This window comes from Pseudomonas sp. WS 5410 (genome assembly GCF_012985645.1).
Lineage (GTDB): Bacteria > Pseudomonadota > Gammaproteobacteria > Pseudomonadales > Pseudomonadaceae > Aquipseudomonas > Aquipseudomonas shahriarae.
Genome location: NZ_JAAQWS010000003.1, coordinates 1 through 57671, shown reverse-complemented (window position 1 = coordinate 57671; position 57671 = coordinate 1). Strand labels below are relative to the sequence as shown.

Below are 57671 nucleotides of genomic sequence, written 5' to 3'. Positions count from 1 at the left end.
CACCGGCAATCACATACGACAGCAAGGTGGTGGTGGCATAGGCACTGCCCTGGGCCAGGTCGAGTTTGGACAGCACCAGCACTTCCAGCAGGCCCGGCAGGTTGCGCGCCAGGGCGAAGGTGATGCCGATGATGATCAGTGCGCCGAGCATGTCGCCGATGCTGATGGGCACCATGCTGATATTGGCGCCGGTGCCGCTGGTGTACTCGTAGAGGGTGATGTTGTCCAGGTAGGAGAACACCGAGATCAGGTCCGACCAGACCCAGTACAGCGCCGCGATAAAGCCGCCGAGCAAGGCCAGGCGAATCAGGCGCATGGACTGCTCGTTGACCTGCTCGATATCCAGGGTCGGTTCCTCGATCACCACTTCGCCGTCGCCGGCTTCCTTGGCCGCCTGGCGCTTGGCCAGTGCCCGGGAGTAGGCCAGGCGCCGTGCGGCCACACCCAGGCCACGGACGAAGGTGGCTTCGATCACCAGCCAGAACATCAGCAGGTACAGGGTGTTGATCAGGCGGTCGCTGAGTTTGAGCGCGGTGTAGTAGTAGCCAAAACACACGGCAATAAACAGCGCGATGGGCAGCGCGGTAAACGCCACGCCGACCACCTTGCGAAACAGCGAGGCCTTTTCATGGGTCGGGCTATTGAGCAACAGGCGACTGAGCAGCCAGGCCATCAGCCCGTAGCAGGTCAGGACCACAGCGATCCCCAGCACATCGTTGGCCAGGGCCGCCGGCTGATGTTCGGCGATGGACACCACGGCCACCAGCGCCAACACCACCAGCCCCAGTTTGCGGATCCAGCCCTGGAGGAATTCGACCTGGGGTTTTTCCCAGCGGAAATGCAGTTCGGCCACACCGCCCGGCGCCAGGATGCGATAGGCGGTGTAGAACACTAACCACGCCTGGGCGATCTGTACCAGGGCCATGCCCAGGTTGGCGTTCTGCCCACGGGCATCGATTTGCAGGGCGTAGCCACACAGCGCCAGGCCGAGGGTCACCGGCAAGGCCAGCAGGATATTCACCAGAATGGCGATCGGGGTGTGCCACTGGCTGTCACGTTTGAAGTGACCGATATCCATATGGATTTTTTTCAGCCGCTCGTACAGGTTGTTACGTCGCCATAGCAGCGCGCCGATCAACAGCAGCAGGGGCAAGAACAGCAGCGGGCGCTGGGTCAGGCCGTCATACAGTTCGCTGAGGCTGGAGGCCCAGGGCAGGGTGTTGACCTGTTTTTCCAGGCGGGTGGGCACGGCTTCCAGCCATTCGACGTCCAGCGGTTTGTTGCTGGGGATCCAGAACATCTGTTCGTCGAGGGTCGCGCGCAGGCTGGCGGCGGTGCTGAGCAGCTGTTTCTGGTTCAGTTGCAGGGTGATGGATTCGTTGAGCAGTGCGCTCAGTTCCCGGCTCAGGCGCTCGAGCAGGTCGCTGCGGGTCACGGCCAATTCCAGCAGGGTGCGGCGCAATTGCGGGGTGACCTGGTCTTCGGGCTGGTTGGCCAGCAAGTTATCGACGTAGGCACTTGGCGAGTTGATCAGTTCGCGCTGCTGGTTGACCTCGAACTGGTACAGGCGAATGTTGGCGATATCGTCCGCCAGGTCACGGTCGACCTTCAGGCGCGGCAAGGCCTGTTTCTGTTGATAGAGAATTTTCGACAGCAGCAGGCTGCCCTTGAGCACGTTGATCTGCTCGTCCAGGGCCGAATCGCTCTGGGTCATGCTGTCCAGCAACTGCTTGGTTTTCAGGTTCTCTTGGGTCAGCTCGTTGAGCCGGTCGGTGCTTCTGAGCAGGTAGTCGGACAGTTTCAGGTTGGCCGCGCTTTCCGTGGTCAGCAGGCTGCTGCCGCCGGCCTTCTGCGCTTCGATGGACTGCTGAGTCACGGTTTCCTGGGACTGGGCCAGGCGTTTCTGGTTGATCAGGGTTTGCAGGTCCTGGATTTCCTGCTCCAGGCGCGCGGTTTTTTCCACTGCCAGGTCATGCTGGCTGTTGCCCAGGTCTTGCAGCTGGCTGTTGCCCGCCAGCTCCTGGCGGCGCAGCGGGATCAAGGCATTGAGCGCCGCCAGTTCGGCGTTCAGCAGGTTGCGCTGGTCGCCGTTGAGGGGTTTGCCATTGTCCTTGCCGGCCTTGAGGATGCCGTTGATCTGCTGGATGCGCGTCTGGCTGTTGCTGATTTCGGTCTGGGCGCGCTCGGGGCGGGTCTGGGCGGCGATGCTCAGGCTGTTGGCGTCGGCCAACTCCTTTTGCAGATCGCCCTGCTGGGTGCTGCGCTGCACCAGCAGTTGTTCGAGCTGCGGCACCGGCAGGCTGGCGTAGCGCTGGGCCACAGGCACCACTTTGGTGCTTTTGAGGCGGGCCAGTTCACGGGAGTTTTCCGTGGTCTGGCGGGGTGCGCCTTCGAGCTGACGCTTGAGGTCAGTCAGGCGTTGCTCGTAATCCTGCTTGTTGCCCAGCAGGGTCAGGGTCTGCTGCAACACATTTTGCAGCGCCTTCATGTCGGCGTCGGGCAGTTTGCGGTCAGGCAGCTTGTCCAGGGTCTGTTGCACGCTCTCGATGCTTGGCGGGGCGGCGGCATATACGGGGCTGACGCAGAGGGTCAGACCGAGCAGGGCAGTGGCTAAAAAAGTGCGCAGGAATGTCATAGAGACCGATCGAACAAGATGAAGAATAGGGGGCGTGCTGATGGCCACTGGCACACCGTCGCCCCGCAGTTTAGAGGAAGAGTCCGGGCCCCGGGCGACTTCCTTCGGGGAATCTGACGCCGACTTTGCCGATCTTGTTCCCGTCCATCACGGCAACCGTCCAAATGGTGTTGTTCCACTCCACCTGGTCGCCGACAATCGGCGCGCCACCGACTTTCTGGGTAATAAAGCTGCTCAGTGGCATGTCCGGGTCGATGCCGTCGAGCTTGAGCCCGTACAGCGCCGAAACCGCGCCCAGCTGGGCGTCGCCTTCCAGCACGAAGTCGCCGAAGAAGCGCAGGTCCAGGCCCCGTTGTGGTGCCTGGCTGAACAGCTTGCCGAGGGCGGCGAGGTTGTGTTCATGGCCGATCACGCACAGCAGGTCATCGGCTTCCAGCACCGTACTACCCGACGGATGGAGCAGTTGCTGGCCACGAAACAACGCGGCGATCCGCGTGCCTTCGGGCATTTTCAGCTCGCGCAGGGCCGCGCCGATGCACCATTTCTCCGCACCCAGGCGGTAGACGAACAGCTCCCACTCGCTGGTGACGTGCACTTCCAGGGCTGCCCGGGAAATCGGCGCAGGCTCGGGCGGGACCGTCACTTTCAAGAGCTTGGCGACCCACGGCAGGCTGGTGCCTTGCACCAGCAACGACACCAGCACGATAAAGAACGCCAGGTTGAAATACAGCTGGGCGTGGGGCAGGCCGGCCATCAACGGGAACACCGCGAGAATGATCGGCACCGCGCCGCGCAGGCCGACCCAGGCGATAAACACTTTTTCGCGACCATGGAAGGCCTTGAACGGCAGCAGGCCGACGGCCACCGACAGCGGCCGCGCAAACAGGATCATCCACAGCGCCAGGCCCAGGGCCGGCAGGGCGATGGGCAGTAGGTCATGGGGCGTGACCAGCAGGCCCAGCACCAGGAACATGCCGATCTGCGCCAGCCAGGCCATGCCGTCGAGCATATGCAGGATGCCGTGGCGGCTGCGTACCGGGCGGTTGCCGATCACCAGGCCGCACAGGTACACGGCGAGGAAGCCGCTGCCGTGCAAGGCGTTGGTCAGGGCGAAGACAAACAGGCCGCCGGCGATCACCAGGATCGGGTACAGACCGTTGGCCAGGTTGATCCGGTTGACCAGTTGCAGCATCAACCAGCCGCCGCCCAGGCCGATAATGCCGCCGATGCCGAACTCGCGGATCAGGTGGGTCAACAGGCTCCAGTGCAAGCCGGTCTGGCCGCTGGCAAGCATGTCGATCAGGGTCACGGTGAGGAACACCGCCATCGGGTCGTTGCTGCCGGATTCGATTTCCAGGCTGGCACTGACCCGTTCGTTCAGGCCCTTGCCGCCCAGCAGCGAGAACACGGCGGCGGCATCGGTGGAGCCGACGATGGCGCCGATCAGCAGGCCCTGGATGATATTGAGGTCGAACAGCCAGGCCGCCGCCATACCGGTGAGGCCGGTGGTTATCAACACCCCCACGGTCGCCAGCGACAGGGCTGGCCACAGTGCCACGCGAAAACTCGCGACCCGGGTCCGCAAGCCGCCATCGAGCAGGATCACTGCCAATGCCAGGTTGCCCACCAGGTACGCGGTTGGGTAGTTATCGAAAATGATCCCGCCGCCATCGACGCCGGCCAGCATGCCCACGGCCAGGATGATCACCAGGATCGGGATCCCCAGGCGGGACGAAAGAGAACTCACCAGAATGCTCGCACTTACCAGCAACGCGCCGATCAAGAACAGGCTGTTGATGGTCGTCGCATTCAAAGGCAGTACTCCGAAAATAAGGCGGGCGCAGACTGACCATGCAGTCTGCGTGCCAGCGATTCTAACCTGTTGAATTGCTGCGCTGTCAAAAAGCTTTTCAGGTTTACACAGAACCAATGTGGGAGCGGGCAAGCCCGCTCACACATTTATGATGCAGCGTCTGTTAGAGACGGAATCTACCCACCATCCCATTCAAATCCACCGCCAGGCGCGACAACTCACTGCTCGCCGCACTGGTCTGGCTGGCGCCGGTGGCCGACTGCACCGACAAGTCGCGGATGTTCACCAGGTTGCGGTCCACTTCCCGCGCGACCTGCGCCTGCTCTTCTGCGGCGCTGGCGATCACCAGGTTGCGCTCGTTGATCTCGATAATTGCGCTATTGATGGTATCCAGGGACATCCCCGCGCCTTTGGCGATATTGAGCGTCGATTCGGCGCGTTCGGTGCTGTTGCGCATCGAATCCACTGCCTGTTCGGTGCCGGCCTGGATACTGCCGATCATCCGCTCGATTTCACTGGTCGATTGCTGGGTACGATGGGCCAGGGCCCGTACTTCATCGGCAACCACGGCAAACCCGCGCCCGGCTTCCCCGGCACGCGCGGCTTCGATGGCGGCGTTCAGGGCCAGCAGGTTGGTCTGGTCGGCCAGGCCGCGAATCACATCCAATACCTTGCCGATATCCCGCGACTCTTCGGCCAGGGCGCCGATCAGCGTGGCGGTGCCCTGCACATCGCCGCTCATGCGCTCAATCGCGCTGACGGTTTCCTGCACCAGGTCGCGGCCATCGCCGGCCGAGGCGGTGGCGTTTTTCGAGGCTTCGGAAGTGCTGACGGCATTGCGCGCCACTTCTTCGACGGCGCTGGTCATCTCGTTGACGGCGGTGGCCGCCTGCTCGATCTCGTTGTTCTGTTGGGTCAGGCCACGGGCGCTTTCATCGGTGACGGCGTTCAGTTCTTCGGCAGCCGAGGCCAGTTGGGTGGCCGAGCCGGAAATGCGCTGCAGGGTGTCGCGCAATTTCTCCTGCATTTTATTCATCGCGCGCAACAGGCGGCCGGCTTCGTCATCGCCATCGACCTTGATCGGCTGGGTCAGGTTGCCCTCGGCAATGTTCTCGGCCGCGTCCAGGGCCTGGGCGATGGGCAGGGTGATGCTGCGGGTCAGCAGCCAGGCAAATAGCATGGTCAGCGCCGTGGCCAGCACCAGCAGGGCGACCACCAGGCCGAAGGCCGAATCATATTGCTCGGCGGCTTTCTGGTTGCTGTCGTTGGCCATCGAATTGTTGATGTCCAGCAGGCGCGTCAGCACCGTGTTGACTGCCTCGGAGTTGCTCAGCAGTTCGGTGTTGAGCAAGGTGCGCAGCTCTTCGATCTGATTGTTGCGCGACAGGCTCTTCATCCGCTCTTCGATCTGCCGGTACTGGCCCAGCAGGCGCACATAATCGTCGTAGGCCGAGCGCTCCTCGCGGCTGTCGATCAGCTTTTCATACACGCTCTGGGCGGCACGGATCTGCTGGTTGCGCAGTTCAAAGGCTTCCAGGGTTTTCTGTTGAACCTCGGGCTCGCGGTTGGTCAGCAGTCGGTAGGACAACACACGCAGGCGCAGGGTCAGTTGGGTGAAGTCGTCGAGGGCGCGAATGCTCGGCACACTTCTGAGGGTGATGTCTTCGGTCGCGCCACGGATCTTGCCCATCTGATTCAGCGCAAAAACACCGAGAAACAACATCAGCGCACCAATGCACGCGAAGCCGAGAAACGCGCGCGGCGCGATATTCATATTACGAAGAGACATGCAGCGGTCCTGGGAGAGGCGCGATCCGTGCGGCTTTGAGGCGGGGTAAGCAAGACCTATCGGACGTACGACTAAAGTCTTGAGGGGGTGCGCGCTTTTGTCGCACCTTGCGCGGATTGGAATGGATTCCGGAACCAGATGGCGTAAATGCAGTCACTAAGGCTCCACAGCGTGGCCTGACCCGTGAAATCGGGGCTGCGCGCCAGGATAACCCTGGCTTCCACGGTGAATTTTCTTTATCGTCACCGCCCTTTGAAAAAGCCCGAGAATTCAAAATGTTAGAAACATCCCTCAGCCAACTGGAACAACTGGTCAGTGACCTGGTGCAGCAGAATCAAGCACTGCTGGGCACCAACGAATCCCTCAAGGCCGAGCTGGCCCGCGCCAAGGATGAGAACGACAGCTTGCAACTGAACCTGATGGAACAGGAAGAAAAGCAGGGCGCCACCGCAGCCCGTATCCAGGCGTTGGTTGAGCGTGTGAGCGCAGGTCCTGTCAGCGCATGAGTGAAGGGATAAAGGTCGTTTCGATTCTCGGTGAGGATTACTCGATCAAGGCCCCGGATGGGGAAGACAGCACCCTGCTCAAGGCCGTGACCCTGCTCAAGGCGTCCCTGGCAACCACCAAGCAGAAGTACCCGACCCTGATCGGCGACAAGCTGCTGGTGCTGGCGGCGCTGAATCTATGTGCCGAGCAGATCGACATGCAGCAGCGTCACCAGCAGGAACTCGACCGTTACCAAGAGCAAGTCAGCGCCACGGTCGATGTGATTGCCAAGGCTATCGGCCAGCCCTGATCAGAACCATTCATCCTGCATGGCCAGGCACGTATCGTCCCGCGCCTGCAGGATCGACAGTTCATGATGGCAGCCCGGTACTTCCCACGTCAGGAAGTACCGGGCCGCTTGCAGCTTGCCTTTATAGAAGGCCGCATCCGCCGCATTGCCCCTGGCCAGCCCTTCTTCGGCGCGGATCGCCTGTTCCAGCCAGCGCCAGCCAATCACCGTATGCCCAAACACTTTCAGGTACAGCGCCGAGTTCGCCAGGCTGCTGTTGACCTTGCCCTGGGCGAGATCCGTCAACAGCCCCAGGGTTACGCTTTGCAGGCGCGCCACCAACTGCTCCAGCGGTTCGCGCATGGCCGTGAGTGACGGGTATTGCTGGGCCCGTGCGCCGGTCTCGGCGATCAGGCGAATCAACTGCTTCAGGCCCGAACCGCCATTTTGCGCAAGCTTGCGTCCCAGCAGGTCCAGGGACTGGATGCCGTGGGTGCCTTCGTGGATCGGGTTCAGGCGGTTGTCGCGGTAGTACTGCTCCACCGGATATTCGCGGGTGTAGCCGTGGCCGCCGAGAATCTGGATCGCCAGCTCGTTGGCCTTCAGGCAGAACTCCGAGGGCCAGGATTTGACGATCGGGGTCAGCAGGTCCAGCAACTCATGGGCCTGCCTGCGCCCGGTTTCGCTGTCCAGGGTGGTCGTGTCATCGAACAGGCGCGCGGCATATAGGCCCAGGTCGAAGGCGCCTTCTACATAGGCTTTTTGCGTAAGCAACATGCGCTTGATATCAGCGTGCTGGATGATCGACACCGGTGCGGTGTTCGGGTCTTTGCTGTCGGGCAGGCGGCCTTGCGGGCGTTCCCGGGCGTATTCCAGGGAGTACAGGTAACCGGCGTAACCGAGCATCACTGCACCCATGCCGACCCCAATCCGCGCCTCGTTCATCATCTGGAACATACAGGCCAGACCCTGGTGCGGCTTGCCCACCAGATAGCCGACACACTCGCCATTATCGCCGAAGTTCAGCGCGGTGGAGGTGGTACCACGCCAGCCCATCTTGTGGAACAGCCCGGCCAGCAGCACATCATTGCGCGGGCCCAGGCTGCCGTCGTCGTTGACCAGGAACTTGGGCACGATAAACAGCGAAATGCCCTTCACCCCGGCGGGCGCGTCCGGCAGTTTGGCCAAGACCATGTGCACGATGTTTTCCGACAGCGGGTGATCGCCACCGGAGATAAAGATCTTGTTGCCCTTGAGGCGGTAGGTGCCATCCGCCGCCGGCTCGGCGCGGGTGCGGATATCCGACAGTGACGAGCCGGCATGGGGTTCGGTCAAGGCCATGGTGCCGAAGAAGCGGCCCTCGATCATCGGTTGCAGAAAGCGTTGCTTCTGCTCTTCGGTGCCAAAACTTTCGATCAGGTTGGCCGCGCCCATGGTCAGGAACGGGTACGAGGTGGAAGCCGCATTGGCTGACTGAAAGTGCGCAAAACAGGCCTGGGACAGCAGCGTCGGCAGTTGCATGCCACCGGCTTCAAAACTGCGCGCCGCATTGAGAAAGCCGGCTTCGAGGAAGGCATCCACGGCAGGTTTCACTTCCGGGATCAGGATCGCCTGGCCGTCTTCGTAGCGTGGCTCGTTCTCGTCGCCCTTGCGGTTGTGGGGGGCGAAGTACTTTTCGGCGATGTGGCGGGCGGTGCCGATGGCGGCATCGAAGGTTTCGCGAGAGTGTTCGGCAAACCGCTCGCGCTGGGTCAGGCCCTCGGCATCGAGGACTTCATACAGCTCGAAAGCCAGATTGCGGGAACTGAGGAGCGTCTCGGACATGGCGGCTTACCTATTTGGGAATAGGCCGCAGTCTAAGTGCGCGAATAGAGGCGCGATAGCAAGATTGATCTGGGTGATGGAGCAGCAAAACAAAGGCAGGATGGATGTACAAGATCGTTCCCACGCTCTGCGTGGGAACGCCTCTTGCGACGCTCTGCGTCGCGGACGCGGAGTGTCCTGGGCTGCACTCCCACGCAGAGCGTGGGAGTGCTCGGTGGTGACTAGCCGATAGTCATCAGGCTCGCGTTACCACCCGCCGCAGCGGTGTTGACGCTCAACGCACGCTCGATCACCAGGCGCTCCAACGCAATGTTGGTTTCGCCCGAGGACAGGCCATTGACCCCGACAATCGCGCCGCTGCGCTGCGCCACTTGCTGGCAAACCCCACGCAGTTGGTCGGAATCGCCGTGGTGCAGGACGGCGTCGAAGATCACTTCGTCCTTGGTCCAATCGGCTACACGCTGGATCTTCGCCTGAACTTCCTTCGGCAGCCGTGGGAACAGCGCCTTGGTCAGGTCAGACTCCGGCCACGCTGCCGAGCTACCCACAGCCAGTACGGCCGCCAGTTGCGCCAGCAGATCGCCTTCTACGTCCGCCAGGCACAGCACGTGCTCGCGGGGCAGGATGGCGTAGCTGTTGCGCTCGCCGGTCGGGCCAGCCAGCAGGCGGGTGATACCGCTTTGCGATTGCGCGGCGAACTGGCTGCACAGGGCGCTCAGTTCGCTGAACTTGTTGCCGTCGGCCCAGGTTTTCAGGGCACTCAGCGGTTGGCTCATGGCGTCACGCAGGCGCACATCCGGTGCGGCCAGTGCATCACCCCGTACGAAGGATTGCTCGATCGCATCGGTAGGACGGGTCGACAGCAGGCGGTACAGGTACAGCGGGCCACCGGCTTTCGGGCCGGTACCCGACAGGCCTTCGCCACCGAATGGCTGCACGCCGACCACGGCACCGACGATGTTGCGGTTAACGTAGACGTTACCGGCATGGACGTTGTCGATCACCTTGGCGATGGTCTCGTCGATACGGGTGTGCACGCCCAGGGTCAGACCGTAGCCAGAAGCATTGATCTGACCGATCAACTGGTCGATCTCCTTACGCTTGTAGCGCACCACGTGCAGGACCGGGCCGAAGATCTCCCGTTGCAGCTCGTCGAAGCTTTCCAGTTCGATCAGGGTTGGCATCACGAAAGTGCCGCGCTTGATTTCTTCGCTGTCGGCAATTGCCACCTGGTACACGGTACGGCCTTTGTCGCGCATGGCCTGGATGTGCTTCTCGATGCCCGCCTTGGCTTCGGCGTCGATTACCGGGCCGATATCCACAGACAGGCGCTCCGGGTTGCCGAGACGGCATTCGGCCATGGCACCCTTGAGCATTTCGATGACGCGGTCTGCCGAATCTTCCTGCAGGCACAGTACACGCAGGGCCGAGCAACGCTGGCCGGCACTGTCGAAGGCCGAGGAGACGACGTCGATCACCACCTGTTCGGTCAGAGCCGAGGAGTCGACGATCATCGCGTTCTGGCCACCGGTTTCGGCGATCAGCGGGATTGGGCGGCCCTGGGCATCCAGGCGTCCGGCGACATTGCGTTGCAGCAGGCGCGCCACTTCGGTGGAGCCGGTGAACATCACGCCTTTGACGCGATCATCACCCACCAGGCGGGCACCAACGCTTTCGCCCTGGCCCGGCAGCAGTTGCAGCACGCCTTCCGGAATGCCAGCTTCGAGCAGCAGGCGCACGGCTTGCGCGGCAACCAGCGGGGTCTGTTCGGCCGGCTTGGCCAATACCGGGTTACCGGCGGCTAGTGCGGCGGCGACTTGGCCGCTGAAGATCGCCAGCGGGAAGTTCCACGGGCTGATGCACACCACCGGGCCCAGTGGGCGGTGGGCGTCGTTGGTGAAATCGTTACGCGCCTGCACCGCGTAATAACGCAGGAAGTCCACGGCTTCACGCACTTCGGCGATGGCGTTGGCGAAGGTCTTGCCGGCTTCACGGGCCAGCAGGCCCATCAGTGGCTGGATCTCGCCTTCCATCAAGTCGGCGGCACGTTCGAGGATCGCGGCGCGTTCGGCCGGCGGGGTGGCCTGCCAGATCGGTGCGGCATTCAGGGCGCACTGGATAGCGTTGTCGACGTCTTCGACCGTGGCTTCCTGGACGTGACCAACCACATCACGCAGGTCGGACGGGTTCAGCACCGGCACAGCGGCTTCATTGCTGGACGCGCAACCGAGCATCGGCGCGGCCTTCCAGTTGTTGTGCGCGGTGGCCAGTAAGGCGCAGGACAGCGACGCCAGGCGATGTTCGTTGGCCAGGTCGATACCGGCCGAGTTGGCGCGCTCGCTGCCATACAGGTCGCGTGGCAGTGGGATACGCGGGTGCGGCAGGCCGAAGCCGCCTTCCAGCGTCGCCATCTGCTCGATGCTGGCCACTGGATCGGCCACCAGCTCCTGGATCGAGATGGATTGGTCGGCGATACGGTTGACGAACGAGGTGTTGGCGCCGTTTTCCAGCAGGCGACGCACCAGGTAGGCCAGCAGGGTTTCGTGGGTGCCGACCGGCGCGTACACGCGGCATGGACGGTTCAGCTTGCCTTCGGAAACTTTGCCTACAACTTGTTCATACAGCGGTTCACCCATGCCGTGCAGGCACTGGAACTCGTACTGACCGGGGTAATAGTTCTGGCCGGCGATGTGATAGATGGCCGACAGGGTGTGGGCGTTGTGCGTGGCGAACTGCGGGTAGATGACTTCCGGTACCGACAGCAGCTTGCGTGCGCAGGCGATGTAGGAAACGTCGGTGTACACCTTGCGGGTGTAGACCGGGTAGCCTTCCAGGCCTTCGACCTGGGCGCGTTTGATTTCGCTGTCCCAGTACGCGCCTTTTACCAGGCGGATCATCAGGCGGTGACGGCTGCGGCGTGCCAGGTCGATCACGTAGTCGATCACGTACGGGCAGCGCTTCTGGTAAGCCTGGATCACGAAACCGATACCGTTCCAGCCGGTCAGTTGCGGCTCGAAGCACAGGCGCTCGAGCAGGTCCAGGGACAGCTCCAGACGGTCGGCTTCTTCGGCGTCGATGTTCAGGCCGATGTCGTATTGCTTGGCCAGCAGCGTCAGGGACAGCAGGCGCGGGTACAGCTCGTCCATCACGCGCTCGTACTGGGCGCGGCTGTAGCGCGGGTGCAGGGCCGACAGCTTGATGGAGATGCCCGGGCCTTCATAAATCCCACGGCCGTGAGAGGCTTTGCCGATGGAGTGAATGGCTTGTTCATACGAGGCCAGGTACTTCTGTGCGTCGTGTTCGGTCAGTGCAGCTTCACCGAGCATGTCGTAGGAGTAGCGGAAGCCCTTGGCTTCGAACTTGCTCGCATTGGCCAGGGCTTCGGCGATGGTTTCGCCGGTGACGAACTGCTCGCCCATCAGGCGCATGGCCATGTCGACGCCCTTGCGGATCATCGGCTCGCCGCTCTTGCCGATAATGCGGCTCAGGGAGGAGGTCAGGCCGGCCTCATTGTGGGTGGCGACCAGTTTACCGGTCAGCAGCAGGCCCCAGGTGGCGGCGTTGACGAACAACGATGGGCTGTTGCCCAGGTGCGGCTGCCAGTTGCCGGTGCTGATCTTGTCGCGGATCAGCGCGTCACGGGTGCCCTTGTCGGGGATCCGCAGCAGCGCTTCGGCCAGGCACATCAGGGCCACGCCTTCCTGGGACGACAGGGAAAATTCCTGCAACAGGCCCTGGACGATACCGGCACGGCCGCCGGCGCTCTTCTGGTTACGCAGTTTTTCGGCAATCGAGGCGGCCAGCTTGTTGGTGGCTTCGGCCATCTGGGCCGGCAGGCGAGCCTGCTCGATCAGCATCGGCACCACTTCCGGCTCGGGGCGGCGGTAAGCGGCGGTGATCGAGGCGCGCAGCACCGATTGCGGCAGGATGCTTTCGGCAAATTCGAGGAAGCACTGGTGAGCGTGGTCGTTGTGCACCTCGCCCGCGTCGTCTGCGTCCTTGAGGCCCGAACCGTTGAGCTCGGTCAGGGTTGCACCACCCTCGAGTTTCTCCAGGTAATTGAAAATTGCCTGCTTGATCAGCCAGTGCGGCGTGCGATCAATGGAGGTCGCGGCGGCCTTGAGGCGTTCGCGGGTTGGGTCATCGAGTTTGACCCCAAGGGTGGTCGTAGCCATATTTTTATCCTCATGGGTGCCACTACTGTGTGGCATCAGCTGGCGGCAAGATTAGCTTTGCGCCGTACGAGGTGCAACCGGGTGCAACCCATTTTCTTCATGAAATTCACGCTGCTCGTCAGAAATCATTTTCACTCGACCAAATCGGCTGAATATTGGTGCATTTGCTTCTGGATTTGGCTGTTCTTGCTCCGAAAAGGAGCAAAAAACCGCCGTTTGCCGAAAAACGCACCAGGGTGCAACTAATTCTCACGAAACTGGTTGCACCTTATTTGCTTTGTTGAATAGCATTCACGCCCAAGGTGCAACCAACCCTAGGGTTCGGTTCATCGGCTGATGGCTTTCCTGGGGAAACGTCAGTCATAAATGCGCGGCACGCAGCTTCGTCTACACACTACTCGGTTGTAGATGGCCTGACAGACCGCCGCTACATAAAAACAAAGCCAGGGCGTAACTCAATGAGCGTAAGTAATCCAACCTTGATCACATTTGTGATCTACATCGCGGCAATGGTGCTGATCGGTCTCATGGCCTATCGCTCCACCAATAACCTTTCCGATTACATCCTCGGTGGTCGCAGCCTCGGCAGCGTCGTCACCGCACTCTCGGCTGGCGCTTCGGATATGAGCGGCTGGTTGTTGATGGGCCTGCCAGGTGCCATCTACATGTCGGGCCTGTCGGAAAGCTGGATCGCCATCGGCCTGATCGTCGGTGCTTACCTGAACTGGCTGTTTGTGGCAGGTCGCCTGCGCGTGCAGACCGAACACAACGGCGACGCCTTGACCCTGCCGGACTACTTCTCCAGCCGTTTTGAAGACAAGAGCGGCCTGCTGCGGATTATCTCGGCGGTAGTGATCCTGGTGTTCTTCACCATCTACTGCGCTTCCGGCATCGTGGCCGGTGCCCGTCTGTTCGAAAGCACCTTCGGCATGTCCTACGAGACGGCGCTGTGGGCCGGTGCTGCGGCGACGATTGCCTACACCTTTATCGGTGGTTTCCTGGCAGTAAGCTGGACAGATACCGTACAAGCCACCCTGATGATCTTCGCGTTGATCCTGACGCCCATCATCGTGCTGCTGGCCACCGGCGGTGTCGATACCACCTTCCTGGCTATTGAAGCGAAGGATCCAACCAGCTTCGACATGCTGAAAAACACCACCTTCATCGGCATCATCTCGCTGATGGGCTGGGGCCTGGGCTACTTCGGCCAGCCGCACATCCTCGCGCGTTTCATGGCGGCGGATTCGGTCAAGTCGATTGCCAATGCACGTCGTATCTCCATGACCTGGATGATCCTGTGCCTGGCCGGCACCGTGGCCGTAGGCTTCTTCGGTATTGCCTACTTCTCGGCGCACCCGGAAGTCGCTGGTCCCGTGACCGAAAACCCAGAGCGTGTGTTCATCGAACTGGCCAAGCTGCTGTTCAACCCTTGGGTTGCTGGCGTGCTGCTGTCGGCCATCCTGGCTGCCGTGATGAGCACCCTGAGCTGCCAGTTGCTGGTGTGCTCCAGCGCCCTGACCGAAGACTTCTACAAGGCGTTCCTGCGCAAGGGCGCGTCCCAGCTTGAGCTGGTATGGGTCGGCCGGATCATGGTGCTGGTGGTTGCGTTGATCGCCATTGCGATGGCTGCCAACCCGGAAAACCGTGTACTGGGCCTGGTGAGCTACGCCTGGGCCGGCTTCGGCGCCGCGTTCGGTCCTGTGGTCCTGATCTCGGTCCTGTGGAAAGGCATGACCCGCAACGGCGCACTGGCCGGTATCCTGGTCGGCGCGATCACCGTGATCGTGTGGAAACACTTCGAGCTGCTGGGTCTGTACGAAATCATCCCAGGCTTCCTGTTCGCCAGCCTGGCGATCTACTTCGTGAGCAAGATGGGCGCCCCGACTGCCGGTATGGTTGAGCGCTTCACCGCTGCCGAGAAAGACTACAACCTCAACAAGTGAGGCGTTCATGCAGGCCTTGATGGCCTGCTGAACTGAAAGCGGCCCGCATCCCTGGATGTCGGGCCGTTTTTTTTGGGTGCGACGATGGAGCCTGCGTTGTAGGGATTAACTGAATTGCCTGCAGCGTACGCAGCTCGGCAAATGGCTGGTGCAGAATCCCAGGCCCTCCACTTGCAGAGAAACACCGAATGTTCGCTCCTGCCAATCAAAGTGCGTTTAGCCTGACCGTCGATGGCCAGCCCAGCGATCTCAAGGTCCTGGCGTTCAGGGGCGAGGAGGCTATCAGCCAGCCCTATCGTTTCGATCTTGAATTGGTCAGCGAACAGCCGGACCTGGATCTGGAAAACCTCCTGCACCGCCAGGCCTTTCTCGCCTTTGATGCCCAGGGCCATGGCATCCATGGGCAAATCCAGCGGGTCGCGCAAGGTGACTCGGGCCGGCGCCTGACCCATTATCAATTGAGCCTGGTGCCGCAGTTGGCCTATCTGCAACACAGTGCCCGGCAACGCATTTTCCAGCACAAGACGGTGCCGCAGATTGTCAGCCTGGTGCTGGAGGGGCAGGGCATCCAGCGCGATGCCTTTGAGTGGCGACTGGGCGCGACCTATCCCGAGCGCGAGTACTGCGTGCAGTTCGATGAAACCGACCTGGCATTTATCCAGCGGCTATGCGCCGAACTGGGGATTCACTATCACTTTCAGCACCGGCCGGACGGGCATCTGCTGGTGTTCGGCGATGATCAGACGGTATTTACCCAGGCAGCCCAGCCGACGGGCTATGCGCCAGGTTCGGGCATGGTGGCGGCGGCGCCAGTGATCAAGCGTTTCACGGTGCGCCTGGAGGCGCGGACTACCGGGGTCAACCTGCGCGACTATGATTTTCGCAAGCCGCGTCTGGTGCTGGAAAGCGCCACCCTCGGTGAGCAGCTACCCCCGCTGGAGGCCCAGGGCTACCCTGGGCACTTCACCGACCGTACCCACGGCAAGCACCTGGCGCAGCGGGCGCTGGAGCGTCATCGCAGCGACCAGCGGCAAGCCCACGGCGAGGGCGACCAGACGGCGCTGGTCAGCGGACAGTTCCTCACACTGGCCGACCATCCGCGCCAGGCATGGAATGGCCTGTGGCTGGTGACGCGGGTGATCCACCAGGGCCGGCAACCGCAAGTGCTGGAGGAGTCCGTCGGCGCGATGGATGAGCAGGGGTACCGCAACGAGTTCTTCGCCACGCCCTGGGACGTGCCGTTTCGCCCGCCGCTGCCTGCGGCGAGGGCGCCGGTTGCAGGCTTTCAGAACGCCGTGGTCACCGGGCCGGTCGACAGCGAAATCCATTGCGATGAGTTTGGCCGGGTCAAGGTGCAACTGGCCTGGGATCGCCACGGCCAATACAGCGAACACTCCAGCTGCTGGCTGCGGGTTGCCAGCGCCTGGGCCCACGAGCACTACGGCAGCGTGGTGATCCCGCGGGTGGGCATGGAAGTGCTGGTGGGGTTCGTCAACGGCGATGTCGATATGCCGCTGGTGGTCGGCTGCCTGGCCAATGGCGCGACGCCAGTGCCCCTCGACCTGCCGGCGGACAAGACTCGCAGCGTCTTCCGCAGCCAGAGCAGCCCTGGGGGTGGTGGCTATAACGAGCTGCGCATCGAAGACCGCAAGGGCGCCGAGCAGATCTACCTGCGTGCCCAGCGCGACTGGACCCAGCACGTGCTCCACGATCTGCGCCTGCAGGTGGATCACCAGCGGCATGTGCAGGTAAGCGGCGAGTCGCACCACGAGTTGCACGGCGAAGAGCAGCGGATTACCCACGGCAACCGGCTGACGGAACTCAAGCAGGACGATCACCTGGTGATCGCGGGGCAGCAGCAGGTGCAAGTGGCGCGCTATTCGTTGCAGGCGGGCGAGCAGATCAGCCTCGGCGCAGGCCAGCAAATGGTGGTCGATGGCGGCGCCAGCCTGACGCTGCAGGCCGGTGGGCAATGGATCACATTGTCGGCCGGGGGGATTTTCAGCAGCACACCGATCCAGTTGGGCGGTGCGCCGTCGGCTGCCACGGCGCCATCACCCCTGCGTCCGGGGGGACAGGAAACCCTGCTGGCGGCGTTGGCCGCACCGTTGAGTGCCGCACAGGTGTTCAGCTTCAAGCGCAGTGCGCCGTTCTGTGAGGAGTGTGAGCGCTGCAAAAATGGCGTCTGCGACACTCCGCAGCATCGAGTGGGGGGCTTGCGCTGATGACCCCCCGTGAGTGGCTGGCCCAGGAGCCGCTGCAGGATGGCGAGCAGCTGTTTGTCATCCTGGCCAGTACCAGTGAGTGTCAGCCGGTGGCGGCCTGGCGCCAGGCAGATGGCGGGCCGTTGAGCCCGGTGTGGGCCGGCAGCGAGTACGCCGCCTGGGCTGAGGTGATGCCCTATGTGGCATTGGTCAGCGAGAGCAGTGGGTTTCTCGACTGGGTGGCCGAATGCGCGGCTACCGATTGGGGTTGGTTGGCCGTTTCCTCCAGCCCGCTGCCCACGGTGGTCGAACATCTCGCCAGCCTGACCAAGGTGCGCTTGCCCGAGGGGCAGGAAGTGTTTTTCCGCTTCTGGGATGGTGGTTATCTGCTGCCGATCCTGCAAGGGCTGGGGCCTGGTGCGGGGGAGGTGCTTGCGGTATTTCGACGCTACTGGATCAACGGCCAGCTCCAGGAAGTGCCGGCCACGGTAGTGGGGGTGGCGAGGAAAAGTCCCTGGTGGGAGGTGCCCCCCACGTTACTCAAGCAGCTTGGCGAACAGTCCAGCGTGACCCTGGTGGATAACCTGTTGCAATGGCTGGCCCAGGAGCATCCCGACGTGCACGACGCCTTCGCGCCAGCGACCTTGCAGCACAAGGTCGCGTACTTTGTGCGCCCGCCCTACGCCGGGCAGCAGGCATTGATTGCCTATCTGGCCGGCGAGCGGGGTTGAGTCAGGCGTTCAGTGACTGCTGCAAGTCATCGAGCAGGTCCTCGATCGCTTCGATGCCCACCGACAGGCGGATCATCTCCGGACGTACGCCGGCCTTGGCCTGCTCCTGCTCGTTCATCTGCCGGTGGGTGGTGGACGCCGGGTGGCAGGCCAGGGACTTGGCGTCGCCGATATTCACCAGGCGCTTGAAGATCTGCAGCGCATCGTAGAAGCGCACCCCGGCGGCATAGCCGCCCTTCAGGCCGAAGGACAGGATCGCCGAGGGTTTGCCCTGCATGTACTTTTGCGCCAGGTGATGGTGCGGGTGATCCGGCAGGCCGGCGTAGCTGACCCATTCCACCTGCTCGTGGGCCTGCAGGAACTGTGCGACTTTCAATGCGTTCTCGGTGTGGCGCTCCATGCGCAAGGCCAGGGTTTCCAGGCCTTGCAGCAGGAGGAAGGCGTTCATCGGGGCCAGGGCGGCACCGGTGTTGCGCAGCGGCACGGTGCGGGCACGGGCAATAAAGGCTGCCGGGCCGAATTTCTCGCTGTACACCACGCCATGGTAGGCCGGCTCGGGTTGATTGAGGCCGGGGAATTTCTGCGGGTAGTCGGTCCAGGGGAAGGTGCCGCTGTCGACAATCACCCCGCCCAGGGAGTTACCGTGGCCGCCGACATACTTGGTCAGGGAATGCACGACGATATCCGCGCCAAACTGGATCGGCTTGCACAGGATCGGCGTGGCGACGGTGTTATCCACCATCAGCGGTACGCCGCGGGCATGGGCGACGTCGGCCAGGGCCTGCAGGTCGACGATATTGCCTGCCGGGTTGCCGATGCTCTCGCAGTACACCAGCTTGGTGTTGTCGTCGATCAGCTCGGCGATGGCCTCGGCCGAGTCATTGCGGGCGAAGCGCACATCAACGCCGAAGCTCGGCAGCAGGTGGGCGAACAGGGTGTAGGTGCCGCCGTACAGCTGTGGGGTGGAGACGATATTGTCGCCGGCACGGGTCAGGGCCTGGATGGCATAGTGAATGGCCGCGCTGCCCGCCGACACGGCCAGGGCCGCGATCCCGCCTTCCAGCGCGGCCATGCGCTGTTCCAGCACGTCGTTGGTGGGGTTCATGATCCGCGTGTAGATATTGCCGGGTACGTCGAGGTTGAACAGATCGGCGCCATGCTGGGCGTTATCGAACTCGAAGGCGACGTTCTGGTAGATCGGCACGGCGACCGCCTTGGTGGTCGGGTCCGATTTGAAGCCGTGGTGCAATGCGGTTGTGGCGTCTTTCATGGTGGATACTGACCTCCCTGGATTGCATGGGGCAGCCCCGGATAAGGTAGGAGCTGGCTTGCCTGCGATGGCATCAGCGCAGAGTACGGGTAATACCGCGTCGCCTGCATCGCGGGCAAGCCCGCTCGCACATAACTCGCTAGAACGTTTTCGCTGCTGTTCCTACATTTGCGACATAAGCACCGCCCGGCATGCAGCCCTGCACCTTTGCCCGCGTAAAAGGTAAACTTCGCCCCCTGCGCAGGAGCAACCATGAATTATCGTCACGCCTTTCACGCCGGCAACCACGCCGATGTCTTCAAACACCTGACCTTGACCCGCCTCATCGCCCTGATGTCGCGCAAGGAGCAGCCGTTTGCCTATCTCGACACCCACGCCGGGATTGGTCTGTACGACCTGCAAGGCGACCAGGCCAACCGCACCGGTGAATACCTGGAAGGCATTGCCCGCCTGTGGGGCGAGGCGGACCTGCCGGCGCTGACCGCTGACTACATGCGGGTGCTGCACGAGATGAACCCGGATGGCCAATTGCGCTATTACCCCGGTTCGCCAGAGCTGGCGCGGCGCCTGAGCCGCCCCCAGGACCGCGTGCTGCTCAACGAAAAACACCCTGAAGACGGCGTGTTGCTCAAGGACAACATGAAGGGCGACCGCCGCGTGAAGGTCCATCTGGGCGAAGGCTGGCACGTGCCACGGGCCTTGCTGCCGGTGCCGGAAAAGCGCGCGCTGATGCTGATCGACCCGCCGTTCGAGAAGCTCGACGAGATGCAGCGTTGCGCCGCCTCCCTCAAGGAAGCCGTGGGCCGCATGCGCCAGACGGTCGCCGCGATCTGGTACCCGGTCAAGGACCAGCGCATGTTGCGCCGCTTCTACCAGGACCTGGCTGGCACCGGCGCGCCAAAGCTGCTGCGCGTGGAGTTGCTGGTGCATCCGCTGGATACCCCCAACACCCTGACCGGTTCGGGCCTGGCGATTGCCAACCCGCCGTGGGGACTGGAGGAGGAGTTGCGTGAGCTGCTGCCGTGGCTGTCGAAGAAACTGGGGCAGACTCAGGGTGGGTGGCAGATGGATTGGCTGATCGCCGAGTAACGGCATCACTCTTTAGAGTGCTATCGCGGGCAAGCCCGCTCCCACATGGTGATGTGATCCCATGTGGAAGCGGGCTTGCCCGCGATGCTTTTGACGTCAGATCGGGCAGGTCACGCCTGTACCGCCGATCCCGCAATAACCCTGGGGATTCTTCGCCAGGTACTGCTGGTGATAGGCCTCGGCGAAGTACACCGTGGGCGCCTCGTCGATTTCCGTGGTGATCTCGCCCAGGCCGGCCTTGGTCAGTTCTTCCTGATAGGCCTTTGCACTGGCCTTCGCAGCCTCCAGTTGCTCAGGCGTGGTCGCGTAGATCACCGAGCGATACTGGCTGCCAATGTCATTGCCCTGGCGCATGCCCTGGGTTGGGTTGTGCAGTTCCCAGAACATCTTCAGCAGGTCTTCGTACTTGAGTTTGGCCTGGTCATACACCACCAGCACCACTTCGCTATGGCCGGTCAGGCCCGAGCAGACTTCTTCGTAGGTCGGGTTTGGTGTGAAGCCGCCGGCGTAGCCGACCACGGTGCTGACCACGCCGTCGCGCTGCCAGAATTTGCGTTCTGCGCCCCAGAAACAGCCGAGGCCAAAAATCGCAAACCCCACATCGTCCATAAACGGGCCCAGCAGCGGGTTGCCGTTGACGAAGTGCGTCTCGGGCAGATTCATCGGGGTTTCACGACCAGGCAAGGCTTGTTCGGCAGTAGGCAGCACGTTTTTATTCACCAGGATTTCCGAGCGCAAGACCATGATCAGTCCTCTCGTCAGGTTGAGTTAACAGTTCAGACCACCAGTGTGCCCGAGTGTTACAGCGCTGTCAGGCGATTGGCCCGCGCGGATAGCGTTTGAGCCTGTCCAGCAGCTCGGAGCCGGGGATTGGCCGGTCGAACAGGTAGCCCTGGCCGACGTCGCAGCGATGGCGGCGCAGGAACGCCAACTGCTCGGCAGTCTCGATGCCTTCGGCGACCACCTTGAGCTTGAGGTTGTGCGCCATGGCGATCACCGCCGAGGTGATTTCCATGTCGTCCTGATTATCCGGGATTTCATGGATAAAGCTGCGGTCGATCTTGATGATATCGATGGGGAATTTCTTCAGGTAACTCAGGGACGAGTAGCCGGTGCCGAAATCATCCATGGCCAGGGTCAGGCCGAAACTCTTCAACTGATCCAGTTGCAGGCGCGTGTCCTCGGTGGCTTCCAGCAGCAGGCCCTCGGTCAGTTCCAGCTCCAGCAGGTTGGCCGGTAGCTGTTCTTCCTTGAGGATGCTGGCGATGGAGGCCACCAGGTCCGGGTCGGAAAACTGCTTGGGCGACAGGTTGATCGCCACCTGCAAGTTGCCCATACCCGCGGCACTCAACTGCTTGCTCATGCGGCAGGCCTGGCGCGCGATCCATTTGCCGATGGGGATGATCAGGCCGGTCTCTTCGGCGACGCTGATGAACTGGTCCGGACGGATCATGCCCTTTTCCGGGTGGTTCCAGCGCAACAGCGCCTCCATGCCGAGCAGGCGCCCGCTGCGCAGGCACAGCTTGGGCTGGTAGAACACGTCCAGCTCGTTCTGGGTCAGGGCGCGGCGCAGATTGTTTTCCACGAACAGTTTGTAACTGGCCTCGGCATTCAGGGTTTCGGTAAACACCTGCACCTGGTGCTTGCCGTTGGCCTTGGCCTTGTGCAGCGCCAGGCCGGCGTTGCGCATCAGGGTCTGGGGGTCGCGGCCATGCAGCGGGGCGCAGGCCAGGCCCACGGAGCCGGTGACGCTGATCAACTGGTTGTCGACGAACATCGGTTTGTCGAGGGTCATCAACAACTGGCAGGCCATTTGCTGGCCGACTTCAAGGTCGGCGTTGTCGAGCAGCACCGCAAATTCGTTACTGGCAAAACGCGCCAGGCTGCCGCCGGCATTGAGGCTGTTGCGCAGGCGCCGGGCCAGGCTGATCAGCAACTTGTCGCCGGTCTGATGGCCGAGGCTGTCGTTGATCCGCTTGAAGTTGTCGATATCCACCAGTAACAGGCTGATGGGCGCGTCGCTGTCGCGGGCGAAGCGTTCGTCGAGGTTGCGGATAAACGCCGGGCGGTTGCCCAGGTTGGTCAGGTTATCGGTGTAGGCCAGGCGCTCGATACGCTGCTGGGCAAGCTTGGCCTGGGTGATGTCTTCGTAGATGCCGATGTAGTGGGTCAGTTCGCGGTTGTCGCCATACACTTTGGAAATCGACAACTGGCCCCAGTACGGTTCGAGGTTTTTGCGCCGGCTCTTGAACTCGCCCTGCCAGCTGTTGCTTTGGGCCAGGCTGGAGGGCGCGTCGAACAGCAGTTCGCTGAGGTTCTCCAGGGCCGGCAACTGGGCCAGGCGATGGCCGTGGACTTCTTCGGTGCTGTACTGGGTGATTGCGGTAAAGCTGGGGTTGACGTATTCCACTACGCCGTCGCAATTGACCAACAGGAAGGCGTTGGCACTTTGCTCCACGGCGCGCTGGAACAGATGCAGGGCGCTGGTGGCGGTACGACGGTTGTGGTTGTTGATGACCTGGGCGAACTGGTCGGCCAATTCACCGGCAAAGGCAATTTCATCGGACAGCCAATCCCGGGTGCAAGTGCTTTGTTCCAGGCACAGCACGCCCACCACCTGGCCATCCACGCGGATACTGGCGTCGAGCATGGCGTGGACTTCCAGGGGGCGCAGGCTTTCGGCCATGTCCCGGGTGCGCGGATCGCGCAGGGCATTGCCGGCGTCGATGGCGCGGCTGCTGTGCAGGGCTTCCAAGTAGTCCGGGAAGCCGCTGGCATCAATCGGCAAGGGCAGATGGTGCTGTTGGTCGGCGCGGAGAAAAGCGGAAATCGGCACCAGTTGCTGGCCTTCGAGGTTCCAGATACTGGCGCAGTCGATCTGGTAGATATCGCAGGCACTGCGGGTGATCAGTTCGGCGGCTTCTTGCAGGGAATTGTTGGTGCTGTAGCGCTGGCGGGCCAGCAGCAGGATCAGCTCCTGCTGGGCGCGCACCCGCTCCAGGTGCTGCAACTGTTCCTGTTGTGCACGCTGGTTGAGCTCCAGGGCGATCTGCAGGCGGCTGTTCTGGTCCTCCAGGTCGGCGGTGGGCATCGGCGCCAGGTTGCTGAACAAGCCGTCTACCACCATCAGGTAGCCGCGTAGCAGGTGGCGATTGTGTTGCTTGTAGGCCTCGCCGACCTCCAGCAGGCTCAACTGGCCGTCGTTGGTGTGCAAGGTGTAGCGCACCAGGTAGTGGGGGCTGGCGGTCAGTTGCTGCTGGATCGCGTCATGCAACTGGTAGCGTGCCTGGGGCTCCATCAGGCTGGCGTAGGGCGAGCCGATCAGCGAGCACAGCTCTACGGCGGGCAAGCCGAATTGGCGTTCACAATTGGGGTCAAGGTACAGCAGCGCCCAGCTGGCCTCATTCAGCCGCTCGAAACGCAGCATACCGAGGCGCGAAGGCACCGGTAATTGCGTCACGACCTCGGCCGCCGTTCGGGCGACATCGGGTTGGCTTTTCATGGGGGAGCTCGCTTGGAAAAATGCGCATCGCGCCGGGCTATCGCCCTCTTTGTTGCTGTCTGCGGCAAGGTTGCATCATGCAGCACGGACTGACAAGAGAGGATGAAGGCTAAGTGCTATAAGTGGGTTATCGGCCGTGCAGCGGATTTCTACAGTCGCAATGATGGACGGTTATCCTGCGTGGCCTTTGTAGGCGCTTGGGCAGTTGAGGCGGGCAAAAAAAGCCCCGCCAAATTGGCGGGGTTGAGGTACGAGCGTGGCGCTCGGAAATCGTTGCAGCCAGGCCTCCCCGGTGAAGGGGAGGCCGCTGCCGTTTACAGCAGGATGGTGCGGATGTCGTTCAGCAACTGGCTCAGGCGCTGGGTGAAGCGTGCAGCGGCCGCGCCATTGATCACGCGGTGATCGTAGGACAGCGACAGTGGCAGCATCAGCTTCGGCTGGAAGGCCTTGCCGTCCCATACAGGCTGGATAGTGGCCTTGGAAACACCGAGGATCGCCACTTCCGGCGCGTTGACGATTGGCGTGAAGCCAGTGCCGCCAATGTGCCCGAGGCTGGAGATGGTGAAGCAGGCACCTTGCATGTCGTCCGGAGTCAGCTTCTTGTCGCGGGCCTTGGCAGCCAGTGCAGCCGCTTCGGCAGCCAGTTGCAGCAGGCTCTTCTGGTCGACGTTCTTGATGACCGGTACCAGCAGGCCATCCGGGGTGTCGACGGCGAAGCCGATGTGCACGTATTTCTTGCGAATGATCGCCTTGCCGCTTGGTGCCAGCGAACTGTTGAAGTCCGGCAGCTCCTTGAGCAGGTGCGCGCAGGCCTTGAGCAGCAGTGGCAGCACGGTCAGCTTGACGCCAGCCTTCTCGGCCACGGCTTTCTGCGCAACGCGGAAAGCTTCCAGGTCGGTGATGTCGGCCTGGTCGAACTGAGTCACGTGCGGAATGTTCAGCCAGCTGGCGTGCAGACCGGCTGCGCCGATTTGCATCAGGCGCGTCATCGGCACTTCTTCGATTTCGCCGAAGCGGCTGAAGTCTACGGTGCGGATCGGCGGAATGCCCGAGCCACCGGTAGCAGTGCCGGCAGCCGGAGCTTCCTTGGCTTTTTGCATCATGGACTTGACGTAGACCTGCACGTCTTCCTTGAGCACGCGACCATGTGGGCCGGTAGGGCTGACAGCGCTCAGCTCGACGCCGAACTCACGGGCCAGTTGACGCACGGCAGGGCCGGCGTGAGCCTTGGCACCACTTGGCGCAGGGGCAGCCGCCGGGGCCGGTGCGGCCTCGGCTTTTGCCGCAGGAGCCGGGGCGGCAGCAGCCGGTGCAGCTTCAGCTTTGGCGGCCGGAGCAGCAGCGGCAGGCGCCGGAGCAGCAGCAGGCGCAGCGCCTTGTACTTTCAGCTTGAGGATGAAGTCACCAGTGCCGACTTCGTCTTCGAGCTTGACCGCGATGCTTTCCACTACGCCGGCAGCCGGCGATGGGATTTCCATGGAGGCCTTGTCGGACTCCAGGGTGATCAGCGACTGGTCGGCTTCGACGGTGTCGCCGACTTTGACCAGCAGCTCGATGATCTTGGCCTTGCCCGACGAGCCGATGTCCGGGACGTGAATGTCCTGGACAGTGGCTGCGGCCGGAGCAGCAGGCGCCTCGGCAGCAGCAGGTTTCTCGGCGGCTGGTGCCGGTGCAGCAGCGGCAGCAGGCGCCGCCGCCGGGGCCGCATCAGCGGCACCTTCGATTTCCAGCTCCAGCAGTTCGTCGCCTTCTTTCAGGCGGTCGCCCAGCTTCACTTTCAGGCTCTTGACCACGCCGGCCTTGGGAGCAGGGATTTCCATGCTCGCCTTGTCCGATTCCAGGGTCAGGATGCTCTGGTCGGCTTCGACGGTGTCGCCGACCTTTACAAACAGCTCGATTACTTCACCTTCACCGCTGCCGATGTCAGGTACGCGAATGAGTTCGCTCACAAAAAGTCTCCTCAGCAGTCCAGTGGGTTGCGTTTTTCCGGGTTGATCCCGAACTTGACGATGGCGTCAGCCACCACCTTGGGTTCGATCTCACCACGGTCAGCCAAGGCTTCCAGGGCTGCCAACACCACAAAGTGACGGTCGACTTCGAAGAAGTGACGCAGCTTCTTGCGGCTGTCACTGCGGCCGAAACCATCGGTGCCCAGGACTTTGAATTCCTTGGACGGGACCCACTGGCGAATTTGTTCAGCAAACAGTTTCATGTAGTCGGTAGAGGCGATAACCGGACCCTTACGGCCAGCCAGGCACTCTTCGACGTAGCTCAGCGCAGGCTTCTGGCCTGGGTGCAGGCGGTTGCTGCGCTCTACGGCCAGGCCGTCGCGACGCAGTTCGTTGAAGCTGGTAACGCTCCACACATCAGCGCCGACGTTGAACTCTTCACGCAGGATCTTCGCCGCTTCACGCACTTCGCGCAGGATGGTGCCGGAGCCCATCAGTTGCACGTGGTGTGCCGCTTCCTTGGTGTCTTCTTCGAGCAGGTACATGCCCTTGATGATGCCTTCTTCAACACCGGCCGGCATGGCTGGTTGCTGGTAGGACTCGTTCATCACGGTGATGTAGTAGAAAACGTCCTGCTGCTCTTCGGTCATCTTCTTCATGCCGTCCTGGATGATCACCGCCAGCTCGTAGCCGTAGGTTGGATCAAAGGTGCGGCAGTTCGGGATGGTGGCAGCCAGGATGTGGCTGTGACCGTCTTCGTGTTGCAGGCCTTCGCCGTTCAGCGTGGTGCGCCCGGCGGTACCGCCGATCAGGAAACCACGGGTACGGCTGTCGCCTGCTGCCCAAGCCAGGTCGCCAATGCGCTGGAAGCCGAACATCGAGTAGAAGATGTAGAACGGCAGCATCGGCTGGTTGTGGCTGGAGTACGAAGTACCGGCAGCGATGAAGGAGCTCATGGCGCCCGCTTCGTTGATGCCTTCTTCGAGGATCTGGCCCTTCTTGTCTTCCTTGTAGAACATCACCTGGTCTTTATCGACTGGCTCGTAGAGCTGGCCGACGGAGGAGTAGATGCCCAACTGGCGGAACATGCCTTCCATACCAAAGGTACGGGCTTCGTCCGGGATGATCGGGACGATGCGCGGGCCGATTTCCTTGTCCTTGACCAGTTGCGCGAGGATCCGCACGAAGGCCATGGTGGTGGAGATTTCACGGTCGCCCGAACCGTCAAGGATTGCCTTGAGGGTGCTGAGGTCCGGCGTCGGTACGCTGAAGCTCTGTGCCCGGCGCTGTGGCACGAAACCGCCCAGTGCAGTGCGACGCTCGCTGAGGTAGCGGGCTTCGGCGCTGTTTGGCTCGGGCTTGAAGAACGGCAGGTTCTCCAGCTCTTCGTCCTTGACCGGAATGTCGAAGCGGTCGCGGAACAACTTCAGGCTGTCGACATCGACTTTCTTGGTGTTGTGGGCAGTGTTCTTCGCTTCGCCGGCACCGGTGCCATAACCCTTGATGGTCTTGGCCAGGATGACGGTCGGTTGTTCTTTGTGGTTGACCGCTTCGTGGTACGCCGCGTAGACCTTGTACGGGTCGTGGCCGCCACGGTTGAGTTTCCAGATCTCGTCGTCGGACAGGTCGGCAACCATCGCCTTGAGTTCAGGCGTGTTGAAGAAGTGTTCACGTACGAACGCGCCGTCTTTGGCTTTGTAGTTCTGGTACTCGCCGTCGATGACTTCGTCCATGCGGCGTTGCAGGATACCGTCGACGTCCTTGGCCAGCAGTGGGTCCCAGAAACGGCCCCAGATGACTTTGGTTACGTTCCACTGGGCACCGCGGAACACGCCTTCGAGTTCCTGGATGATCTTGCCGTTGCCGCGAACCGGGCCGTCGAGGCGCTGCAGGTTGCAGTTGATGACGAAGATCAGGTTGTCCAGCTTCTCGCGGCCGGCCAGGGAGATGGCGCCCAGGGATTCCGGCTCGTCGCACTCGCCGTCGCCCAGGAAACACCAGACCTTCTGCTTGCCTTCCGGGATGAAGCCACGGGCTTCCAGGTACTTCATGAAACGTGCCTGGTAGATCGCCTGGATCGGGCCCAGACCCATGGATACGGTCGGGAACTGCCAGAAGTCAGGCATCAGCCAAGGGTGCGGGTACGACGACAGGCCGCCACCGTCGACTTCCTGGCGGAAGTTGTTCATCTGGTCTTCGGTGATGCGACCTTCCATGAACGCGCGGGCGTAGACGCCTGGCGAGGTGTGACCCTGGAAGTAGATCAGGTCGCCGCCGTGTTCTTCGGTCGGGGCCTGGAAGAAGTAGTTGAAGCCAATGTCATACAGGGTTGCGCTGGAAGCGAAGCTGGAGATGTGACCGCCCAGGTCAGAATCTTTCAAGTTCGTGCGCATAACCATCGCCATCGCGTTCCAGCGTACCAGCGAGCGAATGCGGCGTTCCATGAACAGGTCGCCAGGCATGCGTGCTTCGTGGGTAACGGGGATGGTGTTGCGGTATGGCGTGGTGATGGCGTAGGGCAGTTGCGAGCCGCTGCGGGTCGCGAGTTCGCCCATACGGGTCATCAGGTAGTGAGCACGGTCTTCGCCTTCTTTGTCGAGAACCGATTCCAGGGCGTCCAGCCATTCCTGGGTTTCGACGGGATCGAGGTCTTGCATGGCTTGCTCCAGGGCGGAAAGGCTACCAGAATCGGTTGCCTGAAGTTTGCGACTGGCCTTGTGGGCAGACGACATAAATTCTTGGATGGCCGAAGGTTGCTTCGGCGTCCTGTAGTTTTACTACAAATCGTCGGCCATTTCAGCCTTTCGAATGTATATACGAGTAGTAAAACTACACAAGACCGAGGTGGTTGCTCGGTCTGGCTGGTGAGCATAATCGTTATTGTTGATCTTTTGCGAACAAGAAAAGGTAGAGGTTTAATGTTGCCTGCCAAAATTAATGATTTTTCAGCTATTTCTAACTTTTGTTCGACAGTCCTTCATCGAGCGTGGTTCTTGCGTTCACAGCCACTCGCCATTCACGCGCCGATCAAGGATAGACCATGAGCCTTCCAACGCTGGTTGAACTCCCAGCCGTTCTGTTGCCATTTGCCAACCGGGCCGAGCAGTCATTTCGTGACGCGGCGGCCATGCTGGATGCCGATCATGGCCTGTCTGCGTGGACGCCGCAACGTTGGGCCGACTTCGCCCGGGTATGTGCCGCCAGCGATTTTGTGATTGAACAGAGTGTTCGTGACCCTTTGATGTTGCTTGAGCTGGTGGCCTGGGGCGAGCTGGACCGCGGCTTTGCGCCTGATGAACTGTGTGGGCAGATTGCCGCAGCCGTGCAACAGGCTGAAACAGAAGATGAGCTGGGGCGTGTGCTGCGTCGCCAGCGCACCCGCCAGCAAGTGCGGATCATCTGGCGCGACCTGACCCGACAGGCGGACCTGGTACAGACCTGCCGCGACCTGTCAGACATGGCCGACGCCAGCATCGACCAGGCTTACCAGTGGCTGTACCAGCGCCACTGCGCGCAATTCGGCACCCCCATCGGCGGGCGCAGCGGCGAGCCGCAGCAGATGGTCATCCTCGGCATGGGCAAGCTGGGTGCGGTGGAACTGAACCTGTCGTCGGACATCGACCTGATCTTCGCCTACCCCGAAGGCGGCGAGACCGTGGGCGCCAAGCGGGCCCTCGACAACCAGGAATTCTTTATCCGTCTGGGCCAGAAGCTGATCAAGGCCCTGGACCCGATGACTGTCGACGGCTTCGTGTTCCGGGTCGACATGCGCCTGCGGCCCTACGGTTCAGCAGGGGCGCTGGTGTTGAGCTTCAACGCATTGGAGCAGTACTACCAGGACCAGGGCCGCGACTGGGAACGCTACGCGATGATCAAGGCGCGGGTGGTGGCCGGCGACCAGGTGGCCGGCGCGTACTTGCTCGACCTGTTGCGCCCGTTTGTCTATCGGCGTTACCTGGACTTTTCTGCGATCGAAGCGCTGCGCACCATGAAGCAGTTGATCCAGCAGGAAGTGCGGCGCAAGGGCATGGCCGACAACATCAAGCTGGGGGCGGGCGGCATCCGCGAGGTGGAGTTTATCGCCCAGGCGTTCCAGCTGATTCACGGTGGCCGCGACCTCAGCCTGCAACAGCGGCCGCTGCTGAAGGTGCTGGGCACCCTGGAAGGCCAGGGCTACCTGCCGCCGGCGGTGATTGCCGAGTTGCGTGCCGGCTATGAGTTCCTGCGCTACACCGAGCATGCGATCCAGGCCATTGCCGATCGCCAGACGCAAATGCTGCCCAACACGGAAGAGGACCAGGCGCGCATTGCCTTTATGTTGGGTTTTGCCAACTGGACGGCGTTCCATGAACAGTTGATGTACTGGCGTGGCCGGGTGGACTGGCATTTCCGCCAGGTGATTGCCGATCCGGACGAAGAGGAGGGGGTGGAAAGCGAATTGGTGGTGGGTGGCGAGTGGCTGCCCTTGTGGGAAGAATCCCAAAATGAGGAGGCCGCCTGTCGCCAATTGGCCGAAGGCGGCTTTGCCGACGCGCCCAAGGCCCTGAAAGCCTTGGCCAGTCTGCGCGGCAGCCCGCAATTGCGCGCGATGCAGCGCCTGGGGCGTGAGCGTCTGGATGCGTTTATCCCGCGCCTGCTGGCCCAGGCTGTCGAACATGCCGACCCGGACCTGGTGCTGGAGCGTGTGCTGCCGTTGGTAGAGGCCGTCGCGCGGCGTTCTGCTTATCTGGTGCTGTTGACGGAAAACCCTGACGCCTTGCGTCGGTTGTTGACCCTGTGCGCCGCCAGCCCGTGGATTGCCGAGCAGATCACCCGCTTCCCGCTGCTGCTGGACGAATTGCTCAACGAAGGCCGCCTGTTCAAACCGCCCTTGGCGCCGGAACTGGCCGCCGAACTGCGCGAGCGCCTCACACGCATCCCTGAGGATGACCTTGAGCAGCAAATGGAAGCCCTGCGCCACTTCAAGCTGGCGCACCGGTTGCGGGTCGCGGCCTCGGAAATCGCTGGCAGCCTGCCGCTGATGAAGGTCAGCGACTACCTGACCTGGCTCGCCGAGGCGATTCTGGAGCAGGTGCTGGCCCTGGCCTGGCGCCAGACCGTGGCCCGCCATGGTACGCCGCAACGCCTGGACGGTACCTTGTGCGACCCCGGATTTATCATCGTCGGTTATGGCAAGGTCGGCGGTATCGAACTGGGGCATGGCTCGGACCTGGACCTGGTGTTTATCCACGACGGTGACCCCCAGGCCGAAACCGACGGCGCCAAGCCGATTGATGGCGCGCAGTTCTTTACCCGCCTGGGCCAGCGCATCATTCACCTGCTGACCACCCAGACCAACTCCGGGCAATTGTACGAAGTGGATATGCGCCTGCGACCTTCTGGCGCATCCGGCCTGCTGGTCAGCTCTCTGGGGGCATTTGCCCGTTATCAGGAAAACGAGGCCTGGACCTGGGAGCATCAAGCCCTGGTGCGCGCGCGGGTGCTGGTCGGCAGCCAGGACGTGGGCCGGGCGTTTGAGGCCGTACGGGCGCGGGTACTGGGGTGCACGCAGGACCTGGCGAAGCTGCGCCAGGAGGTCAGCGAGATGCGCGCCAAGATGCGTGACAACCTGGGCACCAAGTCGACCGCAGCCGGCACCGCGGCGAATGCCTTCGAGCCCACGGCGCTGTTCGATCTCAAGCAGGACGCAGGAGGTATCGTCGATATTGAATTTATGGTGCAATACGCCGCTTTGGCGTGGTCTGCGCAACATCCATTGCTGCTGCGCTATACCGACAATATCCGCATCCTGGAAGGCTTGGAGCAGGTCGGGCTGATGCCAGCCGCCGATGCCCACCTGTTGCGCGAGGTGTATAAGGCCTACCGCTCGGCAGCCCATCGCCAGGCCTTGCAGAACGAGGCGGGTGTGGTGGCCGGGGATCAGTTTGCCGACGAACGGCGGCAGGTGAAACGGATCTGGCAAGAACTGGGGTTAAGCTAAAACACTACGGCGACCCCAATTGAATGTGGAGACCGGCTTTAGGTGGAAGCGGGCTGGCCCGCGATGCAGGCGCTGCGGTCTGGCTGACAGCACGCGGTGATGCTATCGCGGGCCAGCCCGATCCCACACAAACCGTGACCTACAGTAATTATCGAGGCGGGGAGGCATGAGCCTCCCCGAATCGTTTGTGGAAACTACATGAATATTCTGATCGTTGGGCCCAGTTGGGTCGGTGACATGGTAATGGCGCAGACACTGTTCCAGTGCCTGAAACAGCGTCATCCCGACTGCCAAATCGACGTGCTCGCCCCCGAGTGGAGCCGGCCGATCCTGGAACGCATGCCCGAGGTACGGCAGGCCTTGAGCTTCCCGCTCGGCCATGGCGCGCTGGAGCTGGCGACCCGGCGGCGGATCGGCAAGTCTCTGGCCGGCCAGTACGACCAGGCGATCCTGCTGCCCAACTCGATGAAGTCGGCCCTGGTGCCGTTCTTCGCCGGCATCCCCAAGCGTACCGGCTGGCGCGGCGAGTTCCGCTATGGCTTGCTCAATGACGTGCGCAAGCTCGACAAGGCCCGCTACCCGCTGATGATCGAGCGCTTCATGGCCCTGGCCTATGCGCCCAATGCCGAGTTGCCGACGCCGTATCCACGGCCGAGCCTGCTCATCGACCCGGTCACCCGCGACGCGGCCCTGGCCAAGTTCGGCCTGAGCCTCGATCGGCCGGTGCTGGCGCTGTGCCCAGGCGCCGAGTTTGGCGAGTCCAAGCGCTGGCCGTCGGAGCATTACGCCAAGGTCGCCGAGCTGAAAATCCGCGAAGGCTGGCAAGTCTGGCTGTTTGGCTCGAAAAACGATCACTCGGTGGGCGAGGATATCCGCCAGCGCCTGATCCCCGGCCTGCGCGAAGAAGCGGTCAATCTCAGTGGCGATACGTCATTGGCCGAGGCCATCGACCTGTTGTCCTGCGCCGACTCGGTGGTGTCCAACGACTCCGGCCTGATGCACGTGGCCGCCGCGCTGAACCGCCCGCTGGTGGCGGTGTACGGCTCCACCTCGCCGGGCTTTACCCCACCATTGGCCGACAAGGTCGAAGTGGTGCGCCTGGGCCTCGATTGCAGCCCGTGCTTTGACCGCACCTGCCGTTTCGGCCACTACAATTGCCTGCGCCAGTTGCTGCCCGATGCGGTAGCCGAAGCCTTGCAGCGTTTGCAGGGCAACGTGGTCGAGGTTCATTGAGTTGCGGGTACTGGTAATCAAGACCTCATCCCTGGGCGATGTGATCCACGCCTTGCCGGCATTGACCGACGCGGCCCGGGCGATCCCGGGGATCCGCTTTGACTGGGTGGTGGAAGAAGGCTTCGCCGAAATCCCCACCTGGCACCCTGCGGTGGACAAGGTGATCCCCGTGGCGATTCGCCGCTGGCGCAAGAGCCTCTGGCAGACCTTCAAGAGTGGCGAGTGGCGCCGCTTCAAGAAGCAGATCCAGTCGACTAAATACGACCTGGTAATCGACGCCCAGGGCCTGCTTAAAAGCGCCTGGCTGACCCGCTATGTGCGGGCGCCGGTGGCGGGCTTTGACAGAGATTCAGCTCGCGAACCCATTGCTGCGCGCTTCTATTCCCGGCGCCTGGCGGTTGCTCGTGGCCAGCATGCGGTGGAGCGCTTGCGCCAGCTGTTCGCTGTGGCCCTGGGCTATGACCTGCCCAAAGGCCTTGGGGATTACGGCCTGAGCACTGAGAAACTGCTCGGCCTGCCGCCGAAGAAACCTTTTGTGCTGCTGCTGCACGGCACCACCTGGGACACCAAGCACTGGCCCGAAGCCTACTGGCGCGAGCTGGCCGAGCGCATGGGCAGCCTGGGAGTGGATGTGAAACTGCCGTGGGGCAATGCCGCCGAAAAAGCCCGCGCCGAACGCCTGGCCCAGGGCCTGGCCAATGCCGAAGTCTTGCCCAAGCTGAACCTGGCCGGTGTGGCGCGGGTATTGGCCGGCGCCAGGGCTTGTGTGGCGGTGGATACCGGCCTTGGGCACCTGGCCGCTGCGCTGGATGTGCCGACGATCTCTCTGTTCGGCCCGACCAACCCGGGCCTGACCGGTGCCTATGGCAAGGCGCAGATTCATCTGGGCAGCGATTTCCCCTGCGCGCCCTGCCTGCAAAAGAAATGCACCTACCAACCGACCGCTGAAGACCAGCGCCGGTTTGATCTCAAGCGCGAGTGGCCACTGTGCTTTACTCGCCTGAACCCTGAGCGTGTGGCCAGCCGACTGAGCACGTTGTTATTGGCTGAGGAGCTGCACTGATGCAACTGGCATTTGTACTGTACAAATATTTCCCCTTTGGTGGCTTGCAGCGCGACTTCATGCGCATCGCCCTGGAGTGCCAGCAGCGCGGCCACCAGATTCGTGTGTACACCTTGATCTGGGAAGGTGACGTGCCACCCGGTTTTGAAGTGCTGGTGGCGCCGGTCAAGGCGTTCTTCAACCATCGGCGCAACGAGAAGTTGACCGCCTGGATGCAGGCCGACCTGGCCAAACGCCCGGTGGACCGCTTGATCGGCTTCAACAAAATGCCCGGCCTGGATGTGTACTACGCGGCAGACGGCTGTTTTGAGGACAAGGCGCAGAACCTGCGGCATTCGCTGTATCGCAGCTTTGGCCGCTACCGGCACTTTGCCGAGTACGAGCGCGCGGTGTTTGCCAAGGAGGCCAAGACCCAAGTGCTGATGATCTCCGAGGTCCAGCAGCCGCTGTTTATCAAACACTACGACACACCGCTGGCGCGCTTCCACCTACTGCCACCGGGCATCGCCCAGGACCGTCGGGCGCCGCCGAATGCGGCCGAGATCCGCGCCGGCTTCCGTGCCGAATTCAACCTCGCGGACGACGATTTGCTGCTGGTGCAGATCGGTTCGGGCTTCAAGACCAAGGGCGTGGACCGCAGCCTCAAGGCGCTGGCCGCACTGCCGCCAGACCTGAAGAAGCGCACCCGCCTGTTTGTAATTGGCCAGGACGACCCCAAAGTATTCCAATTGCAGAGTGCTACCCTGGGCCTGGGCGACAATGTGCAGTTCCTCAAGGGGCGCAGTGATATCCCGCGTTTCCTGCTGGGTGCCGACCTGTTGATTCACCCGGCGTACAACGAAAACACCGGGACCGTGCTGCTCGAAGCCCTGGTGGCCGGGTTGCCGGTACTGGTCACAGCGGTGTGTGGTTATGCCCATTACATCAGCGAAGCTGATTGCGGGCGTGTGCTGGACGAGCCTTTCGAACAGACCCAGCTCAACCAGTACCTGGCCGGGATGCTCAGTGATCAGCAGCAACGTGCGGCCTGGAGCCGCAATGGTCTGGCCTTCGCCGAGACGGCCGACCTCTATAGCATGCCGCAGCACGCTGCGGATGTAATTCTGGCGGAGCAACACTGATGAAGTTGATTCTTGCCGAACCGTTCAAGAGCCTTTGGGCCGGGCGCGATGCGTTCGCCGAAGTCGAGCTGTTGGAGGGTGAGGTTTACCGTGAACTGGAAGCCCGTCGCACCTTGCGCACCGAGGTGGATGGACGCGGCTACTTTGTGAAAATCCACCGTGGCATCGGCTGGGGTGAAATTTTCAAGAACCTGTTCACCGCCAAACTGCCGGTGCTGGGCGCCGGGCAGGAGTGGCAGGCAATCCAGCGCCTGCACGAAGTGGGCGTACCGACCATGACCGCCGTGGCTTACGGCGAGCGCGGCGCCAACCCGGCCGACCAGCATTCCTTTATTGTCACCCAAGAGCTGGCGCCGACCATCAGCCTGGAAGACTTGAGCATGGACTGGCTCAAGCAGCCACCCGAGCCGCGTCTCAAGCGCGCGCTGATTGCCGAAGTGGCCCGCATGACCGGGATGATGCATCGTGCTGGCGTCAACCATCGTGACTGCTACATCTGCCACTTCCTGCTGCACACCGACAAACCGGTGACGGCCGATGACTTCAAACTGTCGGTGATCGACCTGCACCGTGCCCAAGTGCGCCCGCGCATCAGTCAGCGCTGGCGCAACAAGGATTTGGCGGCCCTGTATTTCTCGATCCTGGATATCGGCCTGACCCGCCGCGACAAGTTGCGTTTCCTCAAAGGCTACTTCCAGCAACCCCTGCGCCAGATCCTGGCCGAGGAAGGCGCGCTGCTGCAGTGGCTGGAGCGCAAGGCCAGCAAGCTCTATGACCGTAAAGTCCGGTACGGAGGTGCGCTCTGATGGCGGGTTGGAACCTGGAACCTGCTTACTCGGAGCTTGTGGACGATTTTGGTAGCCTCGATGCGGTGTTTGCCCTGCAAGGCGAGCGTCTGACCCGTGATCCGCTGTCCGAAGTCATTCGTGTGCAGCGCGGCGGGGTCAACTATTACGTCAAGCGCTACACCGGCGCCGGCAAGGGGTTGCGGCGTTACCTGGGCAAGCCACGGGTCAAGTCCGAATGGCAGAACCTCAAGCGCTTCGCCAAGTGGGGCATTCCCACGGCCGAAGTCGTGGCCTGGGGCCTGGAGCGCAAGGGCCTGGCCTATGATCGTGGGGCGATGATCACCCGCGAGTTGCCCCGCACCGAAGACCTGGCGGCCCTGGCCGAACGCAAGGATCCGCAATTGTCCGACCCGGTATGGGTCGACAAGGTCAGCCGCCAGCTCGCCGAATACACCCGGACCATGCACGACCACCGGTTTACCCACAACGACTTGAAGTGGCGCAACCTGTTGATCGACGACCAGCAGACCCTGTACCTGATCGACTGCCCCAACGGCGACTTCTGGCGCGGGTTCTGGCTCAAGTACCGGATCACCAAGGACCTGGCGTGCCTGGACAAGGTTGCCAAATACCACTTGTCGGCCACCCAGCGCCTACGCTTCTACATGCAATATTGTCGGCGCAAGCACCTGAATACGTCGGATAAACAGCGGATTCGCCATGTGCTGAAGTTTTTCGAGGGACGCGAATGAATGACTTCCTGGCAACTGAAGACCGGGCCTTGCTGGAGCGCAATGGCCTGGCTGACTTCGACGCCCTGTGGGCCAGGCAACTGGACGCAGTGGATGAGCCCAACACCAGTCGCGGCGGCTGGAGCAGTGTGTTCCGCCTGGAACTGGAAGGCCGTGGCTTTTACCTCAAGCGCCAGAGCAACTACCTGACGCGCACCCTGCATCGGCCCTTTGGCGAGCCGACCTTTGCCCGTGAGTTTCGCAATATCAGCCGCTATCGGCAGAAGGCGATCCCGGCCTTGCAGGCCGCCTTTTATGGCGAGCGCAAGGTTGCCGGCGAATACCGCGCCTTGCTGCTGACCCGCGCGCTGGATGGCTGGAATGACCTGGACTCATTGCTTGAGCAGTGGCCGGCCCTGAGTACCGCCCAGCACCACGCGATCCTCGTGGCTTGCGGCCAATTGGCGCGCAAGCTCCATGGCGTCGGCCAGGTGCATGGCTGTTTTTACCCCAAACATATCTTCCTGCAGGCCACCGGCGACGGTTACGCAGCGCAGTTGATCGACCTGGAAAAAACCCGGCCGCTGTTGCTGGGCCGGCGTGATCGGGTCAAAGACCTTGAGCCATTGCTGCGCCGTGCTGGCGCATGGACGGCAGCGCAGGTGCGGCAATTCCTGGCGGCCTACCTCGACCAGCCGGAGGACAGTTCGCTGGTGGATACCTGGGCGCAGTACCTGGCGGGGCGGCGCAGTCACAAGGAGGCCCGCTGATGCGGTTGTCTGAGCTCAAAAACGCCGGGCGTACGCCCACGTTGCCCTTGAGTATTGAGTTGGCGGATGCAGCGGGCCCTGGGCAGTTGCAACTGCTGAGCCTGTTGCGGGTGTTGCCCGGCCAGCGTTATGTGGGCGCGGCCATCTGGCGTGGCCGGCCGGTGCTGGCCAAGTTGCTGGTGGGTAGCAACGCCGCCCGACATTTCCAGCGCGAACTCCAGGGCGTGCGCCTGCTCGCCGAGCAAGGCCTCACTACCCCACTGTTGCTCGCCGACGGCCTGCAAGACGGTGAGGGCGGCTGGCTGCTGTTCGAGTTTCTGGAAGGGGCCCAAAGCCTGGCCGACGCCTGGGCGGCAGTCGAAGCCTTGCCGCCCTTGGCCGATGAGCAACAGGCGGTACTGGCCGAAGCGCTGGGTGCGATTGCCCAGATGCACGCCAAGGGTTTGTGGCAGGAAGATCTGCACCTGGACAACCTGATGCGTCAGGCGGACAAGCTGTATTTGATCGACGGGGGGGGGATCTGCGTCGAACAGGCGGGTAAACCCCTGTCACGTAACCGGGTGCTGGAAAACCTCGGGGTGTTTTTTGCCCAGTTACCGAGCGACCTCGAACCGTTTACCGAAGAATTACTGGTGCACTACCTGTTAAGCAACGGCGAGCACGCGTTGCCCCTGGAAGCCTTGCAAAAACAGGTGCGCAAAGTGCGCGCCTGGCGCCTGAAAGACTTCATGGGCAAGATCGGCCGTGAGTGCACCTTGTTCAGCGTAGTGCGCGGGGCCTTTGGGCTGCGCGCCATCCGGCGTGAAGAAGAAGCCACCCTGCTGCCGGTACTGGCAAACGTCGATAGGCTTGTCGACCAGGGCCAAATGTACAAGGCCGGCGCCTCGGCCACGGTGGCCGGGGTTGATGCTGCGGGGCGGCCGCTGGTGATCAAGCGTTACAACATCAAGGGTTTTACACACTGGCTCAGGCGCTTCTGGAGGCCCAGCCGCGCCTGGCACGCCTGGAGCGAAGGCAACCGCCTGACATTCCTGGGGATTGCCACGCCCAAGCCCCTGGCGCTTCTGGAGCGACGCTTTTTCTGGTTGCGCAGCCGGGCTTATCTGGTCACCGAGCACCTGTCCGGGCCCGACCTGATCGAACACCTGGCCCCTTACGTGGACAGCGGCGAGGTGCCCGAGCCTGAACTGCTGGCCCTGGATCGCCTGTTTGGCGAGCTGATTCGCGAGCGGATCAGCCATGGCGACTTCAAGGGGCGCAACCTGTTCTGGCAAGGAGGGCGTTGGGTGCTGATTGATCTGGATTCGATGTGTCAGCATGGCTCGCTGAGCAGCTTCGCACCGGCGTTTGCCAAGGACCGTGCGCGGTTTATGCGCAACTGGCCGGCTGATAGTGCTTTGTATCGTGTGATTGATCAGCGCTTGCCCAAGGTGAGCGAGTTAGTTGGGTGATTCGCGTTAGGCCGTCATAAGTCGTAGCGATTTCTTCAGGTCTGGGAAATCACAGTGTTTTCGAAGGTAAGGGGCATTACTTAATATTTTGATTAAGTAGTGCTCTGGACATTGTTTGTTGGGGTTAATAGGTTGTATCGACGCTTGATAGGAATATCTTATATAGATGTTTATTGAATGGTCGAAATGTTAATTCCGGGAGTGTGCAAATGACTTCGATAACAGGCTTTCATCCTTTTTCTTTTTACAGTGATCTGGCCGGTAAAAATAAGCCGATAGATCCGGTGAATCCAACAAGCCCAATAGATAAAGTGCAGTCGGGTGTGCGCAATCCAAAGGACACAACCGCTGGTGATGATGCCGAATTTTTTAACGCCGATACCCAGGAATGGCAGCCAACCGCCTCTAATGGCAAAGGTGATGGCGGTTATGTGAACTTCGGTGATCCCTATCGAGAGCCCATAGATCATGAGCTGGTTTACGGAGCCAATGGGGAGTGGCAATTAAAAGCTGATGGATGATTGCTTAAAAGTTGAGTGGGTATTTTTGTTTGTAGTTCTTTGTAATTTTGGTGGGTACTTTTCAAAGTGTAGGGGTCGGGTTATAGGAAGTTTCTGTTATTAATGTGGGAGCCAAATGGGCAATGTTATTTGCCCATTGGTTTTTATCACTCAAAAGCTGTACTGGGCTCCTGCGCCCGCATACCACGACCTGCCGGGCGCGGCTTCGTAATAACGATCGTTGCCATCGCCGACAATCACCGAACCGATGTACTGGCGATCCAGCAGGTTGTCCAGGCGCAGGGTCTGGTGAAAGGTCCAGTGTTCGACTTTCTGTTCAAAGCGTGCACGCCAGTTGAAAACGCTGTAAGCCGGTGCCGCTTGTTTCTGGTTGGTGTCTTCGACATAGATCTTGCTGCGGTACATGCCTTCGACGGCGGTGCTGACCCAGTCCCGTGGTTTCCAGTTCAGTTCGGCAAAGAGCGTGGTCTGTGGGACGCCGGGTAGGTAGTTGCCCTTCTCCACGGTTTTGCCGCTGTTGCTGAAGTTGCTGTCGTAGGTGGCTTGCAGGCGGGTGTAGGCGAGGTTGGCGCTCCACTGTTCGCTCAGTTGGCTTTCGATACCCAGCTCAAAGCCACGGCGCAGGGTGCGGCCGGCGTTTTGGTAGCTGGTGCGTCCATCCTTCGATGCATTGACCACCAACTCATCTTCCGTAGTTATTTGGAATACGGCAGCGTTGACCCGCGTGCTGTTGTTCACCTGCGCCTTCAAGCCCACTTCATATTGAGTGCTTTCTGACGGCTTCAGGCCAAAGTTGAAACCTTCGATGTCACCAGGGGCGTAAGCCAGCTCTGCCTGGGTCGGTGTCTCGAAGCCTTTGCCGGCGCTGATGTAACCATGCAGATCGGGTGTGAAGGCGTACATCACGCTCACTGAGGGCGTATTCTTTTGATAGGTCTTGTTGCCGCTGGCATCGCCATTACCATTGCTAAAGAACTTGTCATTGACGTCAAGCTCCATGGTGCTGTGGCGCACCCCGGCTTGCAGGGTCCACCGGTCGATGGCCCAGTTGGCCTGGATGTACGGGTCGAGGCTGCGGGCGGTGTCGATTTCATTGCGGCGTAATTCGCCTTTCACGCCGAGGGTGTTGCCGTTGTAGTTCTTGTAGCCGTGACGGCTATCTTCGCTCTGGTCGAAGTCCAGGCCGGTGATGATCATCAATTCGCCCGGCACGCTGTCTATGGGCTGCATCCAGCGCACGCCACCGCCGTAGAACTTGCGGTCGAATTGCACTACGCCGCCGCCGCCAAGCTCGTTTGTGGGTGTGCCTTTGGGAATCGACAAATACTGAATCACACTCCTGCGCCCGGTGTAGGCATTCACCTGCAATGTCGCATCGCCAATGTACCGCTCGTAATTCATCCCTACCTGTTGGTGATCAATGCTCTTGCGTGTGTTGTACGCCAGGGCATTGCTGCTCACCGAGCGCGGGTCGGCCTTGTAGCCTGCCCAGGTCTGCCCCAGCGGGTCCTGGGTGCCGTTCTGCTCCAGGCTGCTGTAGATCAGGGCCAGCTTGCTGTCGTCATCGGGCTCGAGGTTGAGCTTGGCGAAGGTCTGGTCGCGGCGGGCGCTGCTGTGGTCGCGGTAGCCGTCGGTGTCCATGCGTGAGGCATCGAGGACAAAACCGGCGCCCTGCACCGCGCCCTCGGCGCTGAGGTGGTGCTTGTTCAGGCCATCGCTGCCGACCAGGGTTTCGGCGCCGATACGGGGTGGGCCTTCGCCGTTGCGCGAGAACATCTGGATCACCCCGCCGGCGTTGCTGCCATACAGGGTGGCGGCCGGGCCGCGCAGGACTTCGATGCGGTCGGCGGTGTCGAGGTTGAAGGTGGCGGCCTGGCCCTGGCCGTCCGGGGTGCTGGCGGGGATGCCATCGGCAATCAGTTTGATCCCGCGTACGCCAAACGCCGAGCGCGCGCCAAAGCCACGGGAGGAAATCTGCAGGTCCTGGGCATAGTTCTGGCGGTTCTGCACCACCAGCCCCGGCACGCGGGACAGGGCTTCCGAGGCATTGATGCCCAACTGGCCGTCGCTGATCTGCTCACGGCTGATGCTGTCCACCGAGTAGGGCAGGTCGAAACTGCGGCTGGCGCTACGCGAGCCCGTCACCACACTGGGGTCGAGAATCAGTGGGGCCTCTTCGGCCAGGGCTGTTTGCTGCAGGCCCAGCAGGCTGGGGAGCAACATCGCAAAACAGGTGGGAGCAACAACTTTCATGAGCGAACCAACTTCCATGACGCGCAGCGCCGGCGCGGAAAAAAGGGCGCGAGTTTAACGATTCTGCGTGGCGTTTCCGAAGAATATTCCCGCAAAATACCGGCATATTCGTCTTACGCCATCTTGGGTTAGGCTGTCCGCTCCATGCCAAAGAGGGTTGCCCGTGAATCCTACAAACATTCTGCTGCTTGCCGCCATTGTCCTTTCGACCACTGCCTGCGGCACCCTCGACACGGTGTTTCGCGAAGACGCAGTAGCCAGCCAGAAACTCAAGGACCTGCGCAGCCACTGCGAGAGCGTGCCCCGTATCTACAGCGGGGTGGTGTATGACTTCTGCTCCCTGAATGGCGAACCCAACGGCAAGAAAAGCCTGGAAGACCAGCAGATTGCCTCGGTGCCCTGGATTGCCATTGATTTTGCCCTGTCGGGTGTCCTCGATACTTTGGTACTGCCCTACACCGTCTACCGACAGAACCGCGATGGCAGTATCGAGATTTTCCGATGATGCCTCTTGTTTCTCCCTGCCATTTGCGGCTAGAGGCGTTTTGCCGCTTTTAAGCTATAATCCCGCCCTTTAGCTTTTCTCGCTGAGGCGAGGGGCACACATTTTTTCAGGCGCCAGCGCCTGCATGCAGACTAAAAGAGGCTAGACCCCAGTGGCATTGACGATTCTTGGCCTGTCCGGCGCCCTTAGCCATGATCCCTCCGCAGCCCTGTATATCGACGGCAAGCTGATCGCGGCCGCCGAAGAAGAGCGCTTCGTACGCGATAAACATGCAAAGAACCGCATGCCCTACGAATCGGCGAAGTTCTGCCTGGAACAGGCTGGCATCAAACCCTCCGACGTTGATGTGGTGGCGATCCCGTTTGCCCCGATCAGCTTGTTCGGCGAGGCTCGCTGGCACTATGCCAAGCGTTACTGGTACGCCCCGGACCGCGCCCTTGACGCGATCCTGATGGGCAACCGGCGCTACAAGCGCTATCGCAACAAGATTGTCTGGTGCCTGGAGCAACTGGGCTTCGATCCGAAGAAGATCAAGATCGAACCGGTTGAACACCACCTGGCCCACGCCTCCAGCGCCTATCACTGCTCGGGCTTCCAGGAGAAGACCGCGATCCTCGGGATCGACGGTAAAGGCGAGTACGCCACGACCTTCTTCGGTTATGGCGAGAACGGCAAGATCCACAAGATCAAAGAATTCTACGATCCGGACTCCCTGGGCGGCCTGTACGGCGCGATCACCGAGTTCCTCGGTTTCGAGATGCTCGACGGCGAGTTCAAGGTCATGGGCATGGCACCCTATGGCGATGCCAGCAAGTACGATTTCTCGCGCCTGGCCTCCTTTGAAAATGGCGAGCTGGTGATCAACACCGACTACGCCAACGTCATCGGCCTGCGCCGCTATAAAGAGAAGGGCAAGGGCTTCTACTTCTCGCCAAAACTGATCGAGTGGCTGGGCCCCAAGCGCGAAGGCGACATCGCCGACGAGCCGTACATCCACTACGCGGCCAGCATGCAGGCGTTGTTCGAGAAGCTGTCGTTGCAGATGATCGACCATTACCTGGGCGATATCCTCAAGGAAACCGGCAAGCTGGCCTTCGCCGGCGGCTGCGCGTTGAACGTCAAGTTGAACCAGAAGATCATTGCCCGCGACGACGTCAAAGAGCTGTTCGTGCAGCCGGCGTCCGGCGATGCCGGTACCGCCGTGGGTGCTGCGGCCTATGTGTCCCATGCCCGTGGGGTGCCGGTAGAGAAGATGGAGCACGTCTATCTCGGCCCGTCCTACAGCAACGAAGAAGTGATTGCCGCGTGTGCCAAGCACCCGAGCAAGCCGAAGTGGCGCCAGATCGACGATATGCCCAAGCGCATCGCCCAGATCATGGTCGACGGCAACCCGGTAGCCTGGTTCCAGGGACGCATGGAGTTCGGTCCGCGCGCCTTGGGCGGTCGTTCGATCATCGGTTGCCCGAGCGCCGTGGGCGTGGCTGACCGGATCAACCACCAGATCAAGTTCCGCGAGCGCTGGAGGCCTTTCTGCCCGTCGATGCTCGACACCGTGGCCCCGCAGATGATCAAGGTCGATCACCCGGCCCCGTTCATGACCTTCACCTTTGAAGTCGCCGAAGAGTGGAAAACCCGCGTGCCGGAAGTGGTCCATGAAGATGGCACCTCCCGCGCCCAGGTGCTCAAGCGCGAGTACAACCCGCGCTACTACGACATGATGAAAGAGCTGGAAGTGCTGACCGGCAATGGTGTGTCCCTGAACACCTCGCTCAACCGCCGTGGCGAAGCGATGATCTGCTCGCCGACCGACGCCCTGAACATGTTCTTCGGCTCCGACCTGCAGTACCTGATCATGGAAGACATCCTGGTCGTCAAAGATGGTGTGGAAGGGCAAGCCGTTGACTGAAGCACTGATTGGCGTCGTCATCCCTGCCTACAACTACGCGCGCACCCTGGGGCGCGCGGTTGAGTCGGTGCTGGCGCAACTCGACGAAGCCGATGCGCAGTTGTTGGTGATTGATGACGGCTCTACCGACGATACGCCGCAGGTGCTGGACGCTCTGCTGGCCAAGCACCCCGGACGCTTCCAGGTGCTGCGCAAGCCCAATGGCGGCCTGGCCTCGGTGCGCAATCGTGGCATTGAGGAGTCTGCGGGCCAGTACCTGATGTTCCTGGACGCCGATGATGAAATGGCCCCGGGCGCCCTGGCCCTGGTTGCGCAGCATATTGCTGCTCACCCGGATAGCCGCCTGATCATCGGTGGCCACTGGTCGGTATTTGAAGATGGCAAGCGCCGCCTGCATGCCGTCAAGCCCTTGCCTGCGACGCCTTATCTGCGGGTGCGCGGGTATTTGCTGGACAAGACCATCGCCATCTCCAATGGCGCCTGCGCCATGCACCGGGAGATTTTTGCGGTAGGCAACTACCCGGAGCGCATGCGCAACGCCGAGGATATCCCGGTGTTTGCCCAGGCCCTGGCGCGCGTGCCCTGCACGGTTATCGACCAGCCGCTGGCGTTGGTCTACAAGCATGCGGACAGCTTGCGGCATGACATCAAGCACAGTGTGGCGGCGGGTGTGAGCCTGGTTGACGAGGTGTTTTCGCCAGTGCGTATGCCGGCAGAGTTGCAAGGCTTGCGCAGTGCGTTTCTCGCGCAGCGCTGCCTGTCTTTGTTTCGCAATTGCTTAAGTGCTGGGGAGTACACGCTTGCCAGGCAGTTTTACTGCCAGGCGGTACGTACAGACTGGCGCGCCCTGACGCGTTGGTCGTACACACGCAAGGCGCTTCAGCTGATGTTCAAGTAAGCGTTTTGTAGCCTGTTACGCTACGCCTGGAATGACCTATGAAGCGCCTGAGTTGATTGCAATGACCGGGCGTTGGTTTTTTTGTGGCGTGGTGGCTTTTCTGGAATATATGTTTTCAAATCTTGTGCACACGATGTGACGCCAGGTTTTAAGGGGGGGGTGTGGTTGGAATTGGCAGTAAGTTGTGGGCCCGGGTTTTGAGTGTTGTCGTCGAACAGCCCGTTCGAGTGGCATTTTTCGGGAGTTTGCTGCTATCCCTGATCGCCGTATTGGGCGCCGCGACAGTCGGGCGTGATGCGGCGTTCTACCTGACCATTGCCCAGGACGCTCACGTCCACGGCCCTAAAGCCGCCTTTGCCCTGTTCAACTGGCCCTGGTTCTCCCTGCTCCTGGCGGGCACCCATTCGGTTACAGCCCTGCCCATAGAGCTGAGTGCTTACTTGTGGTGTTCGCTGTTTGCCGCCGGGACTTGTGCCCTGCTGGTTGACTGCGTTCGCCAGCGCTCGGTGCAGGTTGCGCCCTGGGCCTGCCTGGTGGTGTTGGCGATGCCGGCGTTCAACCAGTTTCGTGGCGAGATCCTGCGTGAGTTCGGCTTCTGGTTTTTCTGTACCCTGACGCTCTGGCTGGCCATGCGTTGGCAGGCCCGAGGGGGTTGGCTGCGTGCGTCAACCATCCACCTGGCAATTGTCGCGGCGGCAGCCTTCCGGCTGGAAGCGTTGTTGCTGTTGCCTGCGCTGGGCTTATGGCAGTTGCCTGGCCTGTGGCTGCGTGAGCGGCGCCTGGCGCTCCTGCAGTTTATTGCGCTACCGCTGCTCGGCGTGGTGGCGGGGGTGGTACTGGTCTCGGCAACCGGTGGTTTTTCATCGGCGCGCGTTGCCTACTATATGGACCTGATCAACCCGAGCAGTGTCCTGGCGTCATTTGATTTGCTGCGCGAGCAGTTCGCCAACTCGCTGATCAACAAGTACTCCCAGGATGAAGCCGGACGCATCATCTTTTTTGGCATCCTGGCGGCCATGGCCATCAGCTTTGTGAATATTTGCGGTCCGTTTGCCGTGCCGTTTTTACGGGGCCGCAATTGGCAGGCGATCAAGCGCTACTGGCATGAATACCGGCCTTTTGCCTGGGCGGCGGTGTTGTACCTGCTGGTATTGTTGTTGTTCTTTATCCAGCAGCAGTTCATGAACGTGCGCTACATGAGCTTCTTGAACCTGCTGTTGGTGCCGGCGCTGGCGATGGCGCTGCAGATGTTTGCCCAGCAGTTCCCGCGCCTGGGCAAGGCGCTGGTGGCGATATGCCTATTGGTGATGCTGTCCAATGTGGTGTCCACCGGGCCGGGCAAGGTCCAGTACGTCGAGGCGGGGCGCTGGATGGCGGCGAATGTCGAGCCGGATGTGCCTGCTTACTTCGATGATGGTCGTATCGGCTATTACGCTGGACGGGGTTATCTGCTCAAGCAATTGACGCGGGAGGTGGCAATGTCACCGGCCTATGCGGATAAATTCCGCTACTTCCTGATCGAAGCCCGCGGTAACGAGCCCTGGCTCACCAACTGGCTGGCCGAGCGCAACCTGCGCATCGTCGAACGCTTCGCCAATCGCCGAGGCGCCACGGTACTGGTCATCACCCAGTGAGATCAGTCCAGTAATTGCCGCAGGCGCTTAATCAACGGCGCCTGTTGACTGCCTGCCGGCAAGCCCTGGCGATAGCCATCGAAAAAGGCTTGCCCGGCATCATCGCCCAGCAGCCACTGGCGGTCCTCAGGGTAGCGTCGCAGATGGCTGAAGTTACGCAGGCGCTTGCTCTGGCTCAGGGGGGCGGTCTGGCAACTCAGGTCGGCAATGTCGATCAGCCCCAGGGTGTTTTCCGGTGTCAGGACCACGTTGCCAAAGTGCAGCGAGCGAAAGTACACGCCCTTCTCATGCAATTGCGCAATGAAGCTGCCAAGACGCACACGCAGGGCGTCGGCCTCGGCTGTGGCAAGCTGTAACTGGCGGATGGTTTCCCCGGCCAGCGGGCTGTAGTACACCGCATCCCGCGCAATGCTGGGGATGCGATACACCGCAATGATGCGCGGGCAGGGGATATCCCGTTGCTGCAGGGCGCGGGTGTTGTTGGCGAAACGTTGTGCATAGGGGTAGAACAGCGCTGAACTGAGCAGGCGCTTGCGCCGGAACAGTTTGAGCATGCAACCATCGGTCAACCGGAGCACCTTGTCGCCAGAACCATCGGCTTCCAGCACCTGCGCGCCGGCGCGCAGTGCCTCATAGGTGTTGTGATCGATTACTTGCATGCCTGACTCCCATCAATAGCCGGTTATCTTAACCGACTTGGTGCAAGGCTGGCCCCTGCTCATGTTTTTTGGGCTGAAGAGGCCTGTGATATGATCCGCGCCTTACTGATTTGCGCGGATTCCCATGAGCAGTCCTGAACCGAAAACCCAGTCGACGCTGGCGATTTACTTTCGCCTCCTGACTTACGTACGGCCTTATGTGGGTCTGTTCATCCTGAGTATCGTCGGGTTCCTGATCTTCGCATCGACCCAGCCGATGCTCGCTTATATCCTCAAATATTTCGTCGATGGCCTGGCGAACCCCGAGGCCAGCCTGTTCCCCGGCAACCCCTATCTGGGCAAGTTGCAGTTGCTGGAAACCGTGCCGCTGATGATCGTGCTGATCGCGGCCTGGCAGGGCGTAGGTTCGTTCCTCGGCAACTTCTTCCTGGCCCGGGTTTCCCTGGGGCTGGTCCACGACCTGCGTGTGGTGCTGTTCAACAAGCTGTTGGAGCTGCCCAACCGCTTCTTTGACAAGAACAACTCCGGCCATCTGATCTCGCGCATTACCTTTAACGTGACCATGGTCACCGGTGCTGCTACCGATGCGATCAAGGTGGTTATCCGTGAAGGCATGACTGTGATTTTCCTGTTCTGCACCCTGGTGTGGATGAACTGGAAACTGACCCTGGTGATGCTGGCGATCCTGCCGGTGATCGGCATGATGGTGAACAGCACCAGTCGTAAATTCCGCAAGCAAAGCAAGAAAATCCAGGTGTCCATGGGCGACGTGACCCATGTGGCATCCGAGACGATCCACGGCTACCGTGTGGTCCGCAGCTTTGGCGGTGAGCAGTATGAAAAGGTGCGCTTCGAGCAGGCGAGCCTGAGCAACACCGAGAAACAACTGGCGATGACCAAGACCGGCGCGGTGTACACGCCGATGCTGCAGTTGGTGACCTACAGTGCGATGGCCGTGGTCATGTTCCTGGTCCTGTATTTGCGTGGCGATGCCTCGCCGGGTGATCTGGTGGCCTACATCACCATGGCTGGCTTGTTGCCTAAGCCGATTCGCCAGCTTTCCGAAGTCAGCTCGACCATCCAGAAGGGTGTGGCGGGTGCCGAAAGTATTTTCGAGCAGTTGGATGAGCCGGTAGAAGTTGACCAGGGCGTGATTGAACATGAGCGTCTGGCGGGGCGCATTGAAGTGCGCAACCTCAGCTTCCAATACCCGGATAGCGACAAGAAGGTGCTCAACGACATCAGCTTTATCGTCGAGCCTGGGCAAATGGTCGCATTGGTAGGGCGTTCGGGCAGCGGCAAATCCACCCTGGCGGGTTTGATCCCACGCTTCTATCAGCACGAACAGGGGCAGATTCTGCTCGATGGCGTACGCGTGCAGGATTTCACCCTGCGTAACCTGCGCCGGCAAATCGCCCTGGTGACCCAGCAGGTCACCTTGTTCAACGACACCGTGACCAACAACATCGCCTATGGCGACCTGGCCGGCGCGCCCACCGACGCGGTGCATCATGCCGCTCGCGAAGCCTATGCCGATGAGTTCATCGTGAAGATGCCCCAGGGCTATGAAACCCTGGTGGGCGAGAACGGCGTGTTGCTGTCCGGTGGCCAGCGCCAACGCATCGCGATTGCCCGGGCCCTGCTCAAGGATGCGCCGCTGTTGATTCTCGACGAGGCCACCTCGGCCCTGGACACCGAGTCCGAGCGCCATATCCAGGCCGCCCTGGACCATGTGGTGAAGAACCGCACGACCCTGGTGATTGCCCACCGCCTGAGCACCATCGAGAAAGCTGACCTGATCCTGGTGATGGATGACGGCCAGATTGTCGAGCGCGGCACCCACGTTGAGTTGCTGGCGAAGAATGGCTACTACTCGCGGTTGCACGCCAAGGAGTTCGAAGAAGGTGACCCGGTGGCGCCCTCCCACGTGACAGATGCCTATTGAGGCGCCATTGCAGCCAGGCTGGCATTGACCGCCAGGATTGAATCGGTCGATGCTTTTCCCTGTGCTAATATCGCGCCCCTGTTCATTTTGTATGTGGGTTGCTCCATGAAGTTGTCCATGCCGCGATTCGATCAAGCCCCTGTCTTGGTGGTCGGCGATGTCATGCTCGACCGTTACTGGCATGGCGGTACCTCACGGATTTCCCCTGAGGCACCGGTACCGGTAGTCAAGGTCGAGCAAATCGAAGACCGTCCAGGGGGCGCCGCCAACGTTGCCCTTAACATCGCCGCGCTCGGCGCCCCGGCCTCCCTGGTCGGCGTGACCGGCGACGACGAAGCCGCCGACAGCCTGACCAACAGCCTGCGCGGCGCTGGCGTGCGTGCGCTGTTCCAGCGCATTGCCCACCAGCCGACCATCGTCAAGCTGCGGGTCATGAGCCGTCACCAGCAATTGCTGCGTATCGACTTTGAAGAACCCTTTGCCACCGACGCCCTGGCCCTCAGTGACCAGGTCGACGCGTTGCTCGAAGGCATCAAGGTGCTGGTGCTGTCGGACTACGGCAAAGGCGCACTGAAAAACCACCAGGTGCTGATCCAGGCTGCCAAGGCCCGGGGCATACCGGTGCTGGCCGATCCCAAGGGCAAGGACTTCTCGGTCTACCGGGGCGCCAGCCTGATCACGCCGAATCTCAGCGAATTTGAAACCATCGTCGGCGGCTGCGTCGATGAGCACGACTTGGTGAGCAAAGGCGCAAGCCTGATGGCCGACCTCGACCTCGGCGCGTTGCTGGTGACCCGTGGTGAACACGGCATGACCCTGCTGCGCCCCGGTCACCCGGCCATGCACCTGCCTGCGCGAGCGCGGGAAGTGTTCGACGTCACCGGCGCCGGCGACACCGTTATCTCCACCCTGGCGGCGGCGATCGCCGCCGGCGAGGAGTTGCCCCACGCGGTGGCCCTGGCCAACCTGGCGGCGAGCATCGTGGTCGGCAAACTGGGTACGGCGTCCATCAGCGCCCCGGAACTGCGTCGCGCGATCCAGCGTGAGGAAGGTTCGGAGCGTGGCGTGTTGAGCCTTGAGCAGTTGCTGCTGGCAATTGACGATGCCCGCGCCCATAACGAAAGCATTGTCTTCACCAACGGTTGCTTCGACATCCTGCATGCTGGCCATGTGACTTACCTGGAGCAGGCTCGCGCCCAGGGTGATCGCCTGATCGTGGCGATCAACGACGATGCTTCGGTCAGTCGCCTCAAAGGCCCTGGCCGGCCGATCAACAGCGTGGATCGGCGCATGGCGGTGCTGGCTGGGTTAGGCGCGGTGGACTGGGTGATCAGCTTCTCCGAGGGCACCCCGGAAAACCTGCTGGCCCAGGTCAAGCCAGATGTATTGGTCAAGGGCGGGGATTACTCGGTCGACCAGGTGGTCGGTGCCGATATCGTCAATGCCTATGGCGGCAAGGTCAAAGTCCTGGGATTGGTGGAGAACAGCTCGACCACCGCGATTGTCGATAAAATTCGTCAAACCAACGATGCCGCCCGATAGGTTTACCGCTATGTCTGATGCTCTCGTACTGATTACCGGAGGTGCTGGTTTTATCGGCTCCAATCTGGTCGATGCACTGCTAGCCAAGGGCTATGCGGTGCGCGTGCTGGATAACCTGTCCACCGGCAAGCGCAGTAACCTGCCATTGGATAACCCGCGCCTGCAACTGCTCGAAGGCGATGTGGCCGATGCCGCACTGGTCGCCCGCGCAGCGGTGGGAGCGACGGCGGTGGTGCATCTGGCGGCGGTTGCTTCGGTGCAGGCGTCGGTGGATGACCCGGTCAGTACGCACCAGAGCAACTTCGTGGGCAGCCTGAATGTCTGCGAGGCCATGCGCCAGGCTGGGGTCAAGCGCGTGGTGTTTGCCTCCAGTGCGGCGGTGTATGGCAATAACGGCGAAGGCGACTCGATCGACGAGCAAACCGCCAAGGCACCGTTGACGCCATATGCCTCGGACAAGCTGGCCAGCGAGCACTACTTTGACTTCTATCGCCGCCAACATGGCCTAGAGCCGGTGATTTTCCGCTTCTTCAATATTTTTGGCCCGCGCCAGGATCCGTCATCGCCGTATTCCGGGGTGATCAGCATCTTCAGCGAGCGCGCGCAAAAAGGCCTGCCGATTGCCGTATTCGGCGACGGTGAGCAAACCCGTGACTTCATGTACGTCGGGGATCTGGTAGCGGTGCTGGTGCAGGCTGTGGAAATGGCGGATGCCCCCCTGGGCGCGATCAATGTCGGCTGGAACCACACCACCACCCTCAAGCAGTTGCTGCAGGCGCTGTCGGAAATCATCGGCTCGTTGCCGGCTGTCAGCTACACAGAGCCGCGCTCGGGGGATATCCGGCACTCCAGAGCCAACAACCAGCGCTTGGCGGCAAGCTTCACATTGCCTGAGCCGACGCCGCTGAAGGTTGGTCTGGAGAGACTACTTAACCAGTAGGTACCGCTCGCCACAGGCGGGGCTGCTTCAGCGACCCGCCTTCTTCGGCACCATCTTGCGCAAGATCTGCCTGGCCCGTCCGGTCAATTGCTTCAACTTCGATTCCTTCTCCGGCGCGCTCAGGCCCTGTTGCCTGAGCCAGTCCTTCCAGCGGATCCGCTCATCGCGCACCAACCAGCCCACCTGCTGGGCAAAACTCTCCGCCAGGTACAACCCACGGGTGCTCGCCGGGATCAGTTGATCCTTCTTCAGGGTATACAGCTCGGCGCACGGCTGGCCGTCCTTCAGGGGCATCAGGTACAAATCCGGGCGCTGGCGGTCCAGGCGCGCCACCAGTTGGTCGCCCTCCAGGCGTTCGTCCACATGGAACAGGCTCAGGGACTTGGCTTCCTTGGGCACCTCCAGGCGCAGGTCATAGATCAATTGCAGTGAGGCCGTGGGCAGGTGCACATAGGCCCGCGGGCGTTCGATCAACTGCATGCTGGCGCAGCGCACCGGGCGGGCGGCGCCGGACAGCGGCGACAGGCGAAACGGCAAGGCCTCGCGGTAGTGCAGGGCGCTGGAGTAGGGCGCCGGCAGCCAGGTGTCATTGAAACGTCCGCCGAGCCAGCCCTCCGGGGTTTCCAGCAGGCATTCCTCGGCGATTTCCTGGATAGCGGTGTGCAGCGGCAGGTTCAGTTCATGGGCTGGCACGTAGCCGGAGATCAGCTTGAGCACCACATCGCCACGGTCCTGCCGGCGCTGGCGGACTAACACCCAGTAATCGCGGTTTTGCCAATGCAGCGTCAGGCGCACCGACACCCCGAGGTTGGCCAGTTCCAGGGCAAAGCGTTCGGCGTCTGCCACGTCCACTGGCTTGCGCCGCTGCAGGGTCTGGGCAAAGTTGAGCGGCATGCCCACGCTCTGGTAGCTCAGGCCTTCGGGGGTGGCTTCGACGTACAGCGGCAGTGTTTTGAAATTACTGGGGTTTTTTCTTATGAGCGTTCGCGGCATGTCGGCTCCTTCTTGCGTCGGGGTCGGCCGCGTGGGCGGCATCAGGATTGGCGAATGATCTTGGCAGCGGTTGCCACATTATGGGCAAGGTGCAGCGGGTTGATGGTTCCGACAATAGCACTGGCCACGCCCGTTTGCGCAAACAACAAGGTGAAACTGGCGTGAATTGGATCCACTCCCGGCTCAAGGCAGGCATGGCCACTGGCCAGGGCCTTTTTCACCAGGATGCCTTTGCCATGGGCGGCGGCATAATCAATCACGGCTTTTTCGTTTTGCTCGCTCAGATTGTAGGTGACCATGGCGCAATCGCCTTGTTCCAGAGCCTTCACCCCGCCTTCGACGGTTTTGCCGGAGAAGCCGAAACCGCGAATCTTGCCCTCGCGCTTAAGCTCCGCCAGAGTCTGGTACACCTCGCAGTCGTTGAGGATATGCAAGTCGTTGCCATCGGAATGCACCAGCACCAGGTCGATAAAATCCGTTTCCAGGCGTTTCAAGCTGCGCTCCACGGACAACCGGGTGTGGGCGGCACTGAAATCGTGATGGGACACGCCGTCGGCAAATTCTTCGCCGACCTTGCTGACAATCACCCAGTCCTGGCGCTGGCCTCGCAGCAACGGCCCCAGGCGCTCTTCGCTATGGCCGTAGGCGGGGGCGGTGTCGATCAGGTTGATCCCCAGCTCGCGGGCCTGGCGCAGCAACATGCGCGCTTCTTCATCATTGGGGATCTGGAAACCATTGGGGTACTTCACCCCCTGGTCGCGCCCCAGCTTCACGGTGCCCAGGCCCAGTGGCGACACCAGCAGGCCGGTGCTGCCCAGGGGGCGATGGAGGTCATGCAGGGTCGGTAGGCTCATGGCAACAATTGCTCCCAGGCAGGTTGGGCGATGGCCGGGCGCGGCAGTTCGGGCAGCGGTGTGCTTGGGGTCGGCTGGATGCCGTCACGTTGCAGGGCGCTGAGCACCCGGTCGGCGAAGTCCGGCGCCAGGGCCAGCTTGGTCGGCCAGCCCACCAGCAAGCGGCCCTGTTCGGCGAGGAACGCGTTGTCCGGCCGGGTCAGGCCCGTTTGCAGGGGTTCGGCGCGGTCTACCCGCAGGGTCGCCCATTGGGTTTGGCTCATGTCGATCCATGGCAGCAGGTGCGCCAGTTCCTTTTGCGCCGTGGCGATCTGCTCGGCGGGCGTGCGGTGCACACCTTCGGTCTCGGCAATATCACCGCCCATGTACCACACCCAATGGCCATCGGCGGCCGGGTGGGTGGTGATGGTGATCCGTGGCTTGGTGCCGCCACCCAGGCAGTGCGCGTACAGGGGTTTGAGGCCGGGGCCCTTGGCGATGATCATATGCAGCGGGCGTTTTTGCATGGCTGGCTGGCTCAGGCCCAGGGCCGTCAGCAGCTCGGCGGTGCCGCCGCCGGCACTCAGCACGATGCGCTGGGCGCGGATCGCCCGGCCATCGACTTTCAGGCCAACGAGGATGCCACCTTCCAGCAGCGGTTCGATCTGTTGCCCGGCGAGCAGGCCGTCGCCGGCCAGTTGTGCCAGGCGCTCGATCAGGCTCGGCACGTCCACCACCAGTTCGGCCAGGCGATAGACCTTGCCCTTGAAGCGGCGGTCTTGCAGGGCCGGCGGCAAATCGTCGCCCTTGACCTGATCGACGCGGCCACGCACCGCCTTGCTGGCGAAGAAGCTGGTGAGGTTGCCGGCCAGGGTGCCCGGCGACCACAGGTAATGGGCCTGGGACAGCAGGCGCACGCCCGTCAGGTCCAGCTCGCCAGTACCCGCCAGCGCTTCCCGCCAGCGTCGCGGCATATCGGCAATGGCTTCGGAGGCGCCGGTCAGGGCGCCATGCAGGGCGTACTTCGCACCGCCGTGAATGATCCCCTGGGACTTCACGCTCTGCCCGCCACCCAAGGTCGCGTTCTCCACCACAATCGTGGAGAACCCCTGGCTGCGCAGGCGCGCATTGAGCCAGAGGCCGGCAACCCCGGCGCCGACAATCAGGACGTCGGTGGAAATAACGGATGGCATGGGGCGACCTCAGTGTTCAGAACAAGAGGCCAAGTATACAGACTCGACAGCGGGATCTTTGCCCAGGATCAACAACTGTAGAAGGTCAGTGGCCCGCGGTTTTCGAAAACAACTGAATCACCACCACCCCCAGCACAATCATGCCCATCCCCAGCATCGCCGGCAGATCGAGTTTTTGCCCATAGATAAACAGCGCCGCGATGCTGACCATGACGATCCCCAGCCCCGCCCACACCGCGTAGGCCACGCCCACGGGCACGGTGCGCACCACCAGGGTCAGCATCCAGAATGCGACGCCATAGCCGACGATCACCAGCAGCAGGGGGATCGGCGTGCTCCAGCCCTTGATTGCTTTCATGGAAACGGTGGCGATCACTTCCGAGCAGATGGCAATGGCCAGGTAGTAGTAGGCGGCGTTCATGGGGTGTTCCTCGGAATTGGGGCGCGTAATAAGGCCGGCATTCTAGAGAATCCGCAGATGGGGTAAAGTCATTACCTATCCGAATTCAAGATGGGTTGAGCCGATGAGCGTGCAGTGGAATCTGGAGCAGATGCGTCTGTTTGTCAGCGTCGCCGAGCAGCGTTCGTTCTCGGCGGTGGCACGGGACCAGCGCAAGGCGCAATCGGCGGTGAGCAATGGCATCGCCCTGCTGGAGGCCGACCTGGGCGTGAGCCTGTTTGATCGCAGCAGCGGTCGTCAGCCACGCCTGACCGAGGCCGGCACGGTATTGCTGGAGGAAGCCCGGGAAGTGCTGCGCCAGTGTGAGCGCCTCAACGGCCGCGCCCTGTCCCTGATGCGCGGCGAAGAAGCGCGGCTGCGTCTGGCCCAGGACGAAGCCATGCTGTATCAGCCGGTACTCGACAGTCTTGAGGCGCTGGCCGGGAAATTTCCCAGCCTGGAGGTGCAGTTGTCCAGCACGGCCCAGGGCGATGTCGCTCGCAAGTTGGTGGAGCGCAAGGCCGACCTGGGGTTGCTGTTCTACCACGATCAGATCCCTGAGGCCCTTGAACGGCGGGTGGTCGGCAGTGTGGAAATGGTCACGGTGTGTGGCGTCGGGCACCCGCTGGCCAGGGGTGGGTTTGTCGATTGTCAGCGTCTGGCGCAGTTTCGCCAATTGCTGATGTCGACCCAGACCAGCGTCTACCCCGGCAGCGAGGCGGCCAGCCCCCAGGTATGGCGCGCCGACAGTTTCTACGTGCTGGCCGAATGGTTGGTGCGCGGCCTGGGCTGGGCCTGGTTGCCCCGGCATGTGGTGCAGTACCCGACGTATCAGGGGCAGATGGTCGAGTTGGACAGCGAGTGGACGCCGCCGGCCCTGGTGGTGGAATTGGTATGGCGGCGCGATGAGCCCCTGGGCCCGGCGGCGCGCTTTCTGGCCGAACGTTTTACCGCGTGTTTGCAGGCGATCGGCTGAAAAAGCCGATAAACTCCGCCGCCATGAATAGAACTCTCTATAGCTGTCTGTTTTACCTGGCGCTGCCGTTGGTGGCCTTACGTCTATGGCTACGGGCCCGCAAGGCGCCGGCCTACGCCAAGCGCGTCAGCGAGCGCTTTTCCTACGGCTTGCCGTTACTCAAGCCCGGCGGGATATGGGTGCACGCGGTGTCGGTGGGCGAGAGCATCGCCGCCGCGCCGATGATCCGCGGTTTGCTGGAGCGGCATCCACAGTTGCCGATCACCGTCACCTGCATGACGCCCACCGGTTCCGAGCGGATCCAGGCGCTTTTCGCCGATGAACCGCGCATCCAGCATTGCTACCTGCCTTACGATTTACCGTGTGCCGCCAAGCGTTTTCTGGACCGGGTGCAGCCCAGGCTTGCGGTCATCATGGAAACCGAATTGTGGCCCAACCATATTCATCAATGTGCCAAGCGCGGGATCCCCGTGGCCTTGGCCAATGCGAGGCTGTCGGCACGTTCGGCCAAGGGTTACGGGCGTTTCGCCAAGCTGACTGCGCCAATGCTGGCAGACATGAGCCTGTTCGCGGTGCAGACCGCCACCGAGGCCGAGCGCTTTCGCAGCCTGGGCGCACGCCCGGAAACAGTCGAAGTCACCGGCTCGATCAAGTTTGACCTGACCATCGACCCCGAACTGCTGGCGCGCGCCGCTGCGTTGCGCGAGCAATGGCAGGCCAGCGAGCGCCCGGTATGGATCGCCGCCAGTACCCACGAGGGCGAAGATGAAGTGGTGCTGGCTGCCCATCGGCAACTACTGGCCAGTTACCCCAACGCGCTGCTGATCCTGGTGCCCCGTCACCCGGAGCGGTTCAACGCAGTGCTGGAGCTTTGCCAACAGCAGGGTTTTGCTACGGTGCAGCGCTCCAGCGGCGCGCCGGTCGGTGCCGACACCTCGGTATTGCTCGGCGACACCATGGGCGAGCTGCTGTTTCTCTACGCCTTGGCCGATAGCGCCTTTGTCGGCGGCAGCCTGGTGCCTAATGGCGGGCACAACCTGCTGGAGCCGGCGGCGCTGGCCAAACCGGTGATCAGTGGCCCGCACCTGTTCAACTTCCTCGAAATCGCCGCGATGATGCGCGAGGCCGGAGCGTTGCAGGAAGTGGATGATGCCGAGGGGTTGGCCGAGGTGGTGCGGCAGCTGTTCGAGCTACCGCAGGATGCGCGCAAGCGGGCGCTGGCGGGGCTTAACGTGATGCAGGCTAATCAGGGCGCGTTGAAGCGTTTGCTCGATGGCTTGGACAGACTAATCAAACCCTGACCCCGCTCGGTCAAAAATGTGGGAGCGGGCTTGTCTGCGATAGCCATAGGTATCTACATAACTCTTTTATCTAGTGCTTATTGGGGTTGTGTACATATCCGTTGCTGCGGTCATGGCCACTCAGGGTTCCGCCCTTACGGCGGCTCACTTTGGAAAGCTCCAAAGTAAGCAAAGGGCTCTTGCCCCACCACTCGGTGCCTCGCCTAGGCTCGGCATGCCCGCAGTCAGGCATTGCTCCGTGGGCCCGCCGCGATCGGCCATCCATGGCCGTGTCGCGGCTACCCCGGCATCCATGCC

General features: G+C 61.8%; 40 protein-coding genes (1 of these 40 running past the window's edge). 24 read left to right on the top strand and 16 right to left on the bottom strand.

The window, feature by feature from the left end:
- The 3 genes from mscK to HBO24_RS06065 form a co-directional block, all read right to left on the bottom strand.
- Positions 1–2635 carry the 5' portion of a mechanosensitive channel MscK gene (gene mscK, locus HBO24_RS06075; RefSeq protein ID WP_170059423.1) on the bottom strand. The gene continues 704 nt to the left of window position 1, outside the view, so the window shows 2635 of its 3339 coding nt (coding positions 1–2635); it begins with the start codon at positions 2633–2635; the stop codon falls past the left edge of the window.
- Positions 2636–2705: 70 nt separating this feature from the next.
- On the bottom strand, positions 2706–4448 hold the full coding sequence (locus HBO24_RS06070) for a potassium/proton antiporter (protein WP_115127220.1): 1743 nt from the start codon (positions 4446–4448) through the stop codon (positions 2706–2708).
- Between the two features lie 163 nt (positions 4449–4611).
- Positions 4612–6237 (bottom strand): methyl-accepting chemotaxis protein, encoded by a 1626-nt coding sequence (locus HBO24_RS06065; protein WP_057437287.1) that lies wholly within the window; start codon positions 6235–6237, stop codon positions 4612–4614.
- Between the two features lie 275 nt (positions 6238–6512).
- On the opposite strand from HBO24_RS06065, the gene HBO24_RS06060 reads away from it, so the two are divergent.
- Both HBO24_RS06060 and HBO24_RS06055 read left to right on the top strand, forming a co-directional pair.
- The gene (locus tag HBO24_RS06060) at positions 6513–6743 is read left to right on the top strand and encodes a hypothetical protein (protein ID WP_029299225.1); all 231 of its coding nucleotides are present in this window, start codon (positions 6513–6515) and stop codon (positions 6741–6743) included.
- Positions 6740–7033: a cell division protein ZapA gene (locus HBO24_RS06055; RefSeq protein ID WP_057437293.1), complete on the top strand. Its 294-nt coding sequence runs from the start codon at positions 6740–6742 to the stop codon at positions 7031–7033. The genes HBO24_RS06060 and HBO24_RS06055 overlap by 4 nt, the downstream gene beginning before the upstream one ends.
- On the opposite strand, the gene HBO24_RS06050 is transcribed toward HBO24_RS06055, so the two are convergent.
- Entirely contained in the window at positions 7034–8836 is a 1803-nt protein-coding gene (locus HBO24_RS06050) for an acyl-CoA dehydrogenase (protein ID WP_170059422.1), read from the bottom strand.
- Between the two features lie 221 nt (positions 8837–9057).
- Complete coding sequence (gene putA, locus HBO24_RS06045) at positions 9058–13011, bottom strand: trifunctional transcriptional regulator/proline dehydrogenase/L-glutamate gamma-semialdehyde dehydrogenase (protein WP_170059421.1); 3954 nt, start codon at positions 13009–13011, stop codon at positions 9058–9060.
- A gap of 458 nt (positions 13012–13469) precedes the next feature.
- Here putA and putP point away from each other — a divergent pair, with 458 nt between their 5' ends.
- From putP to HBO24_RS06030, 3 genes are all read left to right on the top strand, one after another.
- Complete coding sequence (gene putP, locus HBO24_RS06040; protein WP_115127223.1) at positions 13470–14954, top strand: sodium/proline symporter PutP; 1485 nt, start codon at positions 13470–13472, stop codon at positions 14952–14954.
- A gap of 188 nt (positions 14955–15142) precedes the next feature.
- Complete coding sequence (locus HBO24_RS06035) at positions 15143–17179, top strand: type VI secretion system tip protein VgrG (protein ID WP_170059420.1); 2037 nt, start codon at positions 15143–15145, stop codon at positions 17177–17179.
- On the top strand, positions 17179–17889 hold the full coding sequence (locus tag HBO24_RS06030; RefSeq protein ID WP_120731354.1) for a DUF4123 domain-containing protein: 711 nt from the start codon (positions 17179–17181) through the stop codon (positions 17887–17889). Before HBO24_RS06035 ends, HBO24_RS06030 begins: the two co-directional genes overlap by 1 nt.
- A gap of 1 nt (position 17890) precedes the next feature.
- Here HBO24_RS06030 and HBO24_RS06025 read toward each other — a convergent pair whose 3' ends face one another.
- The gene (locus tag HBO24_RS06025) at positions 17891–19159 is read right to left on the bottom strand and encodes an aminotransferase class V-fold PLP-dependent enzyme (RefSeq protein ID WP_170059419.1); all 1269 of its coding nucleotides are present in this window, start codon (positions 19157–19159) and stop codon (positions 17891–17893) included.
- Positions 19160–19411: 252 nt separating this feature from the next.
- Here HBO24_RS06025 and rlmJ point away from each other — a divergent pair, with 252 nt between their 5' ends.
- Positions 19412–20248 (top strand): 23S rRNA (adenine(2030)-N(6))-methyltransferase RlmJ, encoded by an 837-nt coding sequence (gene rlmJ, locus HBO24_RS06020; RefSeq protein WP_170059418.1) that lies wholly within the window; start codon positions 19412–19414, stop codon positions 20246–20248.
- 96 nt (positions 20249–20344) lie between these two features.
- On the opposite strand, the gene msrA is transcribed toward rlmJ, so the two are convergent.
- The 4 genes from msrA to aceE all read right to left on the bottom strand — a co-directional run bounded on the left by msrA (position 20345) and on the right by aceE (position 28356).
- On the bottom strand, positions 20345–20992 hold the full coding sequence (gene msrA, locus HBO24_RS06015; protein WP_170059417.1) for a peptide-methionine (S)-S-oxide reductase MsrA: 648 nt from the start codon (positions 20990–20992) through the stop codon (positions 20345–20347).
- Positions 20993–21059: 67 nt separating this feature from the next.
- The gene (locus tag HBO24_RS06010) at positions 21060–23750 is read right to left on the bottom strand and encodes a GGDEF and EAL domain-containing protein (protein WP_115127226.1); all 2691 of its coding nucleotides are present in this window, start codon (positions 23748–23750) and stop codon (positions 21060–21062) included.
- Between the two features lie 314 nt (positions 23751–24064).
- A complete protein-coding gene (gene aceF, locus HBO24_RS06005) occupies positions 24065–25699 on the bottom strand; it encodes a dihydrolipoyllysine-residue acetyltransferase (RefSeq protein ID WP_170059416.1) in 1635 nt (544 codons plus the stop codon).
- An 11-nt stretch (positions 25700–25710) separates the two neighbouring features.
- Positions 25711–28356, bottom strand: coding sequence for a pyruvate dehydrogenase (acetyl-transferring), homodimeric type (gene aceE, locus HBO24_RS06000; RefSeq protein ID WP_057958114.1), 2646 nt, complete (start codon positions 28354–28356; stop codon positions 25711–25713).
- Between the two features lie 383 nt (positions 28357–28739).
- Between aceE and glnE the strand changes: the two genes are divergently transcribed.
- The 9 genes from glnE (at position 28740) to HBO24_RS05955 (ending at position 39357) form a co-directional block, all read left to right on the top strand.
- Positions 28740–31679: a bifunctional [glutamate--ammonia ligase]-adenylyl-L-tyrosine phosphorylase/[glutamate--ammonia-ligase] adenylyltransferase gene (glnE, locus tag HBO24_RS05995; protein WP_170059415.1), complete on the top strand. Its 2940-nt coding sequence runs from the start codon at positions 28740–28742 to the stop codon at positions 31677–31679.
- 198 nt (positions 31680–31877) lie between these two features.
- A complete protein-coding gene (gene waaF, locus HBO24_RS05990) occupies positions 31878–32912 on the top strand; it encodes a lipopolysaccharide heptosyltransferase II (RefSeq protein ID WP_115127229.1) in 1035 nt (344 codons plus the stop codon).
- Between the two features lies 1 nt (position 32913).
- Positions 32914–33975 carry a lipopolysaccharide heptosyltransferase I gene (gene waaC / locus HBO24_RS05985; RefSeq protein ID WP_170059414.1) on the top strand — a complete coding sequence of 354 codons (1062 nt, stop codon included), beginning with the start codon at positions 32914–32916 and terminating at the stop codon, positions 33973–33975.
- The gene (locus HBO24_RS05980) at positions 33975–35096 is read left to right on the top strand and encodes a glycosyltransferase family 4 protein (RefSeq protein ID WP_170059413.1); all 1122 of its coding nucleotides are present in this window, start codon (positions 33975–33977) and stop codon (positions 35094–35096) included. Before waaC ends, HBO24_RS05980 begins: the two co-directional genes overlap by 1 nt.
- Entirely contained in the window at positions 35096–35902 is an 807-nt protein-coding gene (gene rfaP / locus HBO24_RS05975) for a lipopolysaccharide core heptose(I) kinase RfaP (protein ID WP_057958118.1), read from the top strand. Before HBO24_RS05980 ends, rfaP begins: the two co-directional genes overlap by 1 nt.
- Complete coding sequence (locus HBO24_RS05970; protein WP_057958119.1) at positions 35902–36636, top strand: lipopolysaccharide kinase InaA family protein; 735 nt, start codon at positions 35902–35904, stop codon at positions 36634–36636. The genes rfaP and HBO24_RS05970 overlap by 1 nt, the downstream gene beginning before the upstream one ends.
- A complete protein-coding gene (locus tag HBO24_RS05965) occupies positions 36633–37385 on the top strand; it encodes a lipopolysaccharide kinase InaA family protein (protein WP_170059412.1) in 753 nt (250 codons plus the stop codon). Before HBO24_RS05970 ends, HBO24_RS05965 begins: the two co-directional genes overlap by 4 nt.
- Positions 37385–38836, top strand: coding sequence for a lipopolysaccharide kinase InaA family protein (locus HBO24_RS05960; protein ID WP_170059411.1), 1452 nt, complete (start codon positions 37385–37387; stop codon positions 38834–38836). Before HBO24_RS05965 ends, HBO24_RS05960 begins: the two co-directional genes overlap by 1 nt.
- 209 nt (positions 38837–39045) lie before the next feature.
- Positions 39046–39357: a hypothetical protein gene (locus tag HBO24_RS05955; protein WP_157717210.1), complete on the top strand. Its 312-nt coding sequence runs from the start codon at positions 39046–39048 to the stop codon at positions 39355–39357.
- Positions 39358–39507: 150 nt separating this feature from the next.
- Here the strand turns inward: HBO24_RS05955 and HBO24_RS05950 are convergent, their stop codons facing one another.
- Positions 39508–41610 carry a TonB-dependent receptor gene (locus HBO24_RS05950; protein WP_170059410.1) on the bottom strand — a complete coding sequence of 701 codons (2103 nt, stop codon included), beginning with the start codon at positions 41608–41610 and terminating at the stop codon, positions 39508–39510.
- Between the two features lie 163 nt (positions 41611–41773).
- Between HBO24_RS05950 and HBO24_RS05945 the strand changes: the two genes are divergently transcribed.
- The 4 genes from HBO24_RS05945 to HBO24_RS05930 all read left to right on the top strand — a co-directional run bounded on the left by HBO24_RS05945 (position 41774) and on the right by HBO24_RS05930 (position 46553).
- Positions 41774–42115 carry a YceK/YidQ family lipoprotein gene (locus HBO24_RS05945; protein WP_057437310.1) on the top strand — a complete coding sequence of 114 codons (342 nt, stop codon included), beginning with the start codon at positions 41774–41776 and terminating at the stop codon, positions 42113–42115.
- 151 nt (positions 42116–42266) lie between these two features.
- On the top strand, positions 42267–44021 hold the full coding sequence (locus tag HBO24_RS05940; protein WP_057437314.1) for a carbamoyltransferase: 1755 nt from the start codon (positions 42267–42269) through the stop codon (positions 44019–44021).
- On the top strand, positions 44014–44919 hold the full coding sequence (locus tag HBO24_RS05935) for a glycosyltransferase family A protein (RefSeq protein WP_262152905.1): 906 nt from the start codon (positions 44014–44016) through the stop codon (positions 44917–44919). The genes HBO24_RS05940 and HBO24_RS05935 overlap by 8 nt, the downstream gene beginning before the upstream one ends.
- A gap of 245 nt (positions 44920–45164) precedes the next feature.
- Positions 45165–46553 carry a hypothetical protein gene (locus tag HBO24_RS05930; protein ID WP_262152906.1) on the top strand — a complete coding sequence of 463 codons (1389 nt, stop codon included), beginning with the start codon at positions 45165–45167 and terminating at the stop codon, positions 46551–46553.
- A 2-nt stretch (positions 46554–46555) separates the two neighbouring features.
- Here the strand turns inward: HBO24_RS05930 and HBO24_RS05925 are convergent, their stop codons facing one another.
- Positions 46556–47212: a phosphotransferase gene (locus HBO24_RS05925; protein WP_170059407.1), complete on the bottom strand. Its 657-nt coding sequence runs from the start codon at positions 47210–47212 to the stop codon at positions 46556–46558.
- A gap of 124 nt (positions 47213–47336) precedes the next feature.
- On the opposite strand from HBO24_RS05925, the gene msbA reads away from it, so the two are divergent.
- The 3 genes from msbA to HBO24_RS05910 all read left to right on the top strand — a co-directional run bounded on the left by msbA (position 47337) and on the right by HBO24_RS05910 (position 51639).
- Positions 47337–49157 (top strand): lipid A export permease/ATP-binding protein MsbA, encoded by a 1821-nt coding sequence (gene msbA / locus HBO24_RS05920; protein ID WP_170059406.1) that lies wholly within the window; start codon positions 47337–47339, stop codon positions 49155–49157.
- 105 nt (positions 49158–49262) lie between these two features.
- Positions 49263–50699: a bifunctional D-glycero-beta-D-manno-heptose-7-phosphate kinase/D-glycero-beta-D-manno-heptose 1-phosphate adenylyltransferase HldE gene (gene hldE, locus HBO24_RS05915; RefSeq protein ID WP_115129349.1), complete on the top strand. Its 1437-nt coding sequence runs from the start codon at positions 49263–49265 to the stop codon at positions 50697–50699.
- Between the two features lie 10 nt (positions 50700–50709).
- Positions 50710–51639, top strand: a complete 930-nt coding sequence (locus HBO24_RS05910; protein ID WP_057437323.1) for an NAD-dependent epimerase/dehydratase family protein — start codon at positions 50710–50712, stop codon at positions 51637–51639.
- Positions 51640–51666: 27 nt separating this feature from the next.
- Here the strand turns inward: HBO24_RS05910 and HBO24_RS05905 are convergent, their stop codons facing one another.
- The 4 genes from HBO24_RS05905 to HBO24_RS05890 all read right to left on the bottom strand — a co-directional run bounded on the left by HBO24_RS05905 (position 51667) and on the right by HBO24_RS05890 (position 55079).
- Positions 51667–52632, bottom strand: coding sequence for a metal ABC transporter ATPase (locus tag HBO24_RS05905; protein WP_170059405.1), 966 nt, complete (start codon positions 52630–52632; stop codon positions 51667–51669).
- Between the two features lie 41 nt (positions 52633–52673).
- On the bottom strand, positions 52674–53486 hold the full coding sequence (locus HBO24_RS05900; RefSeq protein ID WP_115127239.1) for an aldo/keto reductase: 813 nt from the start codon (positions 53484–53486) through the stop codon (positions 52674–52676).
- Positions 53483–54658 carry an FAD-dependent oxidoreductase gene (locus HBO24_RS05895; protein WP_057437329.1) on the bottom strand — a complete coding sequence of 392 codons (1176 nt, stop codon included), beginning with the start codon at positions 54656–54658 and terminating at the stop codon, positions 53483–53485. The genes HBO24_RS05900 and HBO24_RS05895 overlap by 4 nt, the downstream gene beginning before the upstream one ends.
- An 85-nt stretch (positions 54659–54743) precedes the next feature.
- Positions 54744–55079: a multidrug efflux SMR transporter gene (locus tag HBO24_RS05890; protein WP_057437331.1), complete on the bottom strand. Its 336-nt coding sequence runs from the start codon at positions 55077–55079 to the stop codon at positions 54744–54746.
- A gap of 103 nt (positions 55080–55182) precedes the next feature.
- Here HBO24_RS05890 and HBO24_RS05885 point away from each other — a divergent pair, with 103 nt between their 5' ends.
- A complete protein-coding gene (locus HBO24_RS05885) occupies positions 55183–56073 on the top strand; it encodes a LysR family transcriptional regulator (protein WP_057958130.1) in 891 nt (296 codons plus the stop codon).
- A 23-nt stretch (positions 56074–56096) separates the two neighbouring features.
- The gene (waaA, locus tag HBO24_RS05880) at positions 56097–57374 is read left to right on the top strand and encodes a lipid IV(A) 3-deoxy-D-manno-octulosonic acid transferase (protein WP_170059404.1); all 1278 of its coding nucleotides are present in this window, start codon (positions 56097–56099) and stop codon (positions 57372–57374) included.
- Positions 57375–57671: the final 297 nt, after the last annotated feature.

Excerpts from the sequence above, each read along its gene's own strand:
- HBO24_RS06065 (WP_057437287.1), bottom strand. The coding sequence starts at position 6,237 with ATGTCTCTTCGTAATATGAATATCGCGCCGCGCGCGTTTCTCGGCTTC.
- HBO24_RS06060 (WP_029299225.1), top strand. The coding sequence starts at position 6,513 with ATGTTAGAAACATCCCTCAGCCAACTGGAACAACTGGTCAGTGACCTG.
- HBO24_RS06055 (WP_057437293.1), top strand. The coding sequence starts at position 6,740 with ATGAGTGAAGGGATAAAGGTCGTTTCGATTCTCGGTGAGGATTACTCG.
- HBO24_RS06050 (WP_170059422.1), bottom strand. The coding sequence starts at position 8,836 with ATGTCCGAGACGCTCCTCAGTTCCCGCAATCTGGCTTTCGAGCTGTAT.
- putA (WP_170059421.1), bottom strand. The coding sequence starts at position 13,011 with ATGGCTACGACCACCCTTGGGGTCAAACTCGATGACCCAACCCGCGAA.
- putP (WP_115127223.1), top strand. The coding sequence starts at position 13,470 with ATGAGCGTAAGTAATCCAACCTTGATCACATTTGTGATCTACATCGCG.
- HBO24_RS06035 (WP_170059420.1), top strand. The coding sequence starts at position 15,143 with ATGTTCGCTCCTGCCAATCAAAGTGCGTTTAGCCTGACCGTCGATGGC.
- HBO24_RS06030 (WP_120731354.1), top strand. The coding sequence starts at position 17,179 with ATGACCCCCCGTGAGTGGCTGGCCCAGGAGCCGCTGCAGGATGGCGAG.
- HBO24_RS06025 (WP_170059419.1), bottom strand. The coding sequence starts at position 19,159 with ATGAAAGACGCCACAACCGCATTGCACCACGGCTTCAAATCGGACCCG.
- rlmJ (WP_170059418.1), top strand. The coding sequence starts at position 19,412 with ATGAATTATCGTCACGCCTTTCACGCCGGCAACCACGCCGATGTCTTC.
- msrA (WP_170059417.1), bottom strand. The coding sequence starts at position 20,992 with ATGGTCTTGCGCTCGGAAATCCTGGTGAATAAAAACGTGCTGCCTACT.
- HBO24_RS06010 (WP_115127226.1), bottom strand. The coding sequence starts at position 23,750 with ATGAAAAGCCAACCCGATGTCGCCCGAACGGCGGCCGAGGTCGTGACG.
- aceE (WP_057958114.1), bottom strand. The coding sequence starts at position 28,356 with ATGCAAGACCTCGATCCCGTCGAAACCCAGGAATGGCTGGACGCCCTG.
- glnE (WP_170059415.1), top strand. The coding sequence starts at position 28,740 with ATGAGCCTTCCAACGCTGGTTGAACTCCCAGCCGTTCTGTTGCCATTT.
- waaF (WP_115127229.1), top strand. The coding sequence starts at position 31,878 with ATGAATATTCTGATCGTTGGGCCCAGTTGGGTCGGTGACATGGTAATG.
- HBO24_RS05980 (WP_170059413.1), top strand. The coding sequence starts at position 33,975 with ATGCAACTGGCATTTGTACTGTACAAATATTTCCCCTTTGGTGGCTTG.
- rfaP (WP_057958118.1), top strand. The coding sequence starts at position 35,096 with ATGAAGTTGATTCTTGCCGAACCGTTCAAGAGCCTTTGGGCCGGGCGC.
- HBO24_RS05970 (WP_057958119.1), top strand. The coding sequence starts at position 35,902 with ATGGCGGGTTGGAACCTGGAACCTGCTTACTCGGAGCTTGTGGACGAT.
- HBO24_RS05965 (WP_170059412.1), top strand. The coding sequence starts at position 36,633 with ATGAATGACTTCCTGGCAACTGAAGACCGGGCCTTGCTGGAGCGCAAT.
- HBO24_RS05960 (WP_170059411.1), top strand. The coding sequence starts at position 37,385 with ATGCGGTTGTCTGAGCTCAAAAACGCCGGGCGTACGCCCACGTTGCCC.
- HBO24_RS05955 (WP_157717210.1), top strand. The coding sequence starts at position 39,046 with ATGACTTCGATAACAGGCTTTCATCCTTTTTCTTTTTACAGTGATCTG.
- HBO24_RS05950 (WP_170059410.1), bottom strand. The coding sequence starts at position 41,610 with ATGAAAGTTGTTGCTCCCACCTGTTTTGCGATGTTGCTCCCCAGCCTG.
- HBO24_RS05925 (WP_170059407.1), bottom strand. The coding sequence starts at position 47,212 with ATGCAAGTAATCGATCACAACACCTATGAGGCACTGCGCGCCGGCGCG.
- msbA (WP_170059406.1), top strand. The coding sequence starts at position 47,337 with ATGAGCAGTCCTGAACCGAAAACCCAGTCGACGCTGGCGATTTACTTT.
- hldE (WP_115129349.1), top strand. The coding sequence starts at position 49,263 with ATGAAGTTGTCCATGCCGCGATTCGATCAAGCCCCTGTCTTGGTGGTC.
- HBO24_RS05910 (WP_057437323.1), top strand. The coding sequence starts at position 50,710 with ATGTCTGATGCTCTCGTACTGATTACCGGAGGTGCTGGTTTTATCGGC.
- HBO24_RS05905 (WP_170059405.1), bottom strand. The coding sequence starts at position 52,632 with ATGCCGCGAACGCTCATAAGAAAAAACCCCAGTAATTTCAAAACACTG.
- HBO24_RS05900 (WP_115127239.1), bottom strand. The coding sequence starts at position 53,486 with ATGAGCCTACCGACCCTGCATGACCTCCATCGCCCCCTGGGCAGCACC.
- HBO24_RS05895 (WP_057437329.1), bottom strand. The coding sequence starts at position 54,658 with ATGCCATCCGTTATTTCCACCGACGTCCTGATTGTCGGCGCCGGGGTT.
- HBO24_RS05890 (WP_057437331.1), bottom strand. The coding sequence starts at position 55,079 with ATGAACGCCGCCTACTACTACCTGGCCATTGCCATCTGCTCGGAAGTG.
- HBO24_RS05885 (WP_057958130.1), top strand. The coding sequence starts at position 55,183 with ATGAGCGTGCAGTGGAATCTGGAGCAGATGCGTCTGTTTGTCAGCGTC.
- waaA (WP_170059404.1), top strand. The coding sequence starts at position 56,097 with ATGAATAGAACTCTCTATAGCTGTCTGTTTTACCTGGCGCTGCCGTTG.